Origin of the sequence: Pseudomonas serboccidentalis (genome assembly GCF_028830055.1) — a bacterium.
GTDB classification, from domain to species: Bacteria; Pseudomonadota; Gammaproteobacteria; order Pseudomonadales; family Pseudomonadaceae; genus Aquipseudomonas; species Aquipseudomonas serboccidentalis.
Window position 1 is genome coordinate 2,657,613 of the sequence record NZ_CP101655.1, and the last position, 57,671, is coordinate 2,715,283.

Annotated in this window: 53 protein-coding genes (1 of these 53 only partly in view); 21 read left to right on the forward strand and 32 right to left on the reverse strand. The window is 59.7% G+C overall.

Annotation, left to right across the window (positions count from 1 at the left end; genetic code table 11):
• Positions 1 to 127 precede the first annotated feature (127 nt).
• Both pgeF and rluD read right to left on the reverse strand, forming a co-directional pair.
• Positions 128 to 850, reverse strand: coding sequence for a peptidoglycan editing factor PgeF (gene pgeF / locus NN484_RS12095; protein ID WP_274659182.1), 723 nt, complete (start codon positions 848 to 850; stop codon positions 128 to 130).
• Positions 847 to 1,809, reverse strand: coding sequence for a 23S rRNA pseudouridine(1911/1915/1917) synthase RluD (rluD, locus tag NN484_RS12100; protein WP_007963852.1), 963 nt, complete (start codon positions 1,807 to 1,809; stop codon positions 847 to 849). The genes pgeF and rluD overlap by 4 nt, the downstream gene beginning before the upstream one ends.
• 151 nt (positions 1,810 to 1,960) lie before the next feature.
• Here rluD and NN484_RS12105 point away from each other — a divergent pair, with 151 nt between their 5' ends.
• From NN484_RS12105 to NN484_RS12120, 4 genes are all read left to right on the forward strand, one after another.
• Entirely contained in the window at positions 1,961 to 2,980 is a 1,020-nt protein-coding gene (locus tag NN484_RS12105) for an outer membrane protein assembly factor BamD (protein WP_127651952.1), read from the forward strand.
• A 125-nt stretch (positions 2,981 to 3,105) separates the two neighbouring features.
• On the forward strand, positions 3,106 to 3,339 hold the full coding sequence (locus tag NN484_RS12110; protein WP_127651951.1) for a PP0621 family protein: 234 nt from the start codon (positions 3,106 to 3,108) through the stop codon (positions 3,337 to 3,339).
• Complete coding sequence (locus tag NN484_RS12115) at positions 3,329 to 4,918, forward strand: sensor histidine kinase (protein WP_274659295.1); 1,590 nt, start codon at positions 3,329 to 3,331, stop codon at positions 4,916 to 4,918. Before NN484_RS12110 ends, NN484_RS12115 begins: the two co-directional genes overlap by 11 nt.
• Positions 4,915 to 6,261 carry a sigma-54-dependent transcriptional regulator gene (locus NN484_RS12120; RefSeq protein ID WP_274659183.1) on the forward strand — a complete coding sequence of 449 codons (1,347 nt, stop codon included), beginning with the start codon at positions 4,915 to 4,917 and terminating at the stop codon, positions 6,259 to 6,261. The genes NN484_RS12115 and NN484_RS12120 overlap by 4 nt, the downstream gene beginning before the upstream one ends.
• Positions 6,262 to 6,351: 90 nt before the next feature.
• Here NN484_RS12120 and thiO read toward each other — a convergent pair whose 3' ends face one another.
• From thiO to NN484_RS12155, 7 genes are read right to left on the reverse strand one after another with little or no spacing between them, the layout of a single operon-like run.
• On the reverse strand, positions 6,352 to 7,452 hold the full coding sequence (thiO, locus tag NN484_RS12125; protein ID WP_274659184.1) for a glycine oxidase ThiO: 1,101 nt from the start codon (positions 7,450 to 7,452) through the stop codon (positions 6,352 to 6,354).
• Between the two features lie 57 nt (positions 7,453 to 7,509).
• Positions 7,510 to 7,911 carry a type IV pilin protein gene (locus tag NN484_RS12130; RefSeq protein ID WP_127651948.1) on the reverse strand — a complete coding sequence of 134 codons (402 nt, stop codon included), beginning with the start codon at positions 7,909 to 7,911 and terminating at the stop codon, positions 7,510 to 7,512.
• 15 nt (positions 7,912 to 7,926) lie between these two features.
• A complete protein-coding gene (locus NN484_RS12135; protein WP_274659185.1) occupies positions 7,927 to 11,016 on the reverse strand; it encodes a pilus assembly protein in 3,090 nt (1,029 codons plus the stop codon).
• Complete coding sequence (locus NN484_RS12140) at positions 11,003 to 11,482, reverse strand: pilus assembly PilX family protein (protein ID WP_127651946.1); 480 nt, start codon at positions 11,480 to 11,482, stop codon at positions 11,003 to 11,005. The genes NN484_RS12135 and NN484_RS12140 overlap by 14 nt, the downstream gene beginning before the upstream one ends.
• Positions 11,483 to 11,492: 10 nt before the next feature.
• Positions 11,493 to 12,206, reverse strand: coding sequence for a PilW family protein (locus NN484_RS12145; RefSeq protein ID WP_215502150.1), 714 nt, complete (start codon positions 12,204 to 12,206; stop codon positions 11,493 to 11,495).
• Positions 12,203 to 12,652, reverse strand: coding sequence for a type IV pilus modification protein PilV (pilV, locus tag NN484_RS12150; RefSeq protein WP_215502151.1), 450 nt, complete (start codon positions 12,650 to 12,652; stop codon positions 12,203 to 12,205). Before pilV ends, NN484_RS12145 begins: the two co-directional genes overlap by 4 nt.
• A complete protein-coding gene (locus NN484_RS12155) occupies positions 12,649 to 13,122 on the reverse strand; it encodes a GspH/FimT family pseudopilin (RefSeq protein WP_215502152.1) in 474 nt (157 codons plus the stop codon). Before NN484_RS12155 ends, pilV begins: the two co-directional genes overlap by 4 nt.
• Before the next feature lie 130 nt (positions 13,123 to 13,252).
• Between NN484_RS12155 and NN484_RS12160 the strand changes: the two genes are divergently transcribed.
• A complete protein-coding gene (locus NN484_RS12160; RefSeq protein WP_215502153.1) occupies positions 13,253 to 13,822 on the forward strand; it encodes a GspH/FimT family pseudopilin in 570 nt (189 codons plus the stop codon).
• On the opposite strand, the gene ispH is transcribed toward NN484_RS12160, so the two are convergent.
• From ispH to murJ, 6 genes are all read right to left on the reverse strand, one after another.
• Positions 13,779 to 14,723 (reverse strand): 4-hydroxy-3-methylbut-2-enyl diphosphate reductase, encoded by a 945-nt coding sequence (gene ispH / locus NN484_RS12165; RefSeq protein WP_215502154.1) that lies wholly within the window; start codon positions 14,721 to 14,723, stop codon positions 13,779 to 13,781. The genes NN484_RS12160 and ispH overlap by 44 nt on opposite strands.
• Before the next feature lie 209 nt (positions 14,724 to 14,932).
• Positions 14,933 to 15,370: an FKBP-type peptidyl-prolyl cis-trans isomerase gene (gene fkpB / locus NN484_RS12170; RefSeq protein ID WP_215502265.1), complete on the reverse strand. Its 438-nt coding sequence runs from the start codon at positions 15,368 to 15,370 to the stop codon at positions 14,933 to 14,935.
• A gap of 7 nt (positions 15,371 to 15,377) precedes the next feature.
• Positions 15,378 to 15,890 carry a signal peptidase II gene (lspA, locus tag NN484_RS12175; RefSeq protein ID WP_127651939.1) on the reverse strand — a complete coding sequence of 171 codons (513 nt, stop codon included), beginning with the start codon at positions 15,888 to 15,890 and terminating at the stop codon, positions 15,378 to 15,380.
• Entirely contained in the window at positions 15,883 to 18,714 is a 2,832-nt protein-coding gene (ileS, locus tag NN484_RS12180) for an isoleucine--tRNA ligase (RefSeq protein ID WP_215502155.1), read from the reverse strand. The genes lspA and ileS overlap by 8 nt, the downstream gene beginning before the upstream one ends.
• Positions 18,715 to 18,727: 13 nt before the next feature.
• The gene (ribF, locus tag NN484_RS12185) at positions 18,728 to 19,666 is read right to left on the reverse strand and encodes a bifunctional riboflavin kinase/FAD synthetase (RefSeq protein WP_003228347.1); all 939 of its coding nucleotides are present in this window, start codon (positions 19,664 to 19,666) and stop codon (positions 18,728 to 18,730) included.
• A 129-nt stretch (positions 19,667 to 19,795) separates the two neighbouring features.
• Entirely contained in the window at positions 19,796 to 21,334 is a 1,539-nt protein-coding gene (gene murJ / locus NN484_RS12190) for a murein biosynthesis integral membrane protein MurJ (RefSeq protein WP_215502156.1), read from the reverse strand.
• Between the two features lie 252 nt (positions 21,335 to 21,586).
• Between murJ and rpsT the strand changes: the two genes are divergently transcribed.
• Positions 21,587 to 21,859 carry a 30S ribosomal protein S20 gene (rpsT, locus tag NN484_RS12195; protein WP_003228351.1) on the forward strand — a complete coding sequence of 91 codons (273 nt, stop codon included), beginning with the start codon at positions 21,587 to 21,589 and terminating at the stop codon, positions 21,857 to 21,859.
• A gap of 181 nt (positions 21,860 to 22,040) precedes the next feature.
• On the opposite strand, the gene NN484_RS12200 is transcribed toward rpsT, so the two are convergent.
• The 5 genes from NN484_RS12200 to rplU all read right to left on the reverse strand — a co-directional run bounded on the left by NN484_RS12200 (position 22,041) and on the right by rplU (position 25,860).
• Complete coding sequence (locus NN484_RS12200) at positions 22,041 to 22,508, reverse strand: CreA family protein (protein WP_025108784.1); 468 nt, start codon at positions 22,506 to 22,508, stop codon at positions 22,041 to 22,043.
• A gap of 12 nt (positions 22,509 to 22,520) precedes the next feature.
• Complete coding sequence (gene proB, locus NN484_RS12205) at positions 22,521 to 23,639, reverse strand: glutamate 5-kinase (protein WP_127651935.1); 1,119 nt, start codon at positions 23,637 to 23,639, stop codon at positions 22,521 to 22,523.
• Positions 23,640 to 23,837: 198 nt separating this feature from the next.
• Positions 23,838 to 25,061: an Obg family GTPase CgtA gene (gene cgtA, locus NN484_RS12210; protein WP_274659186.1), complete on the reverse strand. Its 1,224-nt coding sequence runs from the start codon at positions 25,059 to 25,061 to the stop codon at positions 23,838 to 23,840.
• Positions 25,062 to 25,255: 194 nt separating this feature from the next.
• The gene (rpmA, locus tag NN484_RS12215; RefSeq protein ID WP_003228360.1) at positions 25,256 to 25,513 is read right to left on the reverse strand and encodes a 50S ribosomal protein L27; all 258 of its coding nucleotides are present in this window, start codon (positions 25,511 to 25,513) and stop codon (positions 25,256 to 25,258) included.
• 35 nt (positions 25,514 to 25,548) lie between these two features.
• Entirely contained in the window at positions 25,549 to 25,860 is a 312-nt protein-coding gene (gene rplU / locus NN484_RS12220; RefSeq protein ID WP_003228361.1) for a 50S ribosomal protein L21, read from the reverse strand.
• Positions 25,861 to 26,101: 241 nt separating this feature from the next.
• Here rplU and NN484_RS12225 point away from each other — a divergent pair, with 241 nt between their 5' ends.
• From NN484_RS12225 to NN484_RS12235, 3 genes are all read left to right on the forward strand, one after another.
• Positions 26,102 to 27,070, forward strand: coding sequence for a polyprenyl synthetase family protein (locus NN484_RS12225; protein WP_127651934.1), 969 nt, complete (start codon positions 26,102 to 26,104; stop codon positions 27,068 to 27,070).
• Between the two features lie 159 nt (positions 27,071 to 27,229).
• Positions 27,230 to 27,571, forward strand: coding sequence for a zinc ribbon domain-containing protein YjdM (locus NN484_RS12230; RefSeq protein WP_025108781.1), 342 nt, complete (start codon positions 27,230 to 27,232; stop codon positions 27,569 to 27,571).
• Positions 27,572 to 27,766: 195 nt separating this feature from the next.
• Positions 27,767 to 28,024, forward strand: a complete 258-nt coding sequence (locus NN484_RS12235; RefSeq protein WP_008078558.1) for a PA4570 family protein — start codon at positions 27,767 to 27,769, stop codon at positions 28,022 to 28,024.
• A gap of 132 nt (positions 28,025 to 28,156) precedes the next feature.
• On the opposite strand, the gene bamJ is transcribed toward NN484_RS12235, so the two are convergent.
• The 3 genes from bamJ to NN484_RS12250 form a co-directional block, all read right to left on the reverse strand.
• Complete coding sequence (gene bamJ / locus NN484_RS12240) at positions 28,157 to 28,774, reverse strand: BamJ family beta-barrel-assembly machinery protein (protein WP_003228367.1); 618 nt, start codon at positions 28,772 to 28,774, stop codon at positions 28,157 to 28,159.
• 123 nt (positions 28,775 to 28,897) lie between these two features.
• On the reverse strand, positions 28,898 to 29,203 hold the full coding sequence (locus tag NN484_RS12245) for a DUF6482 family protein (protein WP_274659187.1): 306 nt from the start codon (positions 29,201 to 29,203) through the stop codon (positions 28,898 to 28,900).
• 135 nt (positions 29,204 to 29,338) lie between these two features.
• On the reverse strand, positions 29,339 to 29,827 hold the full coding sequence (locus NN484_RS12250; RefSeq protein WP_003228371.1) for a TIGR00645 family protein: 489 nt from the start codon (positions 29,825 to 29,827) through the stop codon (positions 29,339 to 29,341).
• Between the two features lie 176 nt (positions 29,828 to 30,003).
• On the opposite strand from NN484_RS12250, the gene NN484_RS12255 reads away from it, so the two are divergent.
• On the forward strand, positions 30,004 to 31,836 hold the full coding sequence (locus tag NN484_RS12255) for a hypothetical protein (protein WP_274659188.1): 1,833 nt from the start codon (positions 30,004 to 30,006) through the stop codon (positions 31,834 to 31,836).
• 6 nt (positions 31,837 to 31,842) lie between these two features.
• Here the strand turns inward: NN484_RS12255 and NN484_RS12260 are convergent, their stop codons facing one another.
• Positions 31,843 to 32,172 (reverse strand): PA4575 family protein, encoded by a 330-nt coding sequence (locus NN484_RS12260; RefSeq protein WP_007963794.1) that lies wholly within the window; start codon positions 32,170 to 32,172, stop codon positions 31,843 to 31,845.
• 311 nt (positions 32,173 to 32,483) lie between these two features.
• Positions 32,484 to 34,922 (reverse strand): Lon protease family protein, encoded by a 2,439-nt coding sequence (locus NN484_RS12265; RefSeq protein WP_127651930.1) that lies wholly within the window; start codon positions 34,920 to 34,922, stop codon positions 32,484 to 32,486.
• Between the two features lie 301 nt (positions 34,923 to 35,223).
• Between NN484_RS12265 and NN484_RS12270 the strand changes: the two genes are divergently transcribed.
• The 4 genes from NN484_RS12270 (at position 35,224) to NN484_RS12285 (ending at position 38,970) form a co-directional block, all read left to right on the forward strand.
• Positions 35,224 to 35,712, forward strand: coding sequence for a DUF3015 domain-containing protein (locus NN484_RS12270; RefSeq protein ID WP_007950971.1), 489 nt, complete (start codon positions 35,224 to 35,226; stop codon positions 35,710 to 35,712).
• Positions 35,713 to 35,981: 269 nt separating this feature from the next.
• The gene (locus NN484_RS12275; protein ID WP_127651929.1) at positions 35,982 to 37,835 is read left to right on the forward strand and encodes an Lnb N-terminal periplasmic domain-containing protein; all 1,854 of its coding nucleotides are present in this window, start codon (positions 35,982 to 35,984) and stop codon (positions 37,833 to 37,835) included.
• 212 nt (positions 37,836 to 38,047) lie between these two features.
• The gene (locus NN484_RS12280; RefSeq protein ID WP_215502161.1) at positions 38,048 to 38,404 is read left to right on the forward strand and encodes a hypothetical protein; all 357 of its coding nucleotides are present in this window, start codon (positions 38,048 to 38,050) and stop codon (positions 38,402 to 38,404) included.
• A gap of 71 nt (positions 38,405 to 38,475) precedes the next feature.
• Complete coding sequence (locus NN484_RS12285) at positions 38,476 to 38,970, forward strand: GreA/GreB family elongation factor (RefSeq protein ID WP_127651928.1); 495 nt, start codon at positions 38,476 to 38,478, stop codon at positions 38,968 to 38,970.
• Here NN484_RS12285 and gdhA read toward each other — a convergent pair.
• Both gdhA and ettA read right to left on the reverse strand, forming a co-directional pair.
• Positions 38,967 to 40,304, reverse strand: coding sequence for an NADP-specific glutamate dehydrogenase (gene gdhA / locus NN484_RS12290; RefSeq protein ID WP_215502162.1), 1,338 nt, complete (start codon positions 40,302 to 40,304; stop codon positions 38,967 to 38,969). The genes NN484_RS12285 and gdhA overlap by 4 nt on opposite strands.
• A 347-nt stretch (positions 40,305 to 40,651) precedes the next feature.
• Positions 40,652 to 42,316: an energy-dependent translational throttle protein EttA gene (gene ettA, locus NN484_RS12295; RefSeq protein ID WP_025108770.1), complete on the reverse strand. Its 1,665-nt coding sequence runs from the start codon at positions 42,314 to 42,316 to the stop codon at positions 40,652 to 40,654.
• Positions 42,317 to 42,611: 295 nt separating this feature from the next.
• On the opposite strand from ettA, the gene morA reads away from it, so the two are divergent.
• The 7 genes from morA to NN484_RS12330 all read left to right on the forward strand — a co-directional run bounded on the left by morA (position 42,612) and on the right by NN484_RS12330 (position 52,532).
• Positions 42,612 to 46,460 (forward strand): cyclic di-GMP receptor MorA, encoded by a 3,849-nt coding sequence (gene morA, locus NN484_RS12300; protein ID WP_215502163.1) that lies wholly within the window; start codon positions 42,612 to 42,614, stop codon positions 46,458 to 46,460.
• A gap of 252 nt (positions 46,461 to 46,712) precedes the next feature.
• Complete coding sequence (gene glyA / locus NN484_RS12305; RefSeq protein WP_123463984.1) at positions 46,713 to 47,966, forward strand: serine hydroxymethyltransferase; 1,254 nt, start codon at positions 46,713 to 46,715, stop codon at positions 47,964 to 47,966.
• Positions 47,967 to 48,259: 293 nt separating this feature from the next.
• Positions 48,260 to 48,832 (forward strand): hypothetical protein, encoded by a 573-nt coding sequence (locus tag NN484_RS12310; RefSeq protein WP_215502164.1) that lies wholly within the window; start codon positions 48,260 to 48,262, stop codon positions 48,830 to 48,832.
• Between the two features lie 83 nt (positions 48,833 to 48,915).
• The gene (locus NN484_RS12315; protein WP_274659190.1) at positions 48,916 to 49,470 is read left to right on the forward strand and encodes a hypothetical protein; all 555 of its coding nucleotides are present in this window, start codon (positions 48,916 to 48,918) and stop codon (positions 49,468 to 49,470) included.
• 268 nt (positions 49,471 to 49,738) lie between these two features.
• On the forward strand, positions 49,739 to 51,052 hold the full coding sequence (locus NN484_RS12320; RefSeq protein ID WP_274659191.1) for a C4-dicarboxylate transporter DctA: 1,314 nt from the start codon (positions 49,739 to 49,741) through the stop codon (positions 51,050 to 51,052).
• A 49-nt stretch (positions 51,053 to 51,101) separates the two neighbouring features.
• Positions 51,102 to 51,806 carry a FadR/GntR family transcriptional regulator gene (locus tag NN484_RS12325; protein WP_215502168.1) on the forward strand — a complete coding sequence of 235 codons (705 nt, stop codon included), beginning with the start codon at positions 51,102 to 51,104 and terminating at the stop codon, positions 51,804 to 51,806.
• A gap of 24 nt (positions 51,807 to 51,830) precedes the next feature.
• On the forward strand, positions 51,831 to 52,532 hold the full coding sequence (locus NN484_RS12330) for a GntR family transcriptional regulator (RefSeq protein WP_215502169.1): 702 nt from the start codon (positions 51,831 to 51,833) through the stop codon (positions 52,530 to 52,532).
• Here NN484_RS12330 and NN484_RS12335 read toward each other — a convergent pair.
• The 5 genes from NN484_RS12335 to NN484_RS12355 form a co-directional block, all read right to left on the reverse strand.
• Positions 52,459 to 55,599 (reverse strand): type 2 lanthipeptide synthetase LanM family protein, encoded by a 3,141-nt coding sequence (locus NN484_RS12335; protein ID WP_274659192.1) that lies wholly within the window; start codon positions 55,597 to 55,599, stop codon positions 52,459 to 52,461. The genes NN484_RS12330 and NN484_RS12335 overlap by 74 nt on opposite strands.
• A 56-nt stretch (positions 55,600 to 55,655) precedes the next feature.
• Entirely contained in the window at positions 55,656 to 55,805 is a 150-nt protein-coding gene (locus NN484_RS12340) for a hypothetical protein (RefSeq protein ID WP_215502171.1), read from the reverse strand.
• Between the two features lie 309 nt (positions 55,806 to 56,114).
• Complete coding sequence (yjiA, locus tag NN484_RS12345; protein ID WP_425518808.1) at positions 56,115 to 57,101, reverse strand: GTPase; 987 nt, start codon at positions 57,099 to 57,101, stop codon at positions 56,115 to 56,117.
• Between the two features lie 146 nt (positions 57,102 to 57,247).
• Positions 57,248 to 57,445, reverse strand: coding sequence for a YbdD/YjiX family protein (locus NN484_RS12350; protein WP_003228401.1), 198 nt, complete (start codon positions 57,443 to 57,445; stop codon positions 57,248 to 57,250).
• A gap of 15 nt (positions 57,446 to 57,460) precedes the next feature.
• Positions 57,461 to 57,671, reverse strand: partial view of a carbon starvation CstA family protein gene (locus NN484_RS12355; protein WP_127652614.1) — the end only. The gene runs 1,856 nt beyond the window's last position; only the last 211 of its 2,067 coding nucleotides appear in the window; its start codon lies beyond the right edge, outside the window; it ends in the stop codon at positions 57,461 to 57,463.

A 57,671-nucleotide genomic window follows, 5' to 3' on the forward strand; every position in this document is an offset into this window, starting at 1 on the left:
TCACCTTCCTTTTGAGCAGGCCGGACCTAAAAACCATCCTGAATAAAGAAACCTGCCAGATACCACTGTAGATGCGGTCGATTCTGAGAGATTCAAGCGTCGGGAGATTGATGTAGATCAGACAAGCTTAGCGGGTGAGCCAAACCAGAGAGGCAAACCGGCCGGTGCGCGACGCACGGCGGTAAGAAAAGAAGCGTGGATCGGTCACGGTGCAGAAACCGCCACCATAAACCGCAGTGACACCTCGCTCAGCCAGACGCAGGCGCGCCAACAGGTAGATGTCGGCCATGAACTTTCCAGCATTGTGGCTAGGGACGAAGGCGGATGCCGCTTCGGGAAGTTGATTGACGAAGACTTCGCGTACTTCCGGGCCGACTTCAAAGGCTTTCGGACCGATGGCCGGGCCGAGCCAGACCATTACATCGGACGGAGCCGTATCGAGGTGATCGAGGGTGGCTTCCAGCACACCCGCCGCCAACCCGCGCCAACCGGCATGAGCCGCCGCCACGCGAGTGCCGGCACGATCGCAGAACAACGCCGGCAGACAATCTGCCGTCATCGCCGCGCAGGCAATGCCCGGGGTGTCCGTCCAGCTGGCGTCAGCGCTGGCCACCACGCCCGGATCAGCATGGGCCACGGCAATCCCGTGCACTTGCTGCAACCAGGCAGGCTTTATAGAGAAGTGATCGGTCAGACGCCGACGATTCTCGGCCACCGCTTCCGGGCGATCATCGACATGATCCCCCAGATTGAGGCTGTCGAACGGCGCCTCGCTGACACCCCCCTCGCGGGTGGTGACACAGGCCTTGACGCTGGCCGGCGCAGGCCAGTCCGGCGTCAGCCAGTTCATCCGACGAATGCCTCGCGATCCTGCTTGAGCAGGGTCAGCAACCAGACGAAATCTTCCGGCAGCGGCGATTCCCAGCTCATGCGTTCACCAGTGGTCGGATGATCCAGCTCAAGGAAGCGCGCGTGCAGGGCCTGACGCGGGAAGTGCTTGAGCGACTCGACCATGGTCGGGTTCGCGGCGGGCGGAATGCGGAAACGACCGCCGTACGCCGGATCGCCGACCAACGGGAAGTTGATGTGCGACATGTGCACGCGGATCTGGTGGGTCCGGCCGGTTTCCAGTTTTACCCGCACGTGGGTGTGGGAACGGAAACGCTCCAGCACGCGGTAGTGACTGACGGCCGGCTTACCGCCTTCCATCACGGCCATACGCTGGCGCTGCTGGCCGTGACGACCGATCGGGGCGTTGATCTTGCCCCCGGCGGTGACCACGCCGATCACGATGCACTCGTAGATCCGGCTGACGCTGCGGCTTTGCAGCTGGGCAACGAGCTTGGTCTGCGCCTGAATGGTCTTGGCCACCACCATCAGACCGGTGGTGTCCTTGTCCAGACGATGCACGATACCGGCGCGCGGGACATTGATGATGTCCGGCACATGGTGCAGCAAAGCGTTGAGCAAGGTGCCATCGGCATGGCCGGCAGCCGGGTGCACCACCAGGCCCGCAGGCTTGTTGATCACCAGGATGTCGTCGTCTTCATAGACGATGTCGAGCTCGATGTCCTGGGCGATCCACTCGCCCTGGGCTTCCTGCTCGGCAGTCAGCTCAAGGATGGCACCGCCATGCACGATGTCGCGCGGGCGGATGACCGCCCCGTCCACAGTCAGGCGACCTTCTTTGATCCAGGCGGAAAGGCGCGAGCGTGAGTGCTCAGCGAAGAGTTGGGCGGCGACTTGATCGAGGCGTTGGCCGCCCAAATCGGACGGCACCTCTGCGCGAAGTTCAATTTTATCGGACATGCTCTGACTGGGCGTCGGCACAGCCTTTGGTTTCGGCTGCGCGCTTGTGGTTAAATACGGCGTCTTTTGCCCCGAGGCTTTTCAACGGGGCGCTCATCATAACAGGACGGCCCCGCCCAAGACAGCGGCCGTCATAGGGACGCAAGCCGCCATGCAAGTGAAACACCTGCTGCTGATCGCCATCCTCGCATTGACCGCTGCTTGCTCATCGAAGGAAGTCGTCGACGAAAACCTGAGCGAAGCCGAGCTGTACCAGCAGGCTCAGACCGACCTGGACAACAACAGCTATACCAGCGCCACAGCCAAGCTGAAGGCTCTGGAGTCGCGCTATCCGTTCGGTCGCTACGCGGATCAGGCACAGCTTGAACTGATTTACGCCAACTATAAAAACTCCGAGCCGGAAGCTGCCAAATCCGCCGCCGAGCGTTTTATCCGTTTGCACCCACAGCACCCGAACGTGGACTACGCCTACTACCTCAAGGGCCTGACCTCGTTCGACCAGGACGTCGGCCTGCTGGCGCGCTTCCTGCCGCTGGACATGACCAAGCGTGACCCGGGCGCTGCCCGCGACTCGTACAACGAGTTCGCCCAACTGACCAGCCGCTACCCGAACAGCCGCTACGCGCCGGACGCCAAGCAGCGCATGATCTACCTGCGCAACCTGCTGGCGGCCTACGAAATCCACGTGGCCGACTACTACCTGACCCGTCAGGCGTACGTTGCTGCCGCCAACCGTGGCCGTTACGTAGTGGAAAACTTCCAGGAAACCCCATCGGTCGGCGACGGCCTGGCGGTGATGACCGAGGCTTACCAGCGTCTGCACCTGGACGAACTGGCCGCCACCAGCCTGGAAACGCTGAAGCTCAACTACCCGAACCACCCAAGCCTGCAGGACGGCCAGTTCGTGCCTTCGGTTGCCGAATCCGACAACCGCTCGTTCCTGAGCAAGGCCACCCTGGGCCTGATCGAATCGCGTCCACCGCTGCCGCCGGGAGAAACCCGCGCCAACCAGGACGTGCAGAAGCAGTTCCAGGACGCGAAAGATGCGATCCCGAACGAGCTCAAGCCTAAAGACGAAAACGGCGACGTGATCGAAGAAGAGCACGAAGCGACCGGCAACAACGACGACCGCTCGTGGTTCAGCTACATGACCTTCGGCGTGTTCGACTGATCACACCGGGTGTCAAAAAAGGGAGATCTGCGGATCTCCCTTTTTTGTGGCTGCGCATTAATAGTCTGTGCGCCTGCCGGCTCCTTGGCTAAACTGCCGAATCATTAGCCGAAAAGCCGCCCATCATGCTTCGTTTACTGTTCTGGATTGTCCTGATTTTCGCTGCGGTATGGCTGTGGCGCAAATTCAAGGCGCCCGCCTCGCCTGCACAATCGCCCCGCGAGCAAGACGCCGCGCCGATGGTGCGCTGCGCCCATTGCGGCGTGCACCTGCCCCGTGATCGTGCGCTGAACCTTCAGCAACAATGGTATTGCAGCCAGGCTCACCTTGAGCAAGGCCCAGGCTCCAGTGATCGCTGAGGCGGCCAACGCTGACCGTAAACAGGCTCAGCGCCTGCTGCGCCTTTATCATCTCTACCGTTTAAGCGTCGGCATCACGCTGGTGTTGCTGATCTCCAGCAACATGGACAACCGCCTGCTGACGTCGGCCGACGACGATCTGCTGCGCAGCGGCAGCTGGTTGTATCTGGTGCTGAACATCCTGTTGGTGGTGTTTCTGGAAAACACCCGGCGGCCGACGCAACTGTTCAGCCTGGCGCTGGTGGATGTTCTGCTGCTGTGCGGGTTGTTCTACGCAGCGGGCGGCGTGGGCAGTGCCATCGGCAACCTGCTGATTGTTTCGGTGGCGATCAGTAACACCCTTCTGCGCCGCCGCATCGGCCTGCTGATTGCCGCCATTGGCGCACTCGGGATTGTCGGATCAAGTTTCCTGCTGAGTTTCAGCCATCCGCTGAGTGCCAATGACTACCTGCAGGCCGGCACCCTCGGCGCCCTGTGTTTTGCTGCATCGCTGCTGGTCCGGGGCCTGGTCCGGCGCCTGGAAGTCAGCGAGCACCTCGCCGAGCAGCGCGCCAGCGAAGTCATCAGCCTCGAAGCCCTCAACGCCCTGATTCTGCAACGCATGCGCACCGGCATCCTGGTGCTCGACGACCAACGCCGGGTGCAACTGGCCAATCACAGCGCCAAAAGTCTGCTGGCCCAGTCGCACCTTGAAGGCCATCTGATCGACGACTACTCCAAGCCCTTGGTCGATCGCCTGCAGTTATGGCTGAACAATCCCACGCTGCGCCCGCAGAGCCTGAAGATTCCCGGCAATGGCCTGGAGCTGCAACCGAACTTCATCGCCCTCGACCAGAGCCCCAACCAGCAAACCCTGGTGTTTCTCGAAGATCTGGCGCACGTCGCCCAGCAGGCCCAGCAACTCAAGCTCGCCGCGCTAGGGCGCCTGACCGCCGGCATCTCCCATGAAATCCGCAATCCGCTGGGCGCCATCAGTCACGCCGCACAGCTATTGGCCGAGTCCGAGGAACTCGATAGCGCGGATCGGCGTCTGACGCAGATCATTCAAGACCACTCCCAGCGCATGAACCGAGTCATCGAAAACGTCCTGCAACTGTCGCGTCGCCAGCAGAGTGCACCGCAACGCCTGGATCTCAAGCCGTGGCTGGAACAGTTCGTCGCCGAGAGCCGCGAACAGGCCAATGATCGGCAGTCGATTCACTTGCAGATCAATTCCGGGGACTTCGTCACGCTGATGGACCCGGACCAGCTCACGCAGATTCTCGACAATCTGTTACGCAATGGCTGGCGCCACAGCGCTCTGCTGCATGATCCGGCCGAAGTCTGGCTGGCGCTGTTCATCGACCCCGGCAGCCAGCTGGCGGCGCTCGAAGTCCAGGACAACGGTCCCGGCGTGCCGCTGGATCAACAACCGCATCTGTTCGAACCATTCTTCACCACCAGCAGCCAGGGCACCGGCCTTGGTCTTTATCTGTCCCGTGAGCTGTGCGAAAGCAACCAGGCGCGCCTAGACTTCAAACCACGCCAAGGCGGCGGCTGCTTTCGCATCACCTTTGCTCACGGACGGAAACAAAGTTGAACACGAGCCCACGGCAAAAAATCCTCATCGTCGACGACGAGCCGGATATCCGCGAACTCCTGGAAATCACCCTGGGACGGATGAAACTCGACACCTTCAGCGCGCGCAACCTCGGCGAAGCCCAAGCGCTGTTGCAGCGCACTGCGTTCGACCTGTGCCTGACCGACATGCGCCTGCCGGACGGCACAGGGCTGGAGCTGGTGCAGCACATCCAGCAACGTTATCCACAAGTGCCGGTGGCGATGATCACCGCATACGGCAGCCTGGAAACCGCAATCAACGCCCTGAAGGCCGGGGCCTTCGACTTTCTCACCAAACCGGTTGACCTCACGCGCCTGCGAGAACTGGTCAACACCGCGCTGCGCATGCCTGCCACCGGCGGCAGCGTTACGTCGATCGACCGCCGACTGCTGGGCGACTCGCCGCCGATGCGCGCCTTGCGCAAACAAATCGACAAGCTAGCCCGCAGTCAGGCACCGGTTTATATCAGCGGCGAATCCGGCAGCGGCAAAGAGCTGGTCGCGCGACTGATCCACGAACAGGGGCCGCGCGCTCAACAGCCGTTTGTGCCAGTCAACTGCGGAGCGATTCCGTCGGAGCTGATGGAGAGCGAGTTTTTCGGGCATCGCAAAGGCAGCTTCACCGGCGCAGTGGACGACAAACCAGGCCTGTTTCAGGCCGCGCAAGGTGGCACTCTGTTTCTCGACGAAGTGGCGGACCTGCCACTGTCGATGCAAGTAAAACTGCTGCGGGCGATTCAGGAAAAAGCCGTGCGCAGCATCGGCGGCCAGCAGGAAACCGTGGTCGACGTGCGCATTCTTTGCGCCACGCACAAGGATCTCGAAGCAGAAGTCGCCGCCGAACGTTTTCGCCAGGACCTGTATTACCGGTTGAACGTGATCGAGCTACGGGTGCCGTCTCTGCGCGAACGACGCGACGACATCGAAGCACTGGCCGCGCACATGCTCCAGCGCCTGGCCAGCGGCAGCGGCCAGCCGGCTGCCCGCCTGCACCCGCAGGCGCTTGAGGCGCTGAAGAGCTACCGTTTTCCGGGGAATGTACGGGAACTGGAGAATGTCCTCGAACGTGCGCACACGCTGTGCGAAAACCAGGTAATCGAGGCTGAGGATTTGCGCCTGAGCGAAGGGAATTGCACGGTCGAGGGCGGTATTGCCGACCTGACGCAGATCGACAACCTTGAGGATTATCTGGAGAACGTCGAGCGCAAACTGATCCTGCAAGCGCTGGAGGAAACGCGCTGGAATCGCACGGCAGCGGCGCAGCGGTTGAGTCTGTCGTTTCGGTCGATGCGCTACAGGCTGAAGAAACTCGGCCTGGATTGAGCCGTTAAAAGATCGCAGCCTGCGCCAGCTCCTACCCTGGAATGCGTTTCCTGTAGGAGTTGTCGCAGGCTGCGATCTTTTGCTTTTGCCTTAAAACCGGCCTTCAGGTGCATACGGCGCCGGATCAATAATCGGCGCCCGCCCCAGCATCACATCGGCAAACAACTGGCATGACGCCGGCGCCAGCACCAGCCCGTTGCGGTAATGCCCGCAGTTCAGCCACAAGCCGTCAAAGCCCGGCACTCGCCCGATGTAAGGAATCCCCTCCGGCGAACCCGGGCGCAAACCCGCCCAATGCCCCACCACTTCGGCCTCCGCCAGCGCCGGCAACAGCTCGATCGCCGACGCCTTGAGGCTCTCCAGCGCGACATCGGTCGGGGTCTTGTCGAAGCCTTCATGCTCCAGGGTACTGCCGATCAGAATGTGCCCGTCACGACGTGGAATCGCATAACGCCCCTTGGCCAGCACCATGCTCGGCAGGAAATCCGCCGCGCACTTGTAGAGAATCATCTGGCCTTTGACCGGTTCCACCGGCAGGGTCAGGTCCAGGGTCTTGAGCAGATCACCGCTCCACGCCCCGGCCGTCAGTACCACCTGGTCGCCGCTGATCAGGCCCTTGGACGTCTCAACGCCCACCACCCGCGCCCCTTCACGTACAAACCCGCTGACTTCGCATTGCTCGTGAAGGGTCACGTTCGGCAGCGCCAGTAACGCCGCTTTCAGCGACTTCACCAGACGCGGGTTTCTGACATTGGCCACATCGGCCATGTAGATCGCCCGCGAAAATCCGCCGCCCAGCACCGGCACAGCGTCATGTGCTGCCGAGATATCCACAGCCCGCAGCGGACGGTTTTCCCGCTCGGCCCAGGCCAGCGCCTCGGCTTCATCGTCCAGGTCCAGCCAGTACAGGCCGGTGGTGTGCACTTCGGGATCAACGCCGGTATCGGCAAACAGGCGCTCGCCCAGCTGTGGATAAAAATCCTGCGACCAATGCGCCAGCGCGGTGACTGCCGGGCTGTAGCGCCACGGGTACAGCGGGGAAACGATGCCGCCACCGGCCCAGGACGATTCCTGGCCGACGTTCGAGCGATCCAGCAGCACCACGCTGCGCACTTCGGAGGCGAGGTTGTAGGCGGTCAGCAGGCCAATCACCCCGCCACCGACAATCACCACTTGCTGTTGCCTGGTCATGTTTGATCCAACCGTAAAAAAGACAGTGGGCGCAAAGGGCGCCTGAAAGAAAGTACCTCAGCGGCCCCAGCAATCCTTGGTGGTCAGCCCGGTGGTAGCGTTGTTCATGCTTCTGACGCCGGTGTTGGTCAGGGTGAAGTCCCCGCACTTGTCGGTCGCCATGGCGGTACCGGCCTTGCGGGTGGCGGTCAGCAGGAAGGTCTGATCGGCGATCGTCGGGGTGAGGGTGTAGAAATCATTGCCCGTGCTCAGGCCGGTAATGCCGGTGTAGACGTTGTTCTTCGTATAGAAACGCTCGAGGATCTGCGCCTGTTCCGAAAGCAGCGAGACCACCTCGGCGCGCCGCCCCTTTTTCAGGTATTCGGTGTAGCTCGGTGCGGCGATGGTGATGATGATCCCGATGATCGCAATCACAATCATGATTTCGATCAGGGTGAAGCCTCGGTTGAATCTGCGCATGCCTCAAACTCTCACTTACTGTATTTGTCGCCACATGATACGACGGCTGCCGCCGCCGGATTTTTCCACCAGCGTGGTGACGCTGCCACTGGAATCGTTGACGATCTTGCGCGTCGCGCCGTTGACGATGGCGTTCAGGGTCGGGATCCCGCCGGTGAACACCACGCCGCTGGAAATCGTGTCGTTGCTGTCGACCACACCATCGGCGTTGGTATCGAGCACCGCGTAGTTGAGCATCTTACCGCTGAACGCATCGAGTTCGACCAGTTTGCCGGTACCGAAACTGGCACACGGGTCCGTGGTGTCGACACTGGCGGTGGTAAACACGATACGCCCCAGCACCAGGCTGGCCTGATTGATGACCCGTTCACCGGTCAGCACGTTGTTGTACACCAAGGGCAGATACCAGCCCTTCTCCCCGGGATAAGTCGTGTCGTTCTGGCTGGTGGTGATGAACTGCCCCGTGCTGCCGGAGAACACCCCGGTCACTGCCTGCGCCTGCAAACTGCTGACCGTCAGTTGCCCGGAACCACCGTCGGCATCCCATACCGAATAAAACGCCTGCAAATCCTTGTTGGTCTTGTCGGCGGTTTCGTTGAATTTGCCGGTGCCAACGAAAACCTGTTTGCCCCCCAGCGAATTGTCCGCCAACAGCGGCTGCGCAGTGATCGGTTGGGTCGCCCCGCCCGCCGTGGTGAACAACGGCTTGCCGGAAAACGCCACGCCCCAGCTGTCGGTCGTGGTCGCGCTGAGGTCGAATTTCCACAAGCGCCCTTTCAAGTCGCCTCCGTACGCAGCCTGGACCACGTTCGAGGAATTGACCTTGAGCTTCACCGACGACAGACCATTGGTGGTTTCGGTGCTGTCGATCACGATTTTCTTGATCAACGAACCGTCACGCACATCCAGCACATACAACGCCGCCACACCGGAACTGCTGCCATAGCCATTGGCGATGAACGCCGCCCAGCGACCATCGGCCAAGCGTGCCACTTCCGGCCGGGCATAGGCATAACCCAGATCATTAAAAGCGTTGGCGGTGTTCGCCGTGGCGGGCGCGCTGACTTCCCACAGGGCGCTGAGGACGTTCCCAGCGGACGCGTCGAACAGTTGCAATGCATAAAAGGTTTTGCCGCCGGCACCGGTGCCGCCAATGGCCAGGGTTTTCCAGGCGCTGTTGATTTGCGCGTCATACACACCGACCTGCCCGTCCACCAGAAACTTGTGGCTGACGCCGTTGATGTACGCAGGGTCGGCAATCAGCCGCAACGACGGCAACACACTGGACGGCATGTAGGCATAGCGCCGGGTGCCGTTGGCCGAGTTGATCACGTTGACGAAGCCGTCGTTGGCATTCACCACCAGACTGGAGTTCATGTTCGCCGCTTTGGTGGTCAGGTACGTGGTGTAGGTGGTGTCGCCCGAGAGGTCGGAGGCGGTTTTGTCACTGGGCGAAGCCAGCACCAAAGGCGAGTTGATGATGTCGCCGAGCAATACGCTGCGCACCCTCAGTCCGGACTTGTTGGTGCCCTTGCTCCATTCCACCAGATCGCTGCCGCTGATGCCGCCAGGCAGGCTCTGGCTGAGCGTGGTCTGCTGGGTTGCGGAAAAGTTGCCGTAGGCCAGGGTGACGGCGGTGTTGCTGGTGGTGTTCCACGATTGGTAGGTCGGCGCCGTCGCGCCCGGAATGATGGTGGTGTCGCTCGTCCACAAGGCTGCCGAGGTGTTCACCGCGCCGGCCGAGGTGAAGCCGAAGGATTTGATCGTACCGCGCCAGTCCTTTGGGTCGTAGCTGGTCTGGAAATAACTGGTGCCACTGGCCAGCGTGGTGCCGCTGGTGACGCCGCTGCCACCGGAGCCAGCCTTGGAGGTAATGTCGCTCAACGCCGAGGACAGTGCGGTGTTGAGACCGGTGCTGTCGGTCGCCTGGTAATACCTGCCCTGTCCATAGCTGGCCGCATCCGAAAGCATGTCGTTGTCCGCGGTAAAACCGACGGTGTAGGTGTTCATGTTCTGCTTGGGAAAATCCACGGCGTTCCAGCTTTTGCCGGCGGCGTCAGTCCCTGTCGAGCGCATGTCGATATCGAAGGCGAATTTGGCGATGTCGTCCAGGTACAGCGTGTCGCCTTCGTTATCGCCATTGAGGTTGTTGCCGTCATTGTTGATGCCGTCCCAGTTTGGCAAACGACTGCCGCCCAGCGGATCGTTGCTCGGGAAGGTGCGGTCGTAGGTCGGCAGGCCATCGGTGATGACCACGCCGTAGTTCTTCTGGCAGCGGTACTGGATCGGACTGGTGTAGGTCGTCGGCGTGCTGTTGTAGTACGGCGCCAAGCCACGCATGTAGCGGGTGACTTCGTAATAGGTTTCCGCCAGCGGCGTGTTGGCCACGGCACTCAAGCCGTTGATCGATGAAATCAGCGCGTTGTAGTTGGTGTCGGCCTGCGCCTGGGTCACGCTGCCGGACACCGGTGACAGATCGCTGATCGATCGCGCGATGTAACCGCCGTTGCCCGAGTTATAACTGTTGACCGGATTGAAGGTCGACAGGCCCATGCGCAAGGTACGGTTGCTGGTGACCAGCGCGGTGGACACGTTGCGCGCCACGTTGATCCGGTAGTCGTTGGGAATCGCCCCGGTGGTGAAGTCGCGCGTGCCGGTGTTGATCGCCAGCCCGACCACGTAGGCGATGTAGTCCCCGGTGTAGCGGGTGTTGCCGCCACCCACCGGATCGGGCAGTTTCAGGCACAAAGGCGCAATGCTGTTGTTGTAGAAGGCGAAGGCACCGCCGGAACAACCAGAGGTCGGCAGACTCGATAACAACACCGGATCGCCGGTAATTGCTGGCGCATTCAATGCCGAGCACAGCCCAAGGAACGCATTGCACTGCCGTGCCGGTATACGCGCGACGTTCGGGTCGAATCCTGCCGCATAAATGATGCTGTTCATGCTCCCGGAATCGTCGATCAGCAGCATCACGTTCGGTGGCACCGCTGCAGCGCTCAAGAGTGGCGAGTCGGACGGGGTGAACGCATACGCGGGTGCCGCCAGATACAAGCTCAGCAGCATGCCCGCCAACAGTGTCCAGCAGCGCTCAATACTTCGCATAGACACTCTCCACCACGCTTCGCGAAGTGCCGGCGATGCCGACCGCAGTCACTCGATACAGGGTCGCCGAGGTGTTGCTCGGCACATTCACCGCCGTCACAGTGGTGCCAATGTTCTGCACACCATAGAACCCGCTACCGGCGGCGATCCACGTCACCCCCGAGGTCGAATTGAGCCCCGCCGCGCTGACCACCGAAGACTCCGCCGGCGGTGCACATTGTGTGGTGCTGGCACACACGGCCAGCGAATAACTGTCCAGTTGCACCGCACTCTCACCGATGCGCAACGCGGCCTCGGCAGTCTGAAACGATTGATTGCGCAGGCTGACACTGCCGGCCATTTTTTCCTGCAGGTTGGCGCTCTGCATCGATGACAGACCGACCAGTGTCAGCAACAACAGGAACACCAGACTGACCAGCAGCACCATGCCGCGCTGGGTTTGCCTCTGGTGCAAAGAAATCCTCATCGGCCGTCCCTCACTGCAAGCGGTTGCGCAACGCGGCAACCACGTTGAAGGTTTGATTGGCCACCCGATTGTTCGGGTCGGTGAGGGTCAGGCTCAGGCGCACACTGCGGATGCGCGCCGGATCGCTGGGGTTGCTGCTGTAAGAGGACGCCGCGACATCGGTGGCGGAGGTGGCCAGACCGAAAGTGACGGTGAACGCGCTGACGTTGTTCACCAACACTTGCTGGGCCGGGGTGCCGCTGCCGGTGCCCATGAGGATCTGGTTGTTGCTGAAGCTGTAGATCAGGCGGCGGATCGGAAAGGCGATCTGCCCGCTCGCTGCCGCGCGCAACCCGGTATACGCCGTGGCGCTGTTGCGGCAATCGGAGACCACCGTCCAGGTCGGGGTGCCGCCATTGCCGCCGACGTCGGCGGTAACCAGGGTCAGCTTGAGGTTGCTGTTGTCCCAACTGATCGGAGTGATCTGCGCTGTATTGAAATCCCCTGCGGAACTCGCATCGTTAATGCTGCCAAGGCAGCCGAACATGCCGACCATGCGCAGTTCCTGAATCATCTTGCTCAGCACAAAACGTGCGTCTTCCTGCATCGCCGCAGCCGTATTCTGGCTGACGTAGGTGTTTTTCGCGGCGAGGAACGTCTGTACCACTCCCAGTACGATGATCAGCCCGAGCGCTAAAGCGATGAGCATTTCGATCAGGCCGAAACCACGGTTGTAGTACTTCATGGCGTGGCCACCGGATCGACCGCAGCGCGACTCCTCAGAACGAAGCTGCGTGTGGTGCCGGGAGCATTCGCGGCTCGCGAGTCATTCCAGTTGATGGTGATGGTGTACACCCGCTGATTGAGGGTGATCGTGCCGGTGGCCGTCGGCCCGCCGAAATTGACGATGTTGGTGGTGAAGTCGTAGAGGTCCTGATCGCGGGCGACACTGAGGTTGCCCGAGGTCGGCGGCGTGACCGTGTAATCAGCGGCGGCGTTGGCCCGGATGCGGTCCATCATGTCGTAGGCGATGAAACTGGCCTGGCTGGTCATCCGTGAACTGTCGGTGTACTTCAGTGCATTGAGCTGCACGGCTGCCGCGCCCAATATGCCGACAGTCAGAATCAGCAACGCGACCAGCACCTCGATCAGCGACATGCCTTCCTGTGCCTGTTTACTCCCTGCCCTCATCCGCAACTTCCACCCAATTGAATTCGTCCGTTCAGACACACGTTCAGCGTCCTGCTTTGCGTTCCCAGCACGTAACTGATGACCACCGCCGTCGACGGGGCCGCCAGACCGCCCAGATTGTTGAAATCCAGTGCGGTGACTCCTGAGGGTAGCGTCAGAGTCGCGCCGCTGCTCATCGCCGGAACAACCCGCAATACATTGGCCGGAGTGCCAGTACCGTCGTAGACCGACAACTCGCCGGTCCACACGCTGCCACCGGCGCTCGGTCGCAGCCGCGTGGTCACGCCGCGGTCGATCGCCTCCAGCCGCGCATAGTTGATCGCCCGTTGCAGATCGCCCATTTCGGTGTCGGCCTTGCTGCTCTGGATCGAACGGGTGAAGCCCGGCACCGCCAGGGTGATAAGGATCACCAGCACGGCGACCGCAGCCAACAACTCGGGCAGCGTGAAACCTTTTGTACGATGATTCATCGATGCCCTCCGTTGCCGTCGGCTATACCTGCCTCTACAAACTAGAACATTCAACCGGCCCGCGTCGGTTGATTTGCCCTGCCCGGCGCAAGGATCGCGCCTGGCCTCATGCTTCAGGGAGGAAGTGCTCATGCCGCAGCAGGGTTTCAGTCTGATTGAATTGCTTATGGGACTGGCGATTGGCGCGATTGTTCTGGCGCTGGTCAGTCCGGCGTTTGCCGCCTTCACCGAATCGACTCAGCGCGAGCAGGCAGCCCAGTCTTTACTCGACGGGATTCGCAACGCTCGCACGCAGGCCATCACGCGCAATGAGAGCGTGGTGATTCACGGCATCAACGGCGACTGGAGTCAGGGCTGGCGGATCATTCTGGATATCAGCGGCAAGGGGTCGCAGGACAGCGACAATCCACTGCTACAGGAGCAGACGAGTGCTGCGCGGGTACCGATTGTCGGCAATTGGGCGGTCAGTCGTTACGTGCGGTTCAGCAGTCTGGGGCAACCGCTGATGCCCGGGCGGGCATTTCAGGCTGGGACACTACATCTGTGTTCGGCACACGAGCCGGTCAGCCAGCTCCAAGTGGTGCTGGCGGCGACCGGTCGAGTGCGCCTGACCCGAGAAAAGACCGGGCAGGCGCTATGCGAGAAAGCGAAAAGCGTTAAATCGAGCGGACGCGCAGCTCTTTCGGCATCGAGAACGTAATGTTCTCCTCGCGTCCGGCCAGCTCATCGGCACCGGTCGCGCCCCACGCCTGCAATTGCTGGATCACGCCGCGCACCAGCACTTCCGGCGCAGAAGCGCCGGCGGTGATGCCGATACGCTCAACCCCGTCGAACCAGCTCTTTTGCAGGTCTTCGGCGCCGTCGATCAGGTAGGCCGGTGTGGCCATGCGTTCGGCCAGTTCACGCAGACGATTGGAGTTGGAGCTGTTCGGGCTGCCCACCACCAACACCACGTCGCATTCGTCGGCCAGTTGCTTGACCGCGTCCTGACGGTTTTGCGTGGCGTAGCAGATGTCGTCCTTGCGCGGGCCGCCGATGGCCGGGAAACGCGTGCGCAGGGCATCGATCACGCGACTGGTGTCGTCCATCGACAGGGTGGTCTGGGTCACGAAGGCCAGCTTGTCCGGGTTCTTCACCTGCAGCTCGGCGACATCCTTCTCGTCTTCGACGAGGTAGATCGCACCACCATTGCTGCCGTCGTACTGGCCCATGGTGCCTTCGACTTCCGGGTGACCGGCGTGGCCGATCAGGATGCACTCACGGCCGTCGCGGCTGTATTTCGCGACTTCGATGTGCACCTTGGTCACCAGCGGGCAAGTGGCATCGAACACTTTCAGGCCACGGCCGGCGGCTTCGGTACGCACCGCTTGAGAGACGCCATGGGCACTGAAAATGACGATGACGTCGTCCGGCACCTGATCCAGTTCTTCGACGAAGATCGCGCCACGGCTGCGCAGGTCTTCGACGACGAACTTGTTGTGCACCACTTCATGGCGCACGTAGATCGGCGGCCCGAAGACTTCCAGGGCGCGGTTGACGATTTCGATCGCCCGGTCCACGCCGGCGCAGAAGCCACGGGGGTTGGCGAGTTTGATTTGCATGCTGTGCCTCGTGTCTTGCGCGCGAAAAAACAGTGAATAACTACTGTGGGAGCAGACCCGTTGTGACGAGGGGGCTTGCCCCCGTTCGATTGCGCAGCAATCGTAAATCGATCACCACTATCTCATTCAAGATCGAGGTGGATCATTTCAGGGGCACTGCGCGCCCCAACGGGGGCAAGCCCCCTCGCCACAAAGGCTCCCGTGTACTTTTACAGCGCTTTGACGTTGATGATCTCGACGTCAAAGGTCAGCGTCTTGCCGGCCAGCGGGTGGTTGAAGTCGACGGTCACTTGCGCGTCGTCGAATTCTTTCACCACACCCGGCAGCTCAGTATTGGCCGCATCGTTGAAGATCACCAGCAAACCCGGCGACAGCTCCATGTCGGCAAACTGCGAGCGCGGGATGATCTGCACGTTTTGCGGGTTCGGCTGGCCGAAGGCGTTTTCCGGCTCGACGGTCAGCGTGCGCTTGTCGCCAGCCTTGAAGCCGAACAGTGCCGCTTCGAAACCCGGCAGCAGGTTGCCGTCGCCGACCTTGAAGGTCGCCGGAGCTTTGTCGAACGTGCTGTCGACCGTGTCGCCGTTCTCCAGGCGCAGTGCGAAGTGCAACGTGACTTCCGTGTTCTGACCGATGCGTTGCTCAGCCAATACCTGTTCAGTCATGAACGGCTTCTCCGGTTTTCTTGGTTTTGAACATGTCCAGTGCCAGCATCACCGCGCCAACGGTGATGGCGCTGTCGGCAAAGTTGAACGCCGGGAAATACCAGCGGTTCTGCCAGTGCACCAGAATGAAGTCGATCACATGGCCCAGGGCAATGCGGTCATACAGATTGCCCAGCGCGCCGCCCAGCACCAGCGCCAGAGCGATGGCCAGCCAGGTATCGTTGCGACCCAGACGTTTGAGCCAGACCACCAGCACCGCACTGACCACGATCGCGATCAGGGCGAACAGCCAGCGCTGCCAGCCGGAGCTGTCGGCCAGGAAGCTGAACGCCGCGCCGGTGTTGTAGGCCAGGGTCCAGCTGAAGTAATCAGGAATGATCACGATCTGCTGGAACATTTCGAGCCTGTTTTCGAAGTAGAACTTGCTGGCCTGGTCGATGACCAGAACCAGCAAACTCAACCAGAGCCAGCTCAACCGTCCGAAACGGCCAACGGCATTAGGCATAGTGACGAACCTCGCCGGCGCCGCTGATGTTGTCGACGCAACGACCGCAGATTTCCGGATGCTCCGGGTTCACGCCGACGTCTTCACGGCAGTGCCAGCAACGGGCGCATTTCGGGAAGGCCGATTTGACGATCTTCAGTTTCAGGCCGCTGACTTCGGTGACGACCGCGTCTGCAGGTGCCTGAACGAAAGGCGCCACGCTGGCGGTCGAAGTGATCAGTACAAAGCGCAACTCGTTGCTCAGCTTGGCCAGGTCGGCGCTCAGGGCGTCTTCGGCGAACAGCGTCACTTCGGCTTGCAGGTTGCCACCGACGGCTTTGGCCGCGCGCTGGATTTCCATCTCTTTGTTGACCGCAACTTTCACTTCCATGATGCGATCCCAGTAGGCGCGACCCAACTCGAAGCCTTCCGGCAGCTCGGTCAGACCTTCATACCAGGTGTTGAGCATCACCGACTCGTTGCGCTCGCCCGGCAGGTACTGCCACAGCTCGTCGGCGGTGAACGCCAGGATCGGTGCGATCCAGCGCACCAGCGCTTCGCAGATGTGGAACAGCGCGGTCTGGCACGAGCGGCGCGCCTTGCTGTCGGCGCCGGTGGTGTACTGGCGATCCTTGATGATGTCGAGGTAGAAACCACCCAGCTCCTGCACGCAGAAGTTGTGGATCTTGGAGTAGACGTTCCAGAAACGGTATTCGCCGTAGTGCTCTTGCAACTCGCGTTGCAGCAGCAGGGTACGGTCCACGGCCCAGCGATCCAGCGCGAGCATGTCTTCAGCCGGCAGCAGGTCGGTGGCCGGGTTGAAACCGGTCAGGTTGGAAAGCAGGAAACGTGCGGTATTACGGATGCGACGATAGGCGTCCGCGCTGCGTTGCAGAATCTGCTCGGACACGGCCATTTCGCCGGAGTAGTCAGTCGAGGCGACCCACAGACGCATGATGTCGGCGCCCAGGGTGTCGTTGACTTTTTGCGGTGCGATCACGTTGCCCAGCGACTTGGACATCTTGCGGCCGGACTCGTCGACGGTGAAGCCGTGGGTCAGCAGTTCGCGGTACGGCGCGTGGTTGTCGATGGCGCAACCGGTCAACAGCGACGAGTGGAACCAGCCGCGGTGTTGGTCGGAACCTTCCAGGTACAGGTCGGCGCGCGGGCCAGTCTCGTGACCCATCGGGTGCGAACCGCGCAGCACGTGCCAGTGGGTGGTGCCCGAGTCGAACCAGACGTCGAGGGTGTCGCTGATCTTGTCGTACAGCGGCGCTTCGTCGCCCAGCAGTTCGGCGGCGTCGAGCTTGAACCAGGCTTCGATGCCTTCGACTTCAACGCGCTTGGCAACTTCTTCCATCAGCTCAACGGTGCGTGGGTGCAGCTCGCCGCTTTCCTTGTTGAGGAAGAACGGGATCGGCACGCCCCAGTTGCGCTGACGGGAGATGCACCAGTCCGGACGGTTGGCGATCATCGAATGCAGGCGCGCCTGGCCCCAGGCCGGAACGAACTTGGTGTCTTCGATGGCTTTGAGCGACCGCACGCGCAGGGTGTCGCCGCTGACCGGCTCTTTGTCCATGCCGATGAACCACTGCGCGGTCGCGCGGTAGATCAGCGGGGTCTTGTGGCGCCAGCAGTGCATGTAGCTGTGTTCGATGACGGTGGTGTGCATCAGCGCACCGACTTCGGTCAGCTTGTCGACGATGGCCGGGTTGGCTTTCCAGATGAACTGGCCGCCAAAGAATTCCAGCGACGGCGCGTACACGCCGTTGCTTTGCACCGGGTTGAGGATGTCGTCGTTGACCATGCCGTACTTCTTGCAGGTCACGAAGTCGTCCACACCGTAAGCCGGGGCGGAGTGAACCACACCGGTGCCGGCGCCCAGTTCCACGTAGTCGGCCAGGTACACCGGCGACAGACGGTCGTAGAACGGGTGACGGAAGTTGATCAGTTCCAGCGCCGAACCTGGCGCGGTGGCCAGCACGGTGCCTTCAACGCCGTAACGGGACAGGCAGGACTCGACCAGCTCTTCAGCCAGAACCAGCAGCTTGTCGCCGATATCAACCAGCGCGTAGTTGAATTCCGGGTGAACGTTCAGCGCCTGGTTGGCCGGGATGGTCCACGGGGTGGTGGTCCAGATCACGATCGAGGCAGGCTTGCCCAGCGACGGCAGACCGAACGCGGCGGCCAGTTTGGCCTCGTCAGCGATCGGGAAGGCAACGTCGATGGTCGAGGACTTCTTGTTCTCGTACTCGACTTCCGCTTCGGCCAGGGCCGAACCGCAGTCGAAGCACCAGTTCACAGGCTTGAGGCCCTTGAACACGAAACCGCCCTTGACGATTTCGGCGAGGGCACGGATTTCACCGGCCTCGTTCTTGAAGTCCATGGTCTTGTACGGGTTGGCGAAGTCGCCCAGCACGCCGAGGCGGATGAACTCGGTCTTCTGCCCTTCGATCTGCTCGGTGGCGTAGGCACGGCACAGCTCGCGGGTCTTGTCCGCGCCCAGGTTCTTGCCGTGGGTCACTTCAACCTTGTGCTCGATCGGCAGGCCGTGGCAGTCCCAGCCCGGAACATACGGCGCGTCGAAGCCCGACAGGGTCTTCGAGCGGATGATCATGTCCTTGAGAATCTTGTTCAGTGCGTGACCGATGTGGATCGTGCCGTTGGCGTACGGAGGACCGTCGTGCAGGACGAACTTCGGACGATCCTTGCCAATCTCGCGCAACTTTCCGTACAGGCCAATACTGTCCCAGCGCTGCAGGATCTGCGGTTCGCGCTGTGGCAGGCCGGCCTTCATTGGGAAGGCGGTGTCCGGAAGGTTTAGCGTGGCTTTATAGTCGGTCATTTAAGGCTCTTCATTAGCGATGGGCGCTAGGTGCGGCTAGTGCACGGGCGGCGGCGACATCCGCGTTGATCGCCGTTTTCAGTGCCTCCAGAGAGGCGAAACGCTGCTCTTCACGCAGCTTTTGGTGGAAAACCACCGTCAGACGCCGGTCATACAGATCGCCGGCAAAATCCAATAGGTGAACTTCAAGGTGGGCTTTGCCATCACCTTGCACCGTGGGCCGTACGCCGATGTTGGCGACGCCGGGCCAGGTCTTGCCGTCGATGTCCACATCCACCAGATAAACCCCGGTGAACGGCACGCGACGACGCTTGAGTTGAATGTTGGCAGTGGGCGTCCCCAGTTGCCGGGCCAGTTTCTGACCGTGCAGTACGCGACCGGCGATCCGGTACGGGCGGCCGAGCAGGCGTTCGGCCAAAGCAAAATCGGCGGCGGCCAACGCGTTGCGCACCTGGGTGCTGCTGACGCGAATGCCGTCCAGCTCGACGGTTTGCGCGGCTTCCACGGTAAAACCATGGACTTGTCCGGCCTGCAGCAGAAAATCGAAATCGCCGAGGCGGTCGCAGCCAAAGCGGAAATCGTCACCGACTTCCAGATGCTGCACGCCGAGGCCATCCACCAGGATGGTATCGACGAACTCACTGGCGCTGAGCTTGCTCAGGCGCTGGTTGAACGCCAGGCACAGAACCCGGTCGACACCTTCGGCGGCCAGCAGTTGCAGCTTGTCGCGCAACCGGGCCAGACGTGCCGGCGCGGTCTCGGGAGCAAAGAATTCCCGCGGCTGCGGCTCGAAAATCACCACGCAGCTGGGTACGCCCAACTCGAGCGCACGCTCACGCAGTCGGGCCAGGATAGCCTGGTGACCACGGTGAACACCGTCAAAGTTGCCAATAGTGGCGACGCAGCCCCGATGCTGGGGGCGCAAGTTGTGGAGGCCTCGAACCAGCTGCATAACGCGCTTCTTGCTCATAAAGTGGTCGATTATAACCACACCCGACGGTCGACGACAGGCAACACCGTAACGCAAAGTGATCGAGCCGACAAAACTGCCGGCCCGTGCCCGCCCATAAAGGCTGAAACCTCAGCTCAAGGCCTTGCGATTGAAGTCTCGCAGGCGAAAGCCCAGCAGCAGCAACATGCCGAAGTACGCCACCACACCAGCAACCACCAGCGCACCGAGACGCAGGAAACGTTCCAGCATGTGCCCCTGATCCCAGGCCGGCATGAAATGCATGCCGAGCAGTAACACCGCCGACATCACTGACACCGCCACCACCAGCTTGAAGCCGAACGTGTACCAGCCCGGTTGCGGCTGATACATCTTTTGCTTGCGCAGCTGATAGAACAGCAGCCCGGCATTGAGGCAGGCACCGGCACTGATCGCCAGCGCCAGACCGGCGTGAGCCAGCGGACCGATCAATACCAGGTTGAACAGTTGAGTGACGATCAGGGTGAAAATTGCGATTTTTACCGGGGTACGAATGTTCTGTTGCGCATAAAAGCCCGGCGCCAGCACCTTGATCACGATAATCCCCAGCAGGCCGACAGAATAGGCAATCAGCGCACGCTGGGTCATGGACGCATCAAACGCGCTGAACTGACCGTACTGAAACAATGAAACCGTCAGCGGCTCGGCAAGAATCCCCAGTGCCAGCGCACACGGCAGCACCAGCACGAAGCACAGGCGCAGGCCCCAGTCGAGAATCCGCGAATACTCGTGGCGATCCTTGCTGGCGTAGGTTTTGGCCAGAGTCGGCAGCAGGATCGTGCCCAGCGCCACGCCGAGTACGCCAGACGGCAACTCCATCAAGCGGTCGGCGTAATACATCCACGACACCGAACCGGCCACCAGAAACGAAGCGAAGATGGTGTTGATGATCAACGAAATCTGGCTGACCGAGACGCCGATGATCGCCGGCAGCATCTGTTTCATCACCCGCCATACGCCGCTATCGCGCAGGTTCAGGCGTGGCAGCACCAACATGCCGATCTTTTTCAGGTGCGGCAGTTGATAGAGCAGCTGCGCCAGCCCACCCACCAGCACCGCCCAGCCAAGGGCCATGACCGGCGGATCGAAATATGGCGTCAGGAACAGCGAGAACACGATCATGCTGACGTTAAGCAGGGTCGGCACGAACGCTGGCACCGAGAAGCGGTTCCAGGTATTGAGAATCGCCCCGGCCAGCGACGACAGGGAGATCAGCAATATATAAGGGAACGTCACCCGCAGCAGATCGGAGGTGAGCTGAAATTTTTCCGGTGTGTCGGCAAACCCCGGTGCCGTGGCCCAGATCACCCAAGGCGCGGCGATCATGCCCAGCGCAGTGACCAGTGCCAGCACCAAGGTCAGCAGACCGGAAACATAGGCAATAAAAGTACGGGTCGCCTCTTCGCCCTTCTGACTTTTGTATTCCGCCAGAATCGGCACAAATGCCTGGGAGAACGCGCCCTCGGCGAAAATTCGCCGCAACAGGTTGGGCAGTTTGAAGGCGATAAAGAAGGCATCAGTCGCCATCCCGGCGCCGAATGTGCGAGCGATGAGCGTGTCACGAACAAAGCCCAAAATACGGGAAAGCATCGTGATAGAGCTGACGGCGGCCAACGATTTGAGCAGATTCATTGAGGAAATCAGGGCCTTTCGATAAACAGCAGGCGAACAATGCGCCCACTTGTGCGATACTCCGCGCCGCAACAGCACAGAGCCAAAGCTCGCGAGTTTACAGGTCAAGCGCCGGAAATAAATATCCCGCCTCTTTATACCTACCACTTAGCGGAACGATTCAAGTGCCCTTGACAAGACTTCTCTTCATCGGCATGATTCGCGGCCTATTTTGTTTGCTATTTCCTAAAAAGTCTTTCGAGGAGCTCGACGGTGGCCAACTCACCTTCCGCCAAAAAACGTGCAAAACAGGCTGAGAAGCGTCGCAGCCACAACGCCAGCCTGCGTTCCATGGTTCGTACCTACATCAAGAATGTAGTTAAAGCCATCGACGCAAAAGACGCTGAAAAAGCTCAAGCTGCATACGTTCTGGCTGTGCCAGTTATCGACCGTATGGCCGATAAAGGCATCATCCACAAGAACAAGGCTGCTCGTCATAAGAGCCGTCTGAATGGCCACGTCAAGGCACTGAAAGAAGCTGCCTAAGCGACGTAGTCATTAAAAAACCGACCTCAGGGTCGGTTTTTTATTGCCTGCGATTTGATAAACGCAAAGCAAAAAAATGTAGGAGTGAACCTGCTCGCGATAGTGGTTAGTCAGATGTGCATTTGCTGACGGGTACACCAATATCGCGAGCAGGCTCACTCCTACAATTGGTTTTGCGCTGTTATTGCTGGACCGGCACCCACGGCAGGATCGGAATCGCCGTCACCGCATTCTGCGGGCTCCCCTCGATCACGCGATCGCTGTAGACCAGATACACCAGCGTATTGCGCTTCTTGTCGAGGAAACGCACGACCTGCATGGTCTTGAACACCAGCGAAGTGCGCTCCTTGAACACCTCGTCGCCATCCTTCAGCTCGCCCTTGAACTTGATCGGGCCGACCTGACGACAGGCAATGGATGCCTCGGCGCGATCCTCCGCCAGACCCAGACCGCCCTTCACCCCGCCAGTCTTGGCACGCGACAGGTAGCACGTCACGCCGTCGACTTTCGGATCATCGAAAGCCTCGACCACGATCCGGTCATTCGGACCGACGAACTTGAACACCGTCGACACCTGACCGATTTCCTCGGCCGAGGCCAGCAATGGCAACGCCATCAGCAGACCCAACAATCCTTTTGCCATGCGCATCGCGTTTTTTCCTTAAACCAGAATCAGGTTGTCACGGTGAACCAGCTCCGGCTCAGCCATGTAGCCCAGCACGCCGACAATTGCATCCGACGACTGACCAATGATTTTTTGCGCCTCCAGAGCGCTGTAGTTGGCCAGGCCACGGGCGATCTCACGACCATCCGGCGCCACGCAGACCACCATTTCGCCACGGCGGAAACTGCCTTGCACCAGCTTCACGCCGACCGGCAGCAGGCTCTTGTTGCCCTGCGACAACGCCGATACCGCCCCCTCATCCAGCACCAGCGTGCCACGGGTTTGCAGATGCCCGGCCAGCCACTGCTTGCGCGCCGCCAGCATGCCGCGCTCAGGCGACAGCAGTGTGCCGATGCGCTCGCCAGCCTTCAGGCGATCGAGCACTCGCTCCAGGCGACCGCCGACGATGATGGTATGCGCCCCGGACCGCGCCGCCAGACGCGCCGCACGCAGCTTGGTCTGCATGCCACCGCGACCGAGCGCACCACCGGTGCCGCCCGCCACTGCATCCAGGGCCGGATCATCGGCGCGCGCTTCGTAGATCAGCTGCGCATCCGGATTATTGCGCGGATCGGCGTCAAACATGCCATCGCGATCGGTCAGGATCACCAACAGGTCAGCCTCGACCAGGTTGGCCACCAGCGCCGCCAGCGTGTCGTTGTCGCCGAAACGGATTTCGTCAGTCACCACAGTGTCGTTTTCGTTGATCACCGGAATGACCTTCAGCTCGACCAGTGCACGCAGGGTGCTGCGAGCGTTCAAGTAGCGCTTGCGGTCGGACAGGTCGTCGTGAGTCAAAAGAATCTGCGCGGTGTGCAGGCCATGCTCGGCAAAGCTCGATTCCCAGGCCTGCACCAGCCCCATCTGACCGATTGCAGCAGCGGCCTGGAGCTCGTGCATTGCACTGGGTCGTGCAGTCCAGCCCAGGCGGCTCATACCGGCAGCCACTGCGCCGGAAGACACCAGCACCAGCTCGACACCTGCTTCATGCAGGGCCACCATCTGCTCGACCCAGACACCCATTGCCTTGCGATCCAGCCCCTTGCCGTCCGCCGTCAGCAAAGCGCTGCCGATCTTCACGACCCAACGCTGCGCACCTGTCACTTTGCTCCGCATCATCTTCAACCTTAGCTTGAGGGCAGCGCGACCCAGCGCTGCCCGTGACGTTATTCGTGACTACCGTCCAGATACTAAAACGCCGCTCGATTGAGCGGCGCCTTTGTAGCCGGCGTGCGAAGGATCATAACACCGCACCCGACCGCGATCCTCAGCACAGCAAAAGATCGCAGCCTGCGGCAGCTCCTACACAACGAATCAGTCACGCACGTAAATGATTTCCGGACCGTCTTCATCATCCACATCTTCTTCGTCCCAGTCATCGTCGCCGATGTCATGGACCGACTTCACACCGCTGCGACGCAGGGCACGCTTGTCATCCAGCGCCTGCAACTGTGCACGGGCTTCGTCTTCGATGCGCTGATCGAGATCGGCCAGCTCTTCCTTGTACGCAGGGTCGTTAGCCAGGCGATCAGCACGATCTTCCAGATAACGCATGATGTCGCGGGTCAGACGCTCAGTGCCTTCTTTGGCGATGGCCGAGATCACGTAGACCGGACCTTCCCACTGCAGACGCTCAACGACTTCCTTGACGCGCTCTTCGTGCTCTTCTTCGAGGATCTGGTCGCACTTGTTCAGCACCAGCCAGCGATCACGCTCGGCCAGCGACGGGCTGAACTTGACCAGTTCGTTGACGATCACTTCAGCCGCGTCCGGCGCACTGCTGTCATCCAGCGGCGCCATGTCGACGAGGTGCAGCAACAGGCGGGTACGCGCCAAATGCTTGAGGAAACGAATACCCAGGCCGGCACCGTCGGAAGCACCCTCGATCAAACCCGGAATATCAGCGATGACGAAGCTCTTCCAGCGGTCGACGCTGACCACACCCAGGTTCGGCACCAGCGTGGTGAACGGGTAGTCGGCGACTTTCGGCTTGGCGGCCGAAACCGAACGGATAAAGGTACTTTTGCCGGCGTTCGGCAAGCCCAGCAGACCGACGTCAGCCAGTACTTTCATTTCCAGCTTCAAGTCACGCTGCTCACCCGGTTTACCCGGAGTGGTCTGGCGCGGCGCACGGTTGGTACTGGATTTGAAACGGGTGTTGCCCAGACCGTGCCAGCCGCCCTGCACCACCATCAGTTTCTGGCCGGCCTTGGTCAGGTCGCCAATCACTTCCTGGGTAGCCGAGTCGATCACGGTGGTACCGACCGGCACGCGCAGGATCAGGTCTTCACCCTTCTTGCCGGTGCAATCGGTACTGCCGCCGTTGGAGCCACGCTCGGCATCGAAGTGCCGGGTGTAACGGTAGTCGACCAGGGTGTTGAGGTTTTCGTCGGCCATCATGTAGATGGAACCGCCGTCACCGCCATCACCGCCGTTCGGGCCGCCGTTTTCAATGAACTTTTCCCGACGGAAACTCATGCAGCCATTGCCGCCGTCGCCTGCTTTTACGCGGATCGATACTTCGTCTACAAACTTCATAACTCAACGCCTCTCGCCATACGGACGAGCCGAAAAACAATCAAGACATAAGACTCTTGCAAAAATGAGCGCAGCGACCCCAAGACACGACCTGCATCGCACGCCGACAGCCCATACAAACAGTTTTGCAAGAGACTCACCCCACAAACGAAAAAGCCCCGTCGCAAGACAGGGCTCTTCCAGCGATCTCGCGATTAAGCCGCGACAACGCTCACGTAACGACGACCGAAGGCGCCTTTTACTTCAAACTTGATCACGCCTTCGATTTTCGCGAAGAGGGTGTGATCTTTACCCATGCCAACGCCGTAGCCAGCGTGGAATTGGGTGCCGCGCTGACGCACGATGATGTTGCCGGCCTTGATGACCTGGCCGCCATACATCTTCACGCCAAGGCGTTTGGCTTCTGAGTCGCGACCGTTACGGGTACTACCACCAGCTTTTTTGTGTGCCATGAGTTCAATTCTCCTAGTGAGGAATTAGGCTGTAATTAAGCCTGAATACCGGTGATTTTGATCTCGGTGAACCACTGGCGGTGGCCCATACGCTTCATGTGGTGCTTACGGCGACGGAACTTGATGATGCGGACTTTATCGTGACGACCTTGGGAGATCACTTCAGCCTTGACGGTTGCGCCAGCAACAACAGGTGCGCCGATGTTCACGTCGTCGCCATTGGCGACCAGCAGAACGCGGTCAAAAGTCACGGATTCGCCAGTAGCGACTTCCAGTTTTTCGATCTTCAGGTATTCACCTTCAGCGACCTTGTATTGCTTACCGCCGGTAACGATTACTGCGTACATGGTATTTCTCCGATAATCCTGCTCACCCAGCTCTTTATAAGAAGAGGTATTGGCTGGCATGGCTGCATGGGGCTGGAACGGCCCAAGTGCAATTGCGTAAGGCAGGTGCTGCCCAGGAAGTTCAGGGTGCGCGATTGTACGCAAGCATCGAGAGTCACGCAAGAGGCCGTCCATCGCGCCTTGACAGGCCCCGGTGGGGGTCCTAGCATGCCGCGCAACCCTTCTGGAGCAACTGTCGCTGATGCAACCCCAAGCTTTCTACCGCGCGGTGGCGGACGATTTTAACGCCGTCGACGGCATCATCAAGAAGCAGCTGACTTCCCGAGTGCCGCTGGTATCGAAAATCGGCGATTACATCACCTCGGCCGGCGGCAAACGCCTGCGTCCTTTATTGGTGCTGCTGTGTGGCAAGGCGCTGGGCCGCGAAGGCGATGACCTGCGTCTGCTGGCCGCCACCATCGAATTCCTGCACACCGCGACCCTGCTGCACGACGACGTGGTCGACATGTCCGGCATGCGCCGCGGCCGTTCGACGGCCAACGCCATGTGGGGCAATGCCCCAAGCGTACTGGTCGGCGACTTCCTGTACTCGCGCTCGTTCGAGATGATGGTCGAACTGGGCTCGATGCCGGTGATGAAGATCCTGTCCCAGGCCACGCGCATCATCGCCGAAGGCGAAGTGCTGCAACTGTCCAAGGTCCGCGACGCCAGCACCACCGAAGAAACCTACATGGAAGTCATCCGCGGCAAGACTGCGATGCTCTTCGAAGCCTCGACCCACAGCGCTGCGGCGCTGGCCGGTGCCACCGCCGAACAGAGCGAAGCCCTGCGCACCTTTGGGGATCACCTGGGCGTGGCGTTCCAACTGGTCGACGACCTGCTCGACTACAAGGGCGACGCCGAGACCCTGGGCAAGAACGTCGGTGATGATCTGGCCGAAGGCAAGCCGACCCTGCCGCTGATCTACACCATGCGCGAAGGTACGCCTGAGCAAGCTGCGCTGGTACGCCAGGCGATCCAGAAAGGCGGGATCGAAGACCTCGAAAGCATCCGCATTGCCGTGGAAGCCTCGGGCTCGCTGGAGTACACCGCGCAACTGGCCCGCGACTACGTGGCCCGTGCGATCAAGTGCCTCGACGCGCTGCCAGCCAGCGAATACCGCGATGCCCTGGTGGAACTGAGCGAGTTTGCGGTCGCCCGCACGCACTGAAATCGCCAGGCAAAATCAAAAGATCGCAGCCTTCGGCAGCTCCTGCATAAATCACCTGTAGGAGCTGCCGAAGGCTGCGATCTTTTGCTTTCAGCTCCCCACACAAAGAAAACCCTATATAATGTGCGACTTTTAGCGATCCCTCTCCAAGGAGCCCTAGTGAGCACGTTGCCACCCTGCCCGAAATGCAATTCCGAATACACCTACGAAGACGGTGCCCAACTGATCTGCCCTGAATGCGCCCACGAGTGGTCGGCCAGCGGCGAAGCCGAAGTGGCGTCCGATGATGCCGTGAAGAAGGATTCGGTCGGCAACGTCCTGCAGGATGGTGACACCATCACCGTGATCAAGGACCTGAAGGTCAAGGGCACCTCGCTGGTGGTCAAGGTCGGCACCAAGGTCAAGAACATCCGCCTGTGCGATGGCGACCACGATATCGACTGCAAGATCGACGGCATCGGCCCGATGAAGCTCAAGTCCGAGTTCGTCAGAAAGGTCTGATCCTGCTGTCAGCCATCCCGCGCCCGGCGTGGGATGGTGCTTCGCCCTCCCCTGCACAGCCGCGTAATAGCCAGACGCCAGCCGTTGTGACCTTACGCAATCTTTACCCGGAAAAAATCGCATTCCGCCAATAGGCACTTGCTATTTGACGAATAAGAATTATTCTCATTGAAACCTTTCAAGGAGATGAGACCCATGACTTATTTGATCGACGCCTGGCTGGATCGCCCACACCCTTACCTCAGAATCCTGCATCGGGAAACCGGAGAAGTCTGTGCGGTGCTGGAAGAAGAAGCCCTGCATGAGTTGCAGGATCAGGGCGATCTGGACGTCAGCAGCCTGAATTCCAGCGAACCGCTGGTGCTCAAGGAGCTGGTGCGCAATCTGTTCCTGTTCTGCTATGCCCGGGCCTTGCGCCCGACCCATGAGCTGCATCACAAGATCGAAATATGAAGCCCCCAAAAAATTGTAGGAGTGAGCCTGCTCGCGATAGTGGCATATCAGGCAACTGAGTAGTCGACTGAACAGACGCCATCGCGAGCAGGCTCACTCCTACATTAGCCCGCCATCAAGGCAGGCCAGGTCTTACAGAACGTCCAGCAGCTCGACGTCGAATACCAGAACGCTGTGCGGCGGGATGCTGCCAACACCTTGAGCGCCGTAAGCCAGTTCGCTCGGCACGTACAGACGCCATTTGCTGCCGGCATTCATCAGTTGCAGGGCTTCGGTCCAGCCGGCGATCACGCCGCCCACCGGGAATTCTGCTGGCTGGCCGCGATCGTAGGAGCTGTCGAACACAGTGCCGTCGATCAGCATGCCGTGGTAGTGAGTACGCACGGTGTCTTCACGGGATGGCTTGGCGCCTTCGCCCTGGGTCAGCACTTCGAATTGCAGACCGGAAGCCAGGGTGGTGATGCCTTCTTTCTTGGCGTTTTCAGCCAGGAACGCACGGCCTTCGCCAGCGGCAGCTTCAGCCTTGGCAGCGGCTTCGGCTTGCATGATCTCGCGGATCACTTTGAAGCTGGCGGACATTGCTTCCTGATCGACACGGCTTGGCTTGCCGGCGAATGCGTCGGTCAGACCGGCCAGGATGGCGTCGAGGCTGACACCCGGTGGCGGGTTGTCGCGCAGCTGGTCACCCAGCTGACGGCCGATGCCGTAGCTGACGCGAGTTTCGTCGGTGGACAGATTTACTTCGGACATGACACTGCTCCGCTGTGCGGACGGCCATCAGACTTGCCGTGCGTGCACAGCGCGTCCCGGCGCGCCCGGAACCTAAAAGGGCGAGCAGACTAGCACAGATGCCCGGAGGATGGGACGCAAGGCCTACAGGGCCGAGCGCCAGGCCAGCGGCACTTTCAGGCTTTCATCGACGCTGCCGCCCAGGCCGCACATTTCGTCGTGCACCGAGGTGTGTACGAGGTTGAACGGCAGCACCGGAAAGTTATGCAGTAAATCCCGCGCATGCTCCACCGAACGCAGCTTCAGCATCTCGCCCTTGAGATCACTCAACGGATACGCCGCCCCATGCATCCGGGCCTCGAGCAGATAAATCCCGCCCTCCATGGAGATCAGGTTCAGCTCATCGACCTTTCTGGCGATGGCAAACGCATTCAACTCTTGCAGATTCATGAACACACCTCATGCGATGGCGAGCCAGGACCTCTACAGGGATATGCCCGTGCAGGCCAAAGCACAAGCCAAAAACGACACCGCCCGTCTGTTTCGCAACAGACGGGCGGTGTTTTTGCAGCGATCAATCAATGATCAGTGCTTGGTGACCTTGTCCAGGTAACCCATGGCGAATGCCGAGATCACGAAGGTCATGTGGATAATCACGTACCACATCAGGTGCTCGGGATCGACGTTCTTGGCGTCCATGAAAATCCGCAGCAGGTGGATCGAGGAAATCGCCACGATCGAGGCCGCCACTTTCATCTTCAGCGACGAAGAGTCCATGGTGCCCAGCCAGTTGAGCTTTTCCTTGTTGTCGTCGATATCCAGTTGCGAGACGAAGTTTTCGTAGCCGGAAATCATCACCATCACCAGCAGGCCACCGACCAGCGCCATGTCGATCAGCGACAGCAACACCAGAATCAGGTCCGACTCGGCCATCGAGAACACGTTGGGGATGACGTGGAAGACTTCCTGGAAAAATTTCAGTGCCAGCGCCAGCAACCCGAGGGACAGGCCGAAATAGATCGGTGCCAGCAGCCAGCGCGAGGCGTACATTGCGTTTTCGAAAAAGCGTTCCATTGAATCTCACACAAGGGGGGGGTTGTAATCGGGGGCAAGTATAACAGTCACCTGTGACAGCCAGAAACCGCCCGGCTCGCACCTCCAATCACCGCAACCTGCGTGTGTGGGTGATTTTTTTTCTGCTACTGTCCAAACCATTGACCGCCTAGCGAAAGTGGACAGGACGACTGGAAATGCGTGTGCGATTGCCGTTAACGACTGCCGGAATTTACCTCGTTCTGCTGCTGGGTGGTTGCTCTCCCGGCGAGGAAAAGAAACCTTCGGTCAGCCTCGAAGCAAAGACGGCAACCTTCGAACATTCACTGGACGCCATCACCGATCCGAAGCTCAAGGACGCCGTGACCGAACTCGGCGGCTCACTGCTGCTGCTCGAACGCGCGCAACTCAAGCTCGACAGCACACCGCTGAAAACCGTCTACGGCGAAGACACCCTCGGCATCCTCAAGCACTACCCTTCCCCACAGGCGCTGGTCGATACCTTCATCGACGGGCTGTTCGTGCTGCACAAGGACGCCAGCTCCGACTACCTCACCGACCTGCAACCCGTGTTCCCCTTCAATCTCAACATTCCCGGCGGCTTCCTGTTCCCGCATGGCGTGGAGTGGCAGTCGGTAACGCTGAGCAACAAACGGGTGATTGCCTATCAGCCGGAGTGGTCGGAAACCGATCCTGGCATCCAGTTGAGCCCGTCCAGCTCCAACGTCAACAACCCCGATGACCTGACCGTGACCTACCCGTTCATCGAAGGACTGGACGTGGACAAGAAGACTCAGCCGCAACCCGTGAGCCTGCAAGGCAAAGTCGAAGTCATCACGCCGCGCCGCTTGTTCAGCTTCAACCTGAGCCAGAAGGATATCGGCCAGACCCGCACCGACGACAACCTCAGCGTCACTCTGCTGAAGCTGGAAAAAAACTACGCCGAAGTCGAATTCAGTAACAGCCTGCCACTGGCCCCGGAAGTCGAGGGCACTCAGCTCAACCCGTTGATCGTTCAGGCCCGCGACACCACCGGGCAATACCTGGTGCGCGCCGGTTCGATCAACGAGAGCCCGGCACAAGTGAGCTTTTACGAGAAGCAACTGGCGCATCTGCAGCAACAGAAAACCTGGAGCGAGGCGCTGGAAAAACAGCTGGAGGACGAGCAGCACGCCTTCGAGCAGCAGCATCCGCGCCGTTACAACAAGGTCTACTTCAACGGCCCTGTCGATACCCTGGAAGTCAGCGTGCTCGACTTCTCATCGGCGACCGTGACCCGCAAGGCCCTGGATCTGCCGGTGCGCACCTTCAGTCAGCACACCACGGACAAAGCCATCCAGCCGCTGGACCTGCCGGTGGTGGTGTATGACGATCTGGCGCCGAACTGGCTCAAGGGTGCGAGCCTGACTGAGGAAGAGCTGAAGGCCGGCATTCGCATCCATCAGTCTGTGGAAGAGCCCAGCGCTGCACGCATCGAGTTCTCCCACCGTCGAACCTTCAACGATGAATTGCTTGGCGATGACTTCAACCCAGGCGAAAGCCCGGTGACGTTCTTCACCGAAAAACGCAGCGGCAAACTCGATGAGCCGATCGAACTGCCGCCCGAGGCGTATCAGGTCGATCCACTGCAAGCGACCATCACTTACGATTTGAACCTGTTCCCGGAAACCCCGGCGATTGCCGTGGGTTCAATGCCGTTGTTTCTCGCGACCGTGGACAAGCAAGCCTACGACGCCAAGTCGCTGCCCAAAGGCCTGGAGATCAAGAACAACACGCTGGTGGTGGACCTGAAACGCTTCCCGGCCAACGCCTGGCGGTTCTTCGTCAAGGATGACAGTGGCAACTACCTGAAACAAATTCTCTCGGTCAGCCACGACGCGAGTGCGCAAGGCCCGGCGCTGTTCGGCGTGCATTACTTCTATGGCCGTCCAACGCACGTGGAGACCTATCAGCGAACCGACCTCAGCACCGTGCAATACGGCTTTGAGGTCAAGCTCGACAAGGCGCAGTTGTCTGATACTGCGCCGTGATTGCGCCTAATGGTCGAATACGCCGACCGTACGCCCACGCCCACCGTTGATCTGGCGCAGCTGTGCCTGCAGGTGCAGGCTCCAGATCTGCGGATCGTCGGCCAGCTCATAGCCATGCATCGTCAGGCTTTCAACAATGGTGTCGAGAATCGACTCGGCGGCGACCGGCCCATGAAACGGGCCCTGAGCCTTGATGGCGGAAGGTTGTTCGCCAGCCATGCCGGCGGCGAAGAGCAAGGTCCACATGCCGTTATCGCCGGCCAACGGCTTGATGGCGCACTCGATACGGGTCACAAGACCCAGGCATTGACGGGTGAGGCAGAGGTTGCGCGACATGGCGGCGACCCTCGGTAAAGCCGGTATTCAGCCTTCACGCGAAGGCTGTTTCGATCCAGTGATACTGTCGATGTCCTTGAGCTGAGAATAGAAGAAAAGTCCGCCGCGCAAGCCGGATAGAACCAGAAGGCGCCGAATGGTCATTGTGTGAATTCTGACGCCAGAGTAGTGGCACTTTTCCCGAAGATCCCAGCAAAAACCATTGTAGGAGTGAGCCTGCTCGCGATAGCGGTTTATCAGGTCACTCGTTCGTTGACTGACACTCCGCTATCGCGAGCAGGCTCACTCCTACAGTTCGACCGTGTTAAGGGTCAGGCCGGCTTGGCCTCTGCCAACGCCTCCTGCGCCAGTTCCTTCTCGGCCTCTTTCAGGTCTTCTTCGCTGATCATCTCGGCAATCACCCGCAGACGCTCGACCACCCGCGCGTTGACGCTGCCCTCGGGGAACTGGCCTTCGGCATCCGGCTCACCGGCCGGCTCGCCCACCAGCAGGCTCAACGCCTCATCGGCCTGACGCACCGCGTACACGTGGAACTGCCCGGCACGCACCGCTGCCAGCACCTTCTCGTCGAGCATCAGCGTGGCGACGTTGGCCTGCGGAATGATCGCGCCCTGCTCGCCGGTCAACCCGCGAGCTTCGCAGAGGCGGAAGAAGCCTTCGATCTTCTCGTTGACCCCTCCGACCGCCTGCACTTCGCCGAACTGGTTGATCGAACCGGTGATTGCAAAGCACTGCTTGAGCGGGGTTCTCGACAGCGCCGAAATCAGTGTGCAGGCCTCGCCCAGCGACGCACTGTCGCCATCGACGTAACCGTAGGATTGCTCCAGCGCGATGCTCGCGGAAATCGCCAGCGGGAATTCCTGGGCGTAACGGCTGCCCAGATAACCGGTGAGGATCATCACCCCCTTGGAGTGGATTGGCTGCCCGAGGTTGACCTCGCGTTCGATGTCGACGATGCCGCTGCCGCCCGGATACACCGTGGCGGAAATCCGCGCCGGGACACCGAACGCCGAATCACCGACTTCCAGCACGGTCAGTCCGTTGCACTTGCCGACCGCGGCACCGTCGGTGTCGATCAGGATGATCCCGGCAAGCATGTCGTCGAGAATCCGCGCCGATACGCGGCCAGTACGCGTGGCCTTGGCTTTCAGCGCGCGTTCGATGTGCCCGGCATCGGTCATTTCATCACCGGCCAGATGACGAATGAAGTCCGCCTCGCTGACCAGCTGGAACAGGTCGCCGATACGCGCCGACAAACGCCCCTGATGCTCGGCCAGACGTGCGCTGTAGGTCGCCAGACGCGCCACTGCATCGGCGGTCAGCGGCGCCATGCCTTCTTCCGAGGTGCGGGTTTTCAGCAACTGGGCGAACTGCTCCAGGCTTTCGTCGACCATCGGGATGTCTTCGTCGAAGTCGACCAGCACCCGGAACATCTCCTGGAAATCCGGATCCAGGTCCTGCAGCGTGTAATACAACTGCCGCGCACCGATGATCACCACTTTGACCTGCAGCGGAATGTGCTGCGGATTGAGGGTCACGGTGGCGAAACGGCCCATCTCGCCCAGCGGCGATTCCATTTTCAGCTTGCGCGATTGCAGGGCGCGTTTAAGCGCGTCCCACACGAATGGCTCGCTGAGCATTTTTTCCGCTTCCAGAATCAGGAAGCCGCCGTTGGCGCGATGCAGTGCACCCGGGCGCAACTGGCGATAGGTGGTGTAAAGCGCGCCCTGATCGGTGGTGTATTCGATGCGGCCGAACAGGTTTTCGTAAGTCGGGTGCGGCTCGAACACCACTGGCGCACCGCCACTGAACGGGTGACCGACCACCAGGCTCGGCGCGTATTGCTCTTCCAGCAGCTTGCGCGCTACCGCGTCGGTCTTGCTGTCGTCGACCAGTTGCTCGACCACGGTTTTCAGCAGGTACACCTGCATCGCCTGCAGGTAACCGCAGACTGCGGCGTTCTCCGCGTACTTCTCGGACAGCGGCGACAACAGCGGCTGCAAGGCCAGGGTGATGGTTTCTTCGTTGAGCTGACGCAGTTGATTGTTCGACTCACGCTTCCACTGCGGCAGGCTGGCGAGTTCTTCGTTCAGCCGCTCTTCGAGACCGGAAATGTCCTCGTGGAAACGCTCGCGCTCGGCTTCCGGCAATTGCGAAAACTCGGCTTCATCCAGCGCCTTGCCTTCGAGCATCGGGGTGAAGGCGATGTTGCTGCTGTCGCGGTACAGGGCGACGTCTTTTTCCAGGGCCAGACGTTCGATGACGTCCAGCGCCTTGTCGTAGCGCTGATTGAAGGCGCGATCGATGGCACTTTTTTTCTGCTGGTAGGACGGGTGCTCGAACACCGCCGGGAACGTCGCCAGCAGGTTATCGATCAAACCGTTGATGTCACCGATGAACGCGCCGGCCGTGCCCGAAGGCAGCTCCAGCGCACGAGGTTCACGCGGTTCATCGAAGTTGTTGACGTAGACCCAGTCCGCCGGGGTCTGCAGGCGTTTGCCTTCGGCTTTCAGATAGCGTTTGACGAACGAGAAGCGGCCAGTGCCGGGTTCGCCCATGACAAAGACGTTGTAACCGGGGCGTGGCATGGCCACACCGAACTGCAAGGCTTCGACCGCACGTTCCTGGCCAAGCACACCGCGAAAGGGCTCCAGATCATTGGTGGTAGTGAAGCTGAACTGTTCAGCGGAAAACGGACGGGTCAGCGCTTCAGGCGCAAGACGCAAGCTGGCAGCAACAGGATCAGGCATCGGGCTTCCTTAACAATCAGGCGGGGCAGATAGCGGCATTCTGGCGCTGCCCGTGCCCCACTGGCAAGGCGCGCCATGTGACAAAGCATAGACAAGCGTCCTGCTGCGCGGCCAGCCCCGTGAAACCGGGGATTTCAACGAATAATCAGCAAAAAATCACGGAACCACGGGAACGTGCCTAAACTCCAAACTGCGCGGCTGGAACTAATAACCGGCCCACTGGCTTCAAAAGGGTCTGTCTAGGCAGCACTTGGGGGGCCAGAACCCTGTCCATTGGTATGCACACAAAGAGAACAAAGCTATGAAACGGATTCTTCTCGGTACTCTCTTCACCGCTGTATCCATCAATGCCATGGCGCAAGCCCCGGGTGGCCCGGATTGCGGTTGGGGCAACATGCTGTTCGAAGGACAGCGTGGCACCCCGGCACACTTCCTGGCATCCACCACCAACGGCACTTCCGGTAACGCCACGTTCGGTATGACTTCCGGCACCAACGGTTGCTCGACCAACGCGTCGCTGACTTACGGCGGTAAATCCTGGTTCGCCATGAATGGCATGATGAACGAGCTGTCCGAAGACATGGCAAAAGGCAACGGCGAAGCGCTGACGACTTATGCCGTGGTACTGGGCGTGGCGCCGGAAGACCGTGCGCACTTCGCCGCTGTCACTCACGAGCACTTCCAGCAGATCTTCAGCAAGGCTGACGTGACCGCCGAAGACGTGCATACCAACACCCTGGCCGTACTGAAAGCAGATCCTCGTCTGGCCAAGTACGCGACTCAGGCTTAAGCTCGACCCGCCCGCTTCTTTCGGGAAGCGGGTTTTATTTTTTCGGCCCGCCCTTTTGGAGCGAAGCCAGATCAGTTGAAGCATTACGCTGAACCCTGTGGCGAGGGAGCTTGCTCCCGCTGGGGTGCGAAGCGGCCCCGCTCTTAAAAACGGGAGCGCTGCGCACTCCAGCGGGAGCAAGCTCCCTCGCCACAGGTTCCGTACAGAATCGACTGACTGGTATTACCTGCTCGGGGCCTTTGTTTTTCTTTCGACTTAAGTTGCCACCTATGCTCAAACGCCTTGCCTGGCTGGCGCTCTGTGTCTGCGCCCCGCTGTCCGCCGCGCCCCACGTCGACCCTCAACGTTTGCAGCAACTGGCCAATGATCGCTTCTGGATTTCCCTCGGCCACTACGAAACCGCCAAGCTCGGTGGCTGGCGCAGCTATGTCAGCGACAAGAAGTTTTTCCTCGCCGCCGACGGCAATGAACACCCTGACCATGAACTGGCCGCCACCGTGCAAGCGCTGTACGCACCGGCCAGTCTTGGCGAGCAGCACGCGCAGTGCGTCTACCCGGCGCGCACGCGCTGGCTGAAAGCGCAACTCAACCTCACCGACCTGCCCGCCCCCGATTGCGCCGAATTCAAAAAGTGGTTCAAGGACGTCTCGCCGCACAGCGCGGTGATGATCTTCCCGGCGGCGTACCTCAACAGCCCGTCATCGATGTTCGGCCACACCCTGCTGCGCATCGACCAGGCCGACGTGCAGGCCGACAAGACCGCGCTGCTCAGCTACGCGATCAACTTCGGCGCCTACATCGAAGGCTCCGACAACAGCATCCTCTATGCCTGGAAAGGCTTGATGGGCGGCTACCCGGGGCTGTTCGCGCTGGTGCCGTATCAGGAAAAACTCTCCGAGTACCGCAGCCTGGAAAACCGCGACCTGTGGGAATACCGGCTGAACCTGACGCAAGCAGAAACCGCGCGCATGGTCGAGCATGTGTGGGAGCTGAAGCAGATCCAGTTCGACTATTTCTTCTTCGACGAAAACTGCTCATATCGCCTGCTCGAACTGCTGCAAGTGGCGCGCCCGAGCCTGCGCCTGACCGAACAATTCCCGCTGACCGCGATCCCCACCGACACGGTCAAAGCGGTGAAGGAAGCCGGGCTGGTGGAAAGCATCGAATACCGCCCGTCCCGCGAGCGTGAACTGCTCAGTCGCGCCGAGCCGTTGAACAGTGACGAACAGCAATGGGTGCTGAAAGTCAGCGCCGATCAACAGGTGTTGCAGACCCCGACCTTCAAGGCCCTGCCCCGGGATCGTCAGGCATTGATCATCGATGCCGCGTACCGTCTGGAGCGCTACCGCGCCAACGGTCAGGAACGTGATGCGCAACGGGCGCAGCGCAGCTTCGAACTGCTGCGAGCGATCAACAAGAACCCGGCACCGGACCTGCAAATTCCACAACCGGGCCTGCCGGAAGACGGCCACGAATCACGCACCTGGCAGGCCGGTGTCGGCACCCGGGGTGATCGTGCCTTCGGCGAGTACGGCTTGCGTATGGCCTATCACGACCTCAACGACAACGCCGAAAGCTTCCCCCTCGGCGCGCAGATTGAAATCCTGCAGATGAAGCTGCGTCAGTACGAAGGCAACCAGTGGCAGTTCCAGCAACTGGACCTGGCGACCATTCGCTCGCTGACCCCGCGCAATGAGTTGCTGCAACCGCTGTCGTGGCAAGTCACTGGCGGCCTTGAGCGCGTGCCCGGCAAACACGATGACGAAACCCTGGTCAGCCACGTCAATGGTGGTGGCGGCGGCACCTGGCAACTGGGTGAAGACATGCTCGGTTTTGCCCTCGGCACCGTGCGCATCGAGCACAACAATGACTTCGCCGGGTTCGTCGTTCCGGCCGGCGGCTTCAACACCGGCGTGCTGTGGAAAAACCCGCTGGGCAATCTCAGCGTCGAGGCCAAGGGTGATTACTTCACCAACGGCGAAGTACGCCGCAGCCTGAGTCTGAATCAGCAGTGGGAGCTGTCGCGAAACCTGGGTTTGCGCCTGAGTGCGCAGCGTGAGTTCAGCCACCTGGCCACACCTGAAACCGAAGTGATGCTCGAAGTGAAGTGGTATCACTACTGATCCCGAGCTTATCCCCCTGTAGGAGTGAGCCTGCTCGCGATAGCAGTTTGTCATTCACCGCTAAAGTGACTGATGAGTTGCTATCGCGAGCAGGCTCACTCCTACAAGGGATCGGTGACGTTCAACGAATTACTTACATGCCTTTCACCAACGTCCGACGAATCCGCTTCTAGACTTTCCCTATCAGCCGAGAATCGGCGCGGGAGAGTGCGATGTGGCGGTGTGCGGGGCTGTTGAGTGTTTTGCTGTTGCTCGGGGGTTGCCAGACCACCCATGAAGACTTGATCGCCAAAGGTTATCCACTGGCCTTCGCCGACGGATTCGATGACGGTTGCGTCAGTGGCCGACAAGCCGCCGGTTCGATCAGTGGCGAGTTTCGCAAGAACGTGCCGCGCTATCTCAAGGACAAGCAATACGCCGAAGGCTGGACCGATGGCTTTCGCCAGTGTCAGGCGATGCTGGAGAACAAGGATCGCGAAGAGTATCGCAACGAGCACTGGGACGAACGCGAGCGCGCCTGGCAGCAGCAGAAAGACCAGGACGCCGGACGGGCTTATCGCTCGCAATAGGTCGCTTCCAGACATCCGGTGAAACCAAACGTCGGCGACCATGGACCAATTCCTATAACAGGAGGGACACCATGAGCCGCGCTTTCGTCAACGAAGACAACGCCGCTGCGCAAGCCGATCAGCCCGTTGAACGGCAGGTCAGCGCGCAGCCCAATTACGTCACACCGCAGGGGCTGGCGCAGTTGCAGGCCAAAGTCGCCGAACTGCAACGCCTGCACGCCGAGCAATCGGCCAACGGCGAGCAGGCCGATAAACAGCGCCTGGCGGATCTGGAACGGGATCTGCGCTATTTCAATCAGCGCCTGGGCAGCGCGCAGGTCGCTGCCGCCGCGACCTCTACCGACAAAGTGCAGATCGGCAGCTGGGTGACCTACGCCGACGAACACAACACCGAGCGCCGGGTGCAATTGGTCGGCGAAGATCAGGCTGATGCCAGCCAAGGCCTGATCAACTGGGGCTCGCCACTGGGCCGGGCGCTGCTCGGCGCGCGGCTCAATGACGAAGTGCTGTGGCAGCGCCCCGCTGGCGATCAGGTGATTGAAGTGATTCGCATCGAACCGGCTTAAACCACACCCTGAGCGAGCATCGCATCCGCCACTTTGACGAAGCCGGCGATGTTCGCGCCTTTGACGTAGTTGATCTGCCCGCTCTCTTCGCCGTAATGCACGCAGGCGTGGTGAATCGACTGCATGATCGCGTGCAGCTTGCTGTCCACCTCACCCGCCGTCCACAGCAGCCGCATGGCGTTCTGCGACATCTCCAGACCGCTCACCGCCACCCCGCCCGCGTTGGACGCCTTGCCCGGGGCGAACAGAATGCCAGCCTCGATGAAGATATCCACAGCCGCAAGCGTGGTCGGCATGTTCGCGCCTTCGGCCACGCACACGCAGCCATTGCGCAACAGGGTACGCGCGGCGTCAGCGTCGAGTTCGTTCTGGGTGGCGCACGGCAGCGCGATGTCGCACGGCAGCGACCACGGCAACTGCCCGGCGCGAAATTCCAGGCCAAAGGCTGCCGCCAGCTCGCTGATGCGTCCGCGTTTGACGTTCTTCAGTTCCAGCAGCGCCAGCCATTGCTCTTCACTCAGGCCCGACTCGCAGTACAGCGTGCCTTCGGAGTCGGACAGCGAAATCACTTTACCGCCCAGGTCCATGACCTTGCGCGCCGCGTACTGGGCGACGTTGCCGGAACCGGAGATCGCCACGCGTTTGCCTTCGATGGTTTGCTCGCGACGTTTGAGCATCTCTTCAGCGAAATACACGCAACCGAAACCGGTGGCTTCCGGGCGAATCAGGCTGCCGCCATAGGTCATGCCCTTGCCGGTCAGGACGCTGGTGAACTGGTTGCTCAGGCGTTTGTACTGGCCGAACAGGAAACCGATCTCCCGCGCACCGACACCGATATCACCGGCCGGCACATCGACGTCGGCGCCAATATGGCGGTACAGCTCGCTCATGAACGCCTGGCAGAAACGCATCACTTCAGCGTCGCTCTTGCCCTTCGGATCGAAGTCCGAACCGCCCTTGCCGCCGCCCATGGGCAACGAGGTCAGGGAGTTCTTGAAGGTCTGTTCGAAGGCCAGAAACTTGAGCACGCCCAGGTTCACCGAAGGATGGAAGCGCAAGCCGCCCTTGTACGGGCCAATGGCGCTGTTCATCTGGATGCGGAAACCGCGATTGACCTGAACCTTGCCCTGATCGTCGACCCACGACACACGGAACACCACCGCCCGCTCCGGCTCGCAGATGCGCTCCAGAATGCCCGAGGTCAGGTAATGCGGATTGGCTTCGAGAAACGGCCACAGGCTGCGCAGGACTTCTTCGACGGCCTGGTGGAATTCGGGTTGATCCGGGTCGCGTTTTTTCAGCCGGGCGAGGAAGGATTCGACGGATTCGATCATGGGCAAAGTCTCGGCAAATTTATTGTCGTTGGAAGAGATTGAGCCGGACTGTAACAAACGAATTGCGCACAGCAACAGCGCAAAATGTCGCAGTTATGAAATTAAATGGTGCACATGATATAAGTTTGATGGCTTTTTCGGGCTTTTTTGCACCTGAATGGGGAGCGCAAACCTGGCTGATGCACCAGCAGTTACATCGCTATCGCGAGCAGGCTCACTCCTACAGGGGGACGCATTACAACTGTAGGAGTGAGCCTGCTCGCGAAGGGTGCGACTCGATGGTCCTGAAAACCCGGGCAAAAAAAACGGAGCCCGAAGGCTCCGCGTTTTTATGCCACCAACCCGAATCAGGCCAGTTTCTTGTGGCGTACCCGGTGTGGCTGGGCAGCCGCTTCGCCGAGGCGCTTTTTGCGGTCGGCTTCGTACTCGGTGTAGTTGCCTTCGAAGAACACCGCTTGCGAGTCGTCTTCGTACGCCAGGATGTGGGTCGCGACGCGGTCCAGGAACCAGCGATCGTGGGAGATCACAATGGCGGCGCCCGGGAAGTCCAGCAGGGCTTCTTCCAGGGAACGCAGGGTTTCAACGTCGAGGTCGTTGGACGGTTCGTCGAGCAGCAGGACGTTACCGCCCTCCTTCAGGGTCAGCGCCAGGTGCAAACGACCGCGCTCACCACCGGACAGGTCCTTGACGAACTTCTGCTGGTCGCCGCCCTTGAAGTTGAAGCGACCGACGTAAGTGCGCGACGGGATCTCGTAGTTGCCGATGCGGATCTGGTCCGAACCGTCGGAGATCTGCTGGAACACTGTCTTGCTGCCATCGAGGTCTTCGCGGCTCTGGTCAACGCAGGCCAGTTGCACGGTTTCACCGACTTCGATGCTGCCCGAATCCGGAGTTTCCTTGCCCATCAGCATGCGGAACAGGGTCGATTTACCGGCACCGTTACCACCGATCACGCCGACAATGGCGCCCTTCGGCATGGAGAACGACAGGTTGTCGATCAGTACGCGATCGCCGTAGCCCTTGGTGACGTTCTTGAATTCGATGACCTTGTCGCCCAGGCGCGGACCGGCCGGGATGTAGATCTCGTTGGTTTCGCTGCGCTTCTGGAATTCCTGCGACTGCATTTCTTCGAAGCGTTGCAGACGTGCCTTGGATTTGGACTGGCGGGCCTTGGCGCCTTTGCGCACCCACTCCAGTTCTTCCTTCATGGCTTTTTCGTGAGCCGACTGCTGTTTGGATTCGGCCGCCAGACGGTCGGACTTGGCTTCCAGCCAACCCGAGTAGTTGCCTTCGTAAGGAATGCCCGCGCCGCGGTCGAGTTCCAGAATCCAGCCAGCGACGTTATCCAGGAAGTAACGGTCGTGCGTGATCGCGACCACAGTGCCCGGGAAGTCGTGCAGGAAGTGCTCCAGCCACGCCACGGAGTCGGCATCCAGGTGGTTGGTCGGTTCGTCGAGCAGCAGCATGTCCGGGGCAGACAGCAGCAGACGGCACAGGGCGACACGGCGCTTTTCACCACCGGACAGGTGTTCGACTTTGGCGTCCCAGGCCGGCAGACGCAGGGCGTCGGCAGCGACTTCGAGTTGACGCTCCAGGTTGTGACCGTCGCTGGCCTGCAGGATCGCTTCGAGCTTGGCCTGTTCGGCAGCCAGTTTGTCGAAGTCGGCATCCGGGTCGGCGTAGGCGGCGTAGACTTCGTCCAGACGCGCTTGCGCATCCTTGATCACGCTGACAGCTTCCTCGACCACTTCACGCACGGTCTTGGTCGGATCAAGTTGTGGCTCTTGCGGCAGATAACCGATGTTCAGGTCCGGCATCGGACGGGCTTCGCCCTCGAACTCGGTGTCGACGCCGGCCATGATTTTCAGCAGCGTGGATTTACCCGAACCGTTGAGGCCGAGTACGCCGATCTTGGCGCCGGGGAAGAACGACAGCGAAATGTTTTTCAGGATTTCCCGCTTCGGCGGAACAACTTTGCCCAGCCGATGCATGGTGAATACGTATTGAGCCATGGAGAACCTTGGGTCAGTGACAGATGAATGATTGGAGCGCAGGCGATGCCCGGCCAGACCGATGCGCGTCGTTCACTAGACCACTTGATGGCCATCAATGCGTGCGCGCTGAAAAAAGTCTGATTCTAGGAGCTGGAACGCTCCCGCGTAACCGGCAAAGCTACCTGAATGACCGATGGCAGTCCAGCCGAGCGGGGCTGGCACTTCGCCACAACTCAAGGCATGCTAGCCGCCCTTCGGGCGTCCGGCTTATAGTGCACGTCGCGCCAGTCCAGCCAAACCGCAGGATTTCAGCTTGTCCAATGTCACTCCGCCAGCCTCTGTGAGCAGCACCCAACCGGCGCCCGGCTCGCCCCTGCGCGGAACATTGAAGGGCGCCCTGGCGACACTCGTGCTGTTGTTGCTGGCACTGCTGTTCTGGCAACTGCTCGACCAACTGCGCGAGACCCAGAAAAACCAGCGCCAGTACACCATCGACTACACCGCCGAGCTCGCCTCGCAGGTCAGTCTGAACATGTCGCTGAATGCGCAAATCGCCCTCAACCTGCTACCGATCGTCGAACAGCCGCAGTCATCCGACGAACAGCAGGCGCTGCTGCGCAAGCTTCAGCAATCGTTGCCGGACCTGCGCAGCCTGGCCCTGCTCAGCCCTTCCGGCAAAATCATCAGCGACAGTGCCGGCGACAGCCAAGACGCCGACTACCTCAGTGAACTGGTGCGCCGCAGCCGCGCTCAGGCGCATTACTTCAGCAACGCCGACGACGGTTCCATGGTGCATCTGTTATTGCATCAGGCCAGCGGCAACACGCGCGGCTATTGGGTGTTGCGCCTGACCCCGACGTTCTTCGATTCGCTGACCAAACCGGGCGAAACCGGCATCCGTCCATTGTGGCTGGTGGAAAACCGGCTCAACCATCAGATCATCCGCCGCGACGAAGCGCTGCCTTCGGCCAGGTCCGGCGTACTGAGCCCGGACGACATGGCCAACACCGTGCTGACCGTGCCACTGAGCAGCAGCGACTGGCAGTTGCGCGGGCTGTTCGACCGCCAGCGCGTGCTCGAAGAACTGCTGCCGGCGTTCATCGGCAAATGCCTGTTGGGTCTGGCGTTCTCGATGTTGCCGGTGATCGCGCTGCTCAACATGCGCCGGCGCCAGCGTCAGTTGCATGAAGGTCGCCGGCGGTATCAGGACATCTTCGAAGGCACTGGCGTCGCCCTGTGCGTGCTCGACCTGTCGGGCCTCAAGCAACTGTTCGACAAGGCACAGATCCAGACCAGCGACCAGCTCAAGGCCTGGCTCGACCAACCGGCCCAGCGCCAGCAATTGCTGCAGGAGCTGCGCGTTACCGAGGTCAATCAGGTGGCGCTGCAACTGCTCAACGTCAATTCCTGCGAGCACGCCTGGCAACTGCTGATCGACGGCCACCCGCACAACCAGTGCGCCATCGGCAACCAGGTACTCGACGCGGTCCTGCAACAGCAAAAGCAGCTGGAACTGGAAATCAAACTGCCGGACATCAACGGCCGCGACCAGCATCTGTGGATGGTGCTGCGGCTGCCGCAGGAACAGCACGACTATAAAGCGGTGATCCTCAGCATCAACGACATCACCAGCCGCAAGCTGATCGAACTGTCGCTGCTGGAGCGCGAAGGCTTCTGGTCGGACGTAGTGCGTACCGTACCGGATCACCTGTACGTGCAGGACGTGATCAGCCAGCGGATGATTTTCAGCAACCACCACCTCGGCCAGACCCTCGGTTACAACCGCACCGAGCTGCACCAGATGGGCGAGTACTTCTGGGAAATCCTCCTGCACCCGGAAGACGCCGACTATTACCACCGTTCGCGGCAGATGCAGCGGCACGCCGGTTACAGCCAGTTGCTGCAATGCCAGTTGCGCTTCCGCCATCGCGACGGCAAATGGCGGCGCTTCGATATCCGTGAACAGGCGCTGGCCCGGGACAAGCACGATCAGGTCACGCGGATCATCGGCGTGGCGAAGGACATCACCGAGCAGATCGAGGCCAGCGAATCGCTGCGTGACAGCGAGCAGCGTTACCGGATGCTCGCCGAAAGCATCAGCGACGTGATTTTCTCCACCGACAGCAAACTGTCGCTGAACTACGTCAGCCCGTCGGTGCAAGCGGTGCTGGGTTACGACGCCGAGTGGATTTTCCAGAACGGCTGGCAATCGACGATCGCCAATCCGCAGCAACTCAGCGGCATTTATACCCTGATGGATCGGGTCAGCAAGGCGCTGGACAAACCCGAGCAACTGGCCCTGTTGCGTAGCCAGGTGCAGACGCAACTATTTCTGTTCGACTGCCTGCGCGCCGATGGCCGCAAGATCCCGATCGAGCTGCGTCTGGTGCTGGTGTGGGACGAACACGGTGCGTTCGAAGGCGTGCTCGGTGTCGGTCGCGACATCAGTCAGCAGCGCCGCGCCGAGAAAGACCTGCGCATGGCCGCCACGGTATTCGAGCACTCGACATCGGCGATCCTGATCACCGACCCGGCCGGTTACATCGTCCAGGCCAACGAGGCCTTCAGCCGGGTCAGCGGTTATGCCGTGGCCGAAGTCCTCGACCAGTTGCCGAACATGCTCACCGTCGACGAACAACAGGACGCGCACCTGCGCTATGTGCTCAAACAGTTGCATCAGCACAGCACCTGGGAAGGCGAAGTCTGGCTCAAGCGGCGCAATGGCGAACATTACCCGGCGTGGGTCGGCATCACCGCGGTGCTCGACGATGAAGGCGATCTGGCCAGTTACGTGTGCTTCTTCAGCGACATCAGCGAGCGCAAGGCCAGTGAGCAACGCATCCATCGCCTCGCCTACTACGACGCCCTGACCCACCTGCCGAACCGCACGCTGTTCCAGGATCGCCTGCACACCGCGCTGCAATCGGCCGAGCGGCAGAAGTCGTGGGTGGTGCTGATGTTCCTCGACCTCGACCGTTTCAAACCGATCAACGACTCCCTCGGCCATGCCGCCGGCGACCGTATGTTGAAAGACATGGCCACGCGCCTGCTGGCCTGCGTCGACGAAGACGACACCGTGGCGCGCATGGGCGGCGACGAATTCACCCTGCTCCTGCAACACCGCTCCAGCCGCGAGATGGCGCTGAACCGGGCGATTCACGTGGCCGAACAAATCCTCGCCAGCCTGGTGAAACCGTTCGTGCTCGAAGGCCGCGAGTTCTTCGTCACCGCCAGTATCGGCATCGCCCTGAGCCCGCAGGATGGCAACGAACTCAGCCAGTTGATGAAGAACGCCGACACCGCGATGTACCACGCCAAGGAGCGTGGCAAGAACAACTTCCAGTTCTATCAGGCCGACATGAACGCCAGTGCGCTGGAGCGTCTGGAGCTGGAAAGCGACCTGCGCCACGCGCTGGAGCAGAACGAGTTCGTCCTGTATTACCAACCGCAATTCAGTGGCGACGGCAAACGCCTGACCGGCGCCGAAGCGCTGCTGCGCTGGCGTCATCCGCGTCGCGGGCTGGTGCCGCCGGGGGATTTCATTCCGGTGCTGGAAGAACTGGGTCTGGTGGTGGACGTGGGCGACTGGGTGATCAGCGAAGCCTGCCGTCAGCTCAAGACCTGGCACCAGAACCGCGTGCGCGTACCGAAGGTGTCGGTGAATATCTCGGCGCGCCAGTTCTCCGACGGTCAGCTCGGCACGCGTATCGCCACCATCCTCAGGGAAACCGGCCTGCCGCCGGCGTGCCTGGAGCTGGAACTGACCGAAAGTATCCTGATGCGTGAAGTCTGCGAAGCGATGCAGATTCTCGCCGGGCTGAAAAACCTCGGTTTGAGCATTGCGGTCGACGACTTCGGCACCGGCTACTCGTCACTGAACTACCTCAAGCAGTTCCCGATCGATGTGCTGAAGATCGACCGCACCTTCGTCGACGGCCTGCCGTCCGGTGAACAGGACGCGCAGATCGCCCGCGCGATCATCGCCATGGCCCACAGCCTCAATCTGGCGGTGATCGCCGAGGGCGTGGAAACCCATGAGCAACTGGACTTTCTGCGCGAGCACGGTTGCGACGAGGTGCAGGGCTACCTGTTCGGACGGCCGATGCCAGCGAGCCGGTTCGAGGCGCAGTTCAGCAATGATGCGCTGTTCATGTTCGACTGAATTTTTGCGGTGCTGCCGAAAAGATCGCAGCCTTCGGCAGCGCCTGCAGGGATTGATGTCGGTCACAGTATTGGGGATCAGCTCCGATTACTGTAGGCGCTGCCGAAGGCTGCGATCTTTTGAGGCCAGCAAAAGCACCGCACATCTGTCATGAACGCCACTTGTCTGCGACATGATGTCGTTTCATATGCCATCCAAAACCCATTGGGTTAGAATGCCCCCCTTTTCTGCCCCCGATCCTTGAGGACCGCCATGTTCAGCCGTGATTTGACTATTGCCAAGTACGACGCCGACCTTTTTGCCGCCATGGAGCAAGAAGCTCAGCGCCAGGAAGAACACATTGAGCTGATCGCTTCGGAAAACTACACCAGCCCTGCGGTGATGGAAGCTCAAGGCTCGGTCCTGACCAACAAATACGCCGAAGGTTACCCGGGCAAGCGCTACTACGGTGGTTGCGAGTACGTCGACGTTGTTGAGCAACTGGCCATCGACCGCGCCAAGGAACTGTTCGGCGCCGATTACGCCAACGTTCAGCCGCACGCCGGTTCGCAAGCCAACGCCGCTGTCTACCTGGCCCTGCTGCAAGGTGGCGACACCATTCTGGGCATGAGCCTGGCCCATGGTGGTCACCTGACCCACGGCGCCAGCGTTTCGTCCTCCGGCAAGCTGTACAACGCCGTGCAGTACGGCATCGACGCCAACGGCCTGATCGACTACGACGAAGTCGAGCGTCTGGCGGTTGAGCACAAGCCGAAAATGATCGTGGCCGGTTTCTCTGCCTACTCGCAGATCCTGGACTTCCCGCGCTTCCGCGCCATCGCTGACAAAGTCGGTGCTTACCTGTTCGTCGACATGGCGCACGTGGCCGGTCTGGTCGCTGCTGGCGTCTACCCGAACCCGGTGCCTTTCGCTGACGTGGTCACCACCACTACCCACAAGACCCTGCGCGGTCCACGTGGCGGCCTGATCCTGGCGCGCGCCAACGCCGAGATCGAGAAGAAGCTGAACTCCGCAGTATTCCCGGGCGCCCAGGGTGGCCCGCTGGAGCACGTGATCGCCGCTAAAGCGATCTGCTTCAAGGAAGCGCTGCAGCCTGAATTCAAGGCTTACCAGGAACAAGTGGTGAAGAACGCCCAGGCCATGGCCGAAGTGTTCATCGCGCGCGGTTTCGACGTGGTGTCCGGTGGTACCAAGAACCACCTGTTCCTGCTGTCGCTGATCAAGCAGGACATTTCCGGTAAAGACGCCGACGCTGCGCTGGGCAAAGCGTTCATCACCGTGAACAAGAACTCGGTACCCAACGATCCACGCTCGCCATTCGTCACCTCCGGCCTGCGCTTCGGCACCCCGGCTGTGACCACTCGTGGCTTCAAGGAAGCAGAGTGCAAAGAGCTGGCCGGCTGGATCTGCGACATCCTGGCTGACCTGAACAACGAAGCGGTGATCGACGCCGTTCGTGAGAAAGTCAAAGCCATCTGCAAGAAGCTGCCGGTTTACGGCGCCTAATTGCGGCATTAAATCCGCAGCATGAAAAACCGGCCAGTGATGGCCGGTTTTTTTTTCGTCTGCACGAATGTCATGGCTGTGTCCTGACCACAACTGGAGCCATTCCAACGCCATCATTTTTAAAAGCCTGAAACAATAAGCACCGGCAAGCCAAGATATTAAAGACCGCTTAACTGATACTGTTAGCCACGTTCCACCCGCCACTAAAAATCGTCACCGTTTACACCTTGATCAATACCCATATTCGACCACCCCACATTCAAACCAACCCTATGAAATTCAAGGATGAATTCATGAGTACCCATAGACAAAAGTCTTTCATCGCAACACTGGGACTTGATTATCAACACGTCGACCTTCTCGGCGAGTTACATGGCACTCCGGCTTTACGCCACGACACATTATTTTCAGGTGGTTTTTATACCGGGGCGTCAACCCTGCGAGACGACTCCCACCTGCTGGGATTTCGTTCTTTTCGGGAAGTCCGAAAACACCCGCCGTTGACGATTTACTTTCGTTGCACAGATGATTACTACCACCTCTATATCCGCTCACACGCCACTTACACTGGATACTGCATCAGCAAGGGCGCCGATGGGCTGCTGGGCGCCTTTCTGCCAGCGGGCAGCGACACCACCTCCTTCAATCTGCTAAGCCTGGACAATCGCATCATCACCTTGCAGGACATGGCCCGTGATACCCAGCGGGTGCGGCTCAAGGCACGCAACGCCAGGCAGATATACGCGATGCGCCGAGGAGGTGCGCCGTACAGCTACCTGGCCGAGACGGATAACGAAGGTCTGCCTTTCACACTGCGCATCACCGAACGCAATGCACCGTTCCTCAGTGATCCCGACGAAGTCTGACACCCCCTTTTAACCATTCAATATTTACGCCATTGAACAGGCCGGCTGTTTACTTATCAGCCTTAAAAAATCGAGTAACACCTATGAGCACCGACCAGGAAAAATCCTTTACTGCAACACTGAAGACTCGTTTCGGCTATCCGCACTTCCCTGGGTTGACGTATGGCAGAACGGTCACAACGCCACGTCCCGATTATGAAATCTTTACCTTTTCCCATCATCTGGACGTTTCAAACTATCTCTTCCTCAAGCCCGATGTAACACCGGACGCACTGACCTTTTACTTCCGGTGCCTCGACGACTATTACACCCTGTATATTTTCACCCCTGGCGAGTATTACTACAGAACTATCAGTCGTGAAGAAAAAGACTTCCTGAATTCTTATTCAACCCAAGATGGAGACCAGACCACGTTCAATTTGCTTAATGGCAAGGGCAACATCATCACCCTCGATCAGATCGACACGGATACGCCCACCATCAGAATACAGACCCGAAGCGGCGCGCTGTTGTGCGCGGGGCGGAGTCGCAACAAACGCGATCCCAAAGTGGGCACTTTCGTGCGCACCCACTCGAATCGCAGCGCCGGTGCTCTCGACTTCAAACTGAACATCCTTCAGCGCAACGTGCCTTATTGAGCTGGCGCGTACCCAGTCAATTCAGCCCCCTCTCGCCCGGCCGGCCGATCAAGGCCGGGCATCTCTCATCTCCCATTCACCTGCAAATCCTGATCAAACACCACTGGTCAGACCGGTCATGCCAATTTTGTGTTTCCCTCTTGTATTCCAGAAAAACCCGAGCGTAGACTGCGCCTGCACTGGACATACCGGTAAGACCACAATAATTAAGTCCTGAATCTGATGTGCCCCGCACACGGCAGCCAGGACACCGACCAGGATTCCTCCCATGCTCAGATGGTGCTCGCGTTCAATTTTCCTCCAAGTGGTTCTCGGACTGGTGCTCGGCATCGTCTGCGGGCTGACCCTTCCCGAATATTCGGCACAGCTCAAACCGCTGGGCGACGGCTTCATCAAACTGATCAAGATGCTCATCGGCCTGATCGTGTTCTGCGTCGTGGTCAGCGGCATCAGCGGCGCCGGCGACCTGAAGAAGGTCGGGCGCATCGGCCTCAAGTCGGTGATCTACTTTGAAGTGCTGACCACCATCGCACTGGTGATCGGTCTGGTATTCGCCTTCAGCACCGGGATCGGCAGCGGCGCGAATATCCATCTGGAGCAGCTGTCCGCCGCCGACATGGGCGACATCGCCGAGCGCGGTCAGCACATGCACACCACCACGCAATTCCTGATGGACCTGATCCCGACCTCAGTGATCGGCGCCTTCGCCGACAACAACATCCTGCAAGTGCTGCTGTTCTCGGTGCTGTTCGGCAGCGCGTTGAATCTGGTGGGTGAAGCGGCCTCCGGGATCTCGCGGCTGATCAACGAACTGAGCCATGTGATCTTCCGGATCATGGGCATGATCGTGCGCCTGGCTCCGATCGGCGTGTTCGGCGCCATCGCCTTCACCACCAGCAAGTACGGCCTCGATTCGCTGCAGCACCTGGGCAGTCTGGTCGGCTTGTTCTACCTGACCTGCATGGCCTTCGTCAGTGTGATCCTGGGGTTGGTGATGCGCGCATCCGGCCTGCGTCTGTGGCCACTGCTCAAGTACCTGCGTGAAGAATTGCTGATCGTCATGGGCACCGCCTCCTCCGACGCCGTGCTGCCACAGATCATGCGCAAACTCGAGCACCTGGGCATCGGCAGCTCGACGGTCGGCCTGGTGATTCCCACCGGCTACTCGTTCAACCTCGACGGCTTTTCGATCTACCTGACCCTGGCCATCGTGTTCATCGCCAATGCCACCGGCACACCACTGGCAATGACCGATCTGCTGACGATTCTGCTGGTGTCGCTGATCACCTCCAAGGGTGCCCACGGCATTCCCGGCTCGGCGCTGGTGATACTGGCGGCGACGCTGACGGCGATCCCGGCGATTCCGGTGGTGGGGCTGGTGTTGGTGCTGGCGGTGGACTGGTTCATGGGCATCGGCCGGGCGCTGACCAACCTGATCGGCAACTGTGTCGCTACCGTGGCCATCGCCCGTTGGGAAAAGGACATCGATGTACAACGGGCGAACAAGGTGCTCAACGGCGAGCAGGGCTATACCTTTCAGCCGAGAAAACCGGTCGCCCAGGCGGCGGCCAAAGAATTCTGAATGACCGCCGTGCCTGCCATCCCGCAGGCACGGTGCATGGAGCCAATACGTGATTACTACATCAACCGTCGTCAACTCAGTGGTAGAGAAACTGCGCGCCGCGCTGGCCCGTGGTCAGTGGCGCTCCGGCGACATGCTGCCGGGCCAGCGCGAACTGGCCGAACAATTGGGCATCAGCCGCCCGAGCCTGCGCGAAGCGGTGATCGTTCTGGAAACCCTCGGCCTCGTCCGTTCGATGCCAGGCAAAGGCGTAGTGGTGCTCGACGCCCAGCTCAGTGACAGCCAGAGCCACGACAGCGCGGTGGCCGGCGCCAGTCTCGAAGACGTGCTGCAACTGCGCTACACCCTTGAGCCATTCATCGTCGGTCTGGTTGCGCAGTCGATCAGCAGCAAGGAAGTCGGGCAACTGCGCCTGACCCTGATGGACATGCGCGAAGCCCTCGACGCGGGCGACAGCGAAGCCGGGGTCAGCGCCTACATCGCCTTCCACGAAGAACTGTTCACCCTGACTTCGAACCCGATCTTCCAGAGCGTGGTGCAGCAAACCAGCAACGCCCTCAAGCAAAGCGCCGAAGTGCTGCGCAATTCGCCTGAGCACCTGGCCGAACGCCTGGAAGAAAACGAAGCGGTGGTGCGCGCCATCCGCAGCAAGAACAGCGCCCAGGCCAGCGCCGAAATGCGTCGGCACATTCTGCGCGAAGGCCAGCGGATGGGCATCGAGTTGAATATTCCGGATGACAACCTCAGCCGTTGAACCTCTTCGAACTGGAGACAGGCCATGAACAGCTTCGCTTCACTGCAATATGATCGCAAGATCCCTGCCACCCTGCCCTTTCCCCGTGGGCCTCGCCACAAGCCACTGGCGGACGACCCCTACCCGCAGGTATTCGAAGCAATCCTGGATCAGCGCCTCACCGCGACCAGTCGTTTTACAGAAGAGAGCCTGGTGCAGATGTTCGGCGCGAGCCGCAGCCAGATACGTCGGACGCTGACACAGCTGTCCCATGAGCACGTCGTCATCTTGCGCACTCATCAGCGCCCGAAAATTGCTACAGCTACTCCCGAACAAACCCGCCAGATACTCCATGCGCGGCGCCTGACCGAAATCATGCTGCTTGAGCTAACCTGCCAGCAGCTGCAACCTGCCGCACTTGAAGGACTGCGCGAACTGATTGAAGAACAGCGTCGATTCCGCACCCTTGGTCAGTTCGGAGCCGCCATTCGGCTATCCGGAGAATTCCACCTGCAACTGGCCAAACTGGCAGGCAATGCCCCCCTGGCGCACTTTCTCGGCAGCCTGGTGCCCATGACGTCTCTGGCGCTGGCCCAATGTCGACAACAGACCAACCAGGACACGACGGTGCAGACACACACCTCCCTTGTCGATGCAATGGAGCGCAATGACGTCAATGCCGCAGCTCATCTGATGAACCGACACCTGAGCGATCTTGAACAGCAACTGCTGGGTTCGGCGCCATGAAGAAGGTCAATGCCAGGGGATCGGGTAACGTCGAATCAATCGCGCTTAACAGTGCCTGACCGACACCCGCGACGCCCAACATCATCCCAAGCACAGGCACGCTGTCTTGCGAGATCAAATCTTCATTGAAAAAGTTGTCAGCGGCCTCGGAAAGTGCCTGCAAGGTTCTCGCGATACCCTGACGATTTTCTGTACAGCGGTACAGTGACAACAGACACATTAGATTGCCGAAATCACCATGGCACTGGCTGTAACCGGAACCAAGGCCATGGCGCCAGAGATTGCTTTCACACCTGCGGATATCGCTCTCGACCGTCGCCAGGTCGTCGGCGCCCATCACGTCTTTGAGCGCATGCCTGAGTTGCAGCCTGGCGATCAGAATTCCTGCATCACCGTGGCACCATTTGGTCATGTGAGCGGGTTTCGACGGCTCACGTAAATCCAGCCAGAATCCATGGTTCTTTTGGCGATTTTCGTCCTCCAGCAGATCCTTCATCAGCGTAATCAACGTCGCGTCTGCGGTCACCTCATAGACCTTGGAAAGCGCATGGAGAATGCCGGAAATCCCATGGGAGAATCCGGTCAGCAGTGGAGTCGAACAGGCCTTGCGCACAAATCGCCCACCTTCATTGAGCAGTTCCGCCCGGATGGCAGCCGTGAGCCTTTCGATCAAAGGAATCAAGCGTTTCCGCGGCCCAAGCAGATAGAGATTCGCCAGTAGCGTGACGGTCCCGCACCAACCGTTAAGGAAATCGAAGTCATCCCCCTGCTGTGGATAATCATCAAGTCTGAGCAGTAACCCGTTAATCGTCGCCCAGTGAATATCCCGCCCCGTCACTTGCTCATGATTGACCAGCACGTAGAGGTACGACGCCAGACCAAAATAGGCACTGACGGCCATGTCACTGTCAAAATGTTCATGGGATCTGGCCATCGAATCGACAATTTGATCAGCCCGGGCCAAGTGTTCTGCCCGACCGCTGACCCGGTACAAGCTCATATAAAAAACCGCGAGTCCGCCCATGCCGCTGTAAAGGCTGTTGGTCATGGGTGAGAGGTACTTGCGGCGGGTTGTCGGGTGAGCGTTCAGGAACGTCCACGCCACGTCCCCTCCTGAACTACCAATACGAAATCGTTCTATGACCGCCGCGACCTTGAGAGCCCCTTCCAAATACTGAGCTGGCTGCAGGTTCGGCACGCCTTTGGCGATATGCCGCCGGTGCATGGGCATCGCCTCATTGCCCGGAGGGAACAGGCACTCCTTCAGTATAAAGGTCTGGAACGCTCTGTCCCCGGAGCAGAAAGAGCTCAGTTTTCGTTGGCAACTTTCCAGGGGGCTAGCGATGTCGAGCGCAGCCACAAATGTGCCGTGGGAATCGTATATCCGATTCGATGCGATGGGCATGGTGAAACTTGGAATGTTGGCACTTTGCAGATCCGCCAACTCGTAGGCGGCCACATTTTTTGCAATGAGCGATGCATTCGACTCGGACCACAGGGTCGCGAGCAACAGCTGCCGCTGGAGCATGCATTGCGTGAAGCGTGGGTGCAGTGTCAGTTCGATAAAGTCGATATAACGCTGGGTATTTTTGAGCAACACCCGTGTTTTCAACTGGGAGGCATGGTGCCGGATACAGTCAAGCACCGCTGCCTGATGCGTCATCACCTCATCGTAGGCAAATACGAACCCCTCCAGAAAAGCCTCTTGATAAAGCTCTACCGAACACGGCACGCCGTTGAAAACCGGCAGATGTTTGATAATCGGGGTTTTGCTGACGTGTATGCGCCTCAGATGGTACAAGCCTTGCTCGCGCACCAAATGCCTGGTCGTCGTGCTGAATTGCTTTTGAGACGTCAGGCCACTGAAATCGTTGTCCGAATCCGGCGAATAGGGAACAAAACCACTGCTAAAGACTGAAAGGCTGTTGAGCTTGAGGGTTTTGAACAAAGCTCCATTGCTGGGAAGATCGTCTTGCAAATCGATCATGGAGGCAGTGAACAGACATTCAAGATCGATCATGACGGGGCTACTCCCGCACGCAATGATGTTTTCGTAATGAAAGTCGATGCCGTTCAAAGCGTGGACAAGGGCTATCTGCGCGCCTGCGCGCCGGTAGAACAGAGCCAGATCGGCCTGTGTCTCGCAGGCGCGATTATCGATGTTTTCAATCCAGCAATGATCTTCCATGCATGCCAGCAAAGGGGTATGAGCGGAAAAGCATTCATCAGCGCTTTTTTCGTACAGCAGCGCCAGCAGCGAGCTATAGAGCTGCGCTTCTCCGTTTCTTCGTGGTTTGTAAACCAGCGATTCGTTCCCGACCCGTACTGCGCAAACTGTTTCACCATTGGCGTGGGGATCCCCCATTCCAAGTTTGATCGAGTCTATTCGCCGGCCAGACAAATCGAACACCTGAGCAAGTACACGCAAATCGTCAGCAAAGTGGGAAATGATCTTGTAGAGATAACCTGCGATGCCTTCCAATTGTTTGATCAACAAGTCGGCAAGCACCGGATAGTCCAAGAGGAACTGGCCTGATCCGCGCGCGTTCAAATATTGTTCGAAAGATCCCAGATCTGACTCAATACCCTCAGATATGCGCGTATTAAGGAAATGCACCAGGGATTTTTCAGAGAGCCGTTTAACACAGCCCGACACATAATACCTGACACCGGAAATCAATGATTCGAGGTTACAACAATCATGGGCTTGCTTGTATCTGCTGTCGCACTGAAACGTATATCTAAAGTAATCAAACATGCAATCGTAAAAGCCTGAAAATGGTTCATCCTCCGCATTGCAGATGCGGTCTTTTTCAGACACGGACATAATCAGTCGAATTTTCTTCTCAAGCATCTCCAGAGACGGAAACTGCTTTTCCAGTACAGGCTGTCTGGTGCTATTTTCAAACCATTCAACCAAGTCGCTTTTGCCCATACCAAAATAAAGCAGCAGGGCATGATCGTCTTTATGCAACATGTCCAGGGTGCTACGCAGGGTGTCGACATCGACGACACCTCCAGAACCCGATGATTTGCGTTCTTGAAACGTCAGAATGTCAGCTAGCATTTTTCCACCTTGAGCAGTATGGCGGATAAGCTATCCGCCATATGTTACAGAAGGCCTTAGCAGCCGAACGTGCAACCCAGGCTCTCGCAGGTGATGGCAGTGGTTGCCATCACTTCAACACCGGCCATCTTGTTGACACCTGCTTTTACATAAGCTTCAAACTCGCTGGCGAAATCACCCGACATTTCCAGAACTTTATCTTTCATATGTTTCTCCTGTTATAAATTGATAGGTGCCATTGAGCGGCACATTTCAAAGTTAACACAGGAGCGAAAAATACTTACTTCAAAAAACCCAACCAAATGTGACCAACACAAACGAAAACCATGCACACAGTTGTACTACCAACATCCTGCCTCATAAATCCTTTCACCTATCAGAACAATATCCATCACTACCACCCCGACACTCCCGAAAAAACTCGACATCCAACAGTTTCAAAACTTCTCTATCAAACACTCGACACTCGTTACAAAAAAACCAACGAGTGCCGTTCGTCATGAAATTTAAAACTTTCAATCGATAACCACTCGGGCAAAACCTTCCCGAATCTTCTCTTCCGGCAAATCATCGGCAATAAACACAATCACACTTTCCCGCGCCTCACCCTCGGCCCATTCGGTGTCCCAGTCGAAACCGTAGAGCTTCAGCACGCCCTGAAACACCAGGCGCCGATCCTCGCCAGCGATGTTCAGTACACCCTTGTAGCGCAGCAATTGCTTGCCGTGCTCTTCCAGCAACTCATTCATGAACTCGCTGAGCTGATCGATATCCAGCGGCTGCTCAGTGCGCAGTACCAGGCTGGAAATGCGGTCGATCGAGGGCGCCTTGCTCACCGGACGCAGACTCACCCCGCCGCCAAGGTCGGCGTTGAGATTGAAGCCACGCACGTCGAGCAGTTCCGCCAGATCGATGTTGCCATGCTCGACCACGCGGATCGGCGCACGACGGTTGATCCGCGTCAGGCGTTCGCTCAGCGCGGTGAACGTCGCCTCGTCCACCAGATCAGTCTTGCTCACCAGCAAGCGGTCGGCGAAACCGATCTGCGCCTGGGCGATGGTCTGGGTCAGGTGCAGGTCGGCGTGAGCGGCATCCACAAGGGTGATGATGCCGTCGAGCAGATAGCGTTCGCGCAGCTCTTCATCGATGAAAAAGGTTTGCGCCACTGGCGCCGGGTCGGCCAGCCCGGTGCATTCGATCACCAGACGGTCGAAGGCGATTTCGCCGCTGTCCAGGCGTTCCAGCAGCAGGTACAGCGCCTTGGTCAGGTCGGTGTGAATGGTGCAGCACACGCAACCGTTGGCCAGGGTCATGACTTGCACCGGTTCGTCACCCAGCAATTGGGTGTCGATGCCGGCGTCGCTGAATTCGTTCTCGATCACGGCGATTTTCAGGCCGTGCTCGGCTTTGAGCAGGTGACGCAGCAAAGTGGTCTTGCCGGCGCCGAGGAAACCGCTGAGTACCGTTACGGGTATGGGAGAAGACAAATCGATCCCCTTCACAAAATGAATGAACAACACAAAAACAACTGTGGGAGCGAGCTTGCTCGCGAAGGGGGCGTGTCAGTCGACATCATTGCTCGATGACACACCGCTTTCGCGAGCAAGCTCGCTCCCACAGGGGATTACCTCAACCGAGGGCTGTCAGCTCAACAGCACTTGGGCCCACCCTTGCCACCGTAACGCGCTTCCTGACGTTCACGAAAGAACATCTCGTAGCTCATCACCGGTTTGTCCGGGTGTTTGGTTTGCATATGCTCGACGTAGGTGTCGTAGTCGGGCATGCCGACCATCAGGCGCGCGGCCTGACCGAGGTATTTACCGAGGCGACTCAGGTCATTGAACATGGTGCAATCCTCTGGTTACGCGTCCGGCAGGGCCTGGAATGGCGATTCTTTATCCGTACGCTCTTTTTTGCCCCAGGCGGCGATGCCGACCTTGAGCGCATAGAACAGGATGCTGAAGACCACGAACAGGAACAGCGCGGTGAGCGTTGCGTTGGTGTAAGCGTTGAAGATCACGTGCTGCATCTGGTCGATGCTCTTGGCCGGTGCGAGGATCTGACCATTGGCC

Bases quoted from the DNA above. Each gene is read 5' to 3' on its own strand.
- NN484_RS12135 (WP_274659185.1), bottom strand. From the start codon at position 11,016: ATGCGAAGTATTGAGCGCTGCTGGACACTGTTGGCGGGCATGCTGCTG.
- cgtA (WP_274659186.1), bottom strand. From the start codon at position 25,061: ATGAAGTTTGTAGACGAAGTATCGATCCGCGTAAAAGCAGGCGACGGC.
- NN484_RS12310 (WP_215502164.1), top strand. From the start codon at position 48,260: ATGAGTACCCATAGACAAAAGTCTTTCATCGCAACACTGGGACTTGAT.
- pilV (WP_215502151.1), bottom strand. From the start codon at position 12,652: ATGAGGGCAGGGAGTAAACAGGCACAGGAAGGCATGTCGCTGATCGAG.
- ileS (WP_215502155.1), bottom strand. From the start codon at position 18,714: ATGACCGACTATAAAGCCACGCTAAACCTTCCGGACACCGCCTTCCCA.
- NN484_RS12270 (WP_007950971.1), top strand. From the start codon at position 35,224: ATGAAACGGATTCTTCTCGGTACTCTCTTCACCGCTGTATCCATCAAT.
- NN484_RS12315 (WP_274659190.1), top strand. From the start codon at position 48,916: ATGAGCACCGACCAGGAAAAATCCTTTACTGCAACACTGAAGACTCGT.
- NN484_RS12280 (WP_215502161.1), top strand. From the start codon at position 38,048: ATGTGGCGGTGTGCGGGGCTGTTGAGTGTTTTGCTGTTGCTCGGGGGT.
- NN484_RS12320 (WP_274659191.1), top strand. From the start codon at position 49,739: ATGCTCAGATGGTGCTCGCGTTCAATTTTCCTCCAAGTGGTTCTCGGA.
- murJ (WP_215502156.1), bottom strand. From the start codon at position 21,334: ATGAATCTGCTCAAATCGTTGGCCGCCGTCAGCTCTATCACGATGCTT.
- NN484_RS12130 (WP_127651948.1), bottom strand. From the start codon at position 7,911: ATGCGCAGATTCAACCGAGGCTTCACCCTGATCGAAATCATGATTGTG.
- gdhA (WP_215502162.1), bottom strand. From the start codon at position 40,304: ATGATCGAATCCGTCGAATCCTTCCTCGCCCGGCTGAAAAAACGCGAC.
- NN484_RS12260 (WP_007963794.1), bottom strand. From the start codon at position 32,172: ATGTCGCGCAACCTCTGCCTCACCCGTCAATGCCTGGGTCTTGTGACC.
- NN484_RS12350 (WP_003228401.1), bottom strand. From the start codon at position 57,445: ATGTTCAATGACCTGAGTCGCCTCGGTAAATACCTCGGTCAGGCCGCG.
- NN484_RS12235 (WP_008078558.1), top strand. From the start codon at position 27,767: ATGACTTATTTGATCGACGCCTGGCTGGATCGCCCACACCCTTACCTC.
- NN484_RS12245 (WP_274659187.1), bottom strand. From the start codon at position 29,203: ATGAATCTGCAAGAGTTGAATGCGTTTGCCATCGCCAGAAAGGTCGAT.
- rplU (WP_003228361.1), bottom strand. From the start codon at position 25,860: ATGTACGCAGTAATCGTTACCGGCGGTAAGCAATACAAGGTCGCTGAA.
- NN484_RS12225 (WP_127651934.1), top strand. From the start codon at position 26,102: ATGCAACCCCAAGCTTTCTACCGCGCGGTGGCGGACGATTTTAACGCC.
- NN484_RS12340 (WP_215502171.1), bottom strand. From the start codon at position 55,805: ATGAAAGATAAAGTTCTGGAAATGTCGGGTGATTTCGCCAGCGAGTTT.
- lspA (WP_127651939.1), bottom strand. From the start codon at position 15,890: ATGCCTAATGCCGTTGGCCGTTTCGGACGGTTGAGCTGGCTCTGGTTG.
- NN484_RS12255 (WP_274659188.1), top strand. From the start codon at position 30,004: ATGCGTGTGCGATTGCCGTTAACGACTGCCGGAATTTACCTCGTTCTG.
- NN484_RS12265 (WP_127651930.1), bottom strand. From the start codon at position 34,922: ATGCCTGATCCTGTTGCTGCCAGCTTGCGTCTTGCGCCTGAAGCGCTG.
- NN484_RS12160 (WP_215502153.1), top strand. From the start codon at position 13,253: ATGCCGCAGCAGGGTTTCAGTCTGATTGAATTGCTTATGGGACTGGCG.
- bamJ (WP_003228367.1), bottom strand. From the start codon at position 28,774: ATGTCCGAAGTAAATCTGTCCACCGACGAAACTCGCGTCAGCTACGGC.
- NN484_RS12200 (WP_025108784.1), bottom strand. From the start codon at position 22,508: ATGCGCATGGCAAAAGGATTGTTGGGTCTGCTGATGGCGTTGCCATTG.
- NN484_RS12140 (WP_127651946.1), bottom strand. From the start codon at position 11,482: ATGAGGATTTCTTTGCACCAGAGGCAAACCCAGCGCGGCATGGTGCTG.
- pgeF (WP_274659182.1), bottom strand. From the start codon at position 850: ATGAACTGGCTGACGCCGGACTGGCCTGCGCCGGCCAGCGTCAAGGCC.
- rpmA (WP_003228360.1), bottom strand. From the start codon at position 25,513: ATGGCACACAAAAAAGCTGGTGGTAGTACCCGTAACGGTCGCGACTCA.
- NN484_RS12145 (WP_215502150.1), bottom strand. From the start codon at position 12,206: ATGAAGTACTACAACCGTGGTTTCGGCCTGATCGAAATGCTCATCGCT.
- glyA (WP_123463984.1), top strand. From the start codon at position 46,713: ATGTTCAGCCGTGATTTGACTATTGCCAAGTACGACGCCGACCTTTTT.
- NN484_RS12110 (WP_127651951.1), top strand. From the start codon at position 3,106: ATGCTTCGTTTACTGTTCTGGATTGTCCTGATTTTCGCTGCGGTATGG.
- NN484_RS12155 (WP_215502152.1), bottom strand. From the start codon at position 13,122: ATGAATCATCGTACAAAAGGTTTCACGCTGCCCGAGTTGTTGGCTGCG.
- proB (WP_127651935.1), bottom strand. From the start codon at position 23,639: ATGCGGAGCAAAGTGACAGGTGCGCAGCGTTGGGTCGTGAAGATCGGC.
- ettA (WP_025108770.1), bottom strand. From the start codon at position 42,316: ATGGCTCAATACGTATTCACCATGCATCGGCTGGGCAAAGTTGTTCCG.
- NN484_RS12335 (WP_274659192.1), bottom strand. From the start codon at position 55,599: ATGCTAGCTGACATTCTGACGTTTCAAGAACGCAAATCATCGGGTTCT.
- NN484_RS12105 (WP_127651952.1), top strand. From the start codon at position 1,961: ATGCAAGTGAAACACCTGCTGCTGATCGCCATCCTCGCATTGACCGCT.
- ribF (WP_003228347.1), bottom strand. From the start codon at position 19,666: ATGCAGCTGGTTCGAGGCCTCCACAACTTGCGCCCCCAGCATCGGGGC.
- NN484_RS12250 (WP_003228371.1), bottom strand. From the start codon at position 29,827: ATGGAACGCTTTTTCGAAAACGCAATGTACGCCTCGCGCTGGCTGCTG.
- NN484_RS12275 (WP_127651929.1), top strand. From the start codon at position 35,982: ATGCTCAAACGCCTTGCCTGGCTGGCGCTCTGTGTCTGCGCCCCGCTG.
- ispH (WP_215502154.1), bottom strand. From the start codon at position 14,723: ATGCAAATCAAACTCGCCAACCCCCGTGGCTTCTGCGCCGGCGTGGAC.
- NN484_RS12330 (WP_215502169.1), top strand. From the start codon at position 51,831: ATGAACAGCTTCGCTTCACTGCAATATGATCGCAAGATCCCTGCCACC.
- thiO (WP_274659184.1), bottom strand. From the start codon at position 7,452: ATGACCAGGCAACAGCAAGTGGTGATTGTCGGTGGCGGGGTGATTGGC.
- NN484_RS12285 (WP_127651928.1), top strand. From the start codon at position 38,476: ATGAGCCGCGCTTTCGTCAACGAAGACAACGCCGCTGCGCAAGCCGAT.
- rluD (WP_007963852.1), bottom strand. From the start codon at position 1,809: ATGTCCGATAAAATTGAACTTCGCGCAGAGGTGCCGTCCGATTTGGGC.